The sequence below is a fragment of the Sphingomonas sp. P3_C6 genome, assembly GCF_056402595.1.
In genome coordinates, this window is sequence record NZ_JBFUHB010000007.1 from 1 (window position 1) to 55,828 (window position 55,828).

Here is a 55,828-nt window from a genome sequence, read left to right on the forward strand (position 1 = left end):
CTTGCGCGACGAATGTCTCAACGAGACGCTGTTCGAATGTCTCAACGAGACGCTGTTCCGGTCACTGGCGCATGCGCGCCGGGTACTGGCGGCCTGGCGTGACGACTACAACAACGTCAGGCCACACTCGAAACTGGGCGGAAAAACACCCGCCGAGATCGCCGGCAAACGGGCATGGGGGCATGCCCCCATGCCCGTTGCCATATCAGCAACCAGCCAGCAAAATGGGCATGGACTCTATGTCTGAGTGGTAACACTCGGGGGAGCACGTCAGCTGGCACCGCGACCGGCCGGTGTTCGAGCATGTCATCGGCATCTCGCTGGAGGCCGAGGCGACGCTGAGGCTGCGGCGGCGCAGGGAAAAAGGGTTCGACCGGGCGGCGTTGCCGCTTGCGCCGCGATCCATCTATCATCTGAGCGGGGAGGCGCGGCATGGCTGGGAACACAGCATCACCGCCATGCAGGTGCGCCGCTGGTCGGTGACGTTCAGGAGCCTGTCGGAAAAGGGCCGCGCGGTCGCAGGCTAGAGGCGGAACACCAGACCGGGGCACTCGCCTAAAGTCCCGGCCTGGTTCCGCCGCCGTACAGCTACTCGAATAGCGGCTGGGCCGGCCAATTAGCCGCGTAGAGCATGTGTGAACCATTCCGTACTTCCCCCGTAGGTAGTTTTCCGAAGGGGCGCGGCGCAAATCTCACAATGCGCAAACAATGCCGTTGCAAGCTGTGGGCAGGGTCGTCTTAAGGGCTCAAATCCTTGCCAATCCATCGCGGCCGGTCATCGGCGGTTCAACTGAAATAGGCGAGGAGAGGGTCGTGGCGTTTGCGTATGGGAGCATCCGAATGAAGTATCTTGCTGGTCTGACGGTGATCGCAATGCTGGCCGGTTCTACCGCGGCCTATGCCGCGCCGCCCGCCGATGCGGCCGCCGGGGCGGTGGTGTTCAAGAAGTGCGCCTCCTGTCACAGCGTCGATGCGTCGGGCAAGAACGGCCTCGGCCCCAATCTGCGCGGCGTGGTCAATCGCAAGGCTGGCGCGGTCGCCGGCTTCAACTATTCGCCGGCGATGAAGGCATCGGGCCAGGTGTGGAACGACAAGAACCTTGCACGCTTCCTCGCGGCCCCGCGCCAGGCGCTGCCCGGCACCAGGATGATCTTCATTGGCCTGCCCAATGCGCAGGACCAGGCGGATGTGATCGCCTTCCTCAAGCAGAACGGCGCGGTGAAGAAATAAGCCGCGCCCGGGCGTTCATTCGTCCGCCTGATCCTTAAGCGCCTGTTTGTGCTGCTGAAGCAGCTTCTCGGCCTTGGCCGAAAGCTGCTTCGTCTCCTCGATGCTTTCGCGGAGCGCTTCCTGGGTCGCTTCGATCCGGGCTATTTCGTCTTCGAGTTTCTTGTCCATGTTTCCCCACTTTAGGGATTAATGCAGATCAAGGTTCGATCGTTCCGCCGGGTCGTCGCATTTGGCGCACAATGCGATGAAATGAGCTGCATCAATGGGTCTACAGCCTTGATATGGCGTGATTTAAATCCCGTATCGGTGCTATCTCTGCCAGTTTGCCCTGGCCTCAATCATGGTCGTGTTACCCGCACGAGATGCGTATCGGCACCATCACCAACTGGGCTTACGGCGTCACGCTGCTGCTCACCGGTGTGTCCGGTGCCTTCATCGTCCCGGCGCTGCTCGAGGCGAAGACGCGCGGCCGGAACCTGGTGATCGCCGTGTCGAACGTGGAGCCGATGAAGAGCGTGGCGGCTTAAAGAGAGCGCGTAGGGACTAGCCGTTCACCAAAGTCGCGACGAACGCCCGCGCTCTTTCGCCTACTTCGCTCGCCGCCATGCCGGGCTTGTACAGCGCCGAGCCCAACCCGAAACCCTGCGCGCCCGCATCCCGCCAGGACGCCATACCCTCGGGCGTGATCCCGCCGACCGCGAGCACCGCCAGTTCAGGCGGAAGAACGGCACGGTGCGCGCGAAGCACGCCGGGTGTCGCCGCCTCGGCCGGGAACAGCTTCAGCCCGCTCGCACCCGCGGCGATGGCGGCAAAGGCTTCGCTCGGGGTGAAATAGCCGGGCAGGGAAACCAGCCCGTCGCGCGCGGTCGCTGCGATGACGTCGACATTCACATTGGGCGAGACGATCAGCCGCCCGCCGACGGCGCGGACTTTCTCGACCTGGGCGACGGTCAGCACGGTGCCCGCGCCCACCAGCGCATCGTCGCCATAGCGTTTGACCAGCAGGTCGATGCTCGTCAGCGGATGCGGCGAGTTCAGCGGCACCTCGATCATCGCGAATCCGGCATCGACCAGCGCATCGCCAATCGCTTCGATCTCGTCGGGCTTCACACCGCGCAGGATCGCGACCAGCGGGCAGCGGGCCATGGCGGCGGCGAAATCAGCGTGCATTGATCATACTCCACAAGGCGGTGACGCCGGCAAGGAAACCGGCCTGGCTGTCGATCGCGACCGGGCATCCGCCATAAGCCTCGATCGCTGCCGCATAGAGCGCGCCGAGCGCGGGATCGGCGAGGAGATGGACCGTCTGGCCCGCCGCCAGCGCCTGTTCGCGCACGTCGCTGCCGATCAGCAGGCCGCTTACATAGGAAGCCGCATCCTCCCGCGCCCGCAGATCGAGCAGCACACTGGCGCGCACGCCGAACAGCGCGGTGAGCAGGGTCGCATCGGCCGAGGCGGCGACCCCGGCGCTAAAGGCGGCGCCTTCGCTGACATCGCCCGTCAGGAAGTCGGCGAGCAGGCTGTGGCGGCGGAGCAGCGCGAAGACCTCGCCGGTCATCGCCGTACGGAAACCGACCACGCTGCCCGCGGCCATCGTCGCCCATTTGCAATGCGTGCCGGGCTGGCAGAGCAGGGCGTCGGGCGGGGCAAGGCCGGCTGCGACGCTGCCGAGCAACTGCACCTCTTCCCCGCGCATCACGTCGCCCCGCGCGCCGTCGACGACGGACAGGCCTGGCACGATCGCCGTGCGCGGTTCGACCCAATGCACTGCCCCGGCCAGCGTCGCCAGATCCGCCGGGCAACGGAGATAGGGCACTTCGACCCATCCGCGTACCGATCCCGCCATGCCGGCGATGAGAACCGGCAGGTCGCCGAACCGCGTGCGGATCTGCGCCACCTCGGCGGCGAAGTCGCCCCGCGCGATCGAGGTGACACCCCGGTCGTCTCGTTCATTCGCAACGACTTCGCCGCTCGCATCAATCGCATAGACGCGGCGATTGGTGGTGCCCCAGTCGATGGCCAGGAAGGCTGCCTTAGTCATGGGCGCTAACCGTTCCCCGGCCTTCGCCGGGGAGCAGAAACGATGAATAGGGGAGGATGCCAAGTCATCCTCCCCCTCAAGCGCATCGCGTCACCGCTGTCGAGAACCCCGTGAGCCGGGGCCCTCATTATCAGCCCAGCGGCGGCCCCGGCGGCTGCGGGAAGCGCGAGCGCGGTCCCTTGCCCCAGCTCGGCGTCGCGGTCTTCGGGGCGTTCTTCTTCGGGTCCTCCAGATAGTGCGCGATGTCGCGCGCCGTCTGGCGGTAGAAGGCGGTGGTCAGCGCGTCGGCGCCGGGCTTCGTCTTCAGCGCGGTCGCCAGGGTCGAGAGCTTGTCGAGCACATAGGCGCGCGCCTCGGGCGCGGCATCGTCATTGCCGCCCAGGATCATCATCGATTCGAGCGCCACCTGTTGCGTCACCCGGCGCAGCGCGCGATCCGAGGCGGTGCCGTCGGTCGGCGCGCTCCAGCTATGGGCAAGGACGGTGTCGACCATCTCGGGGAAGGTCAGCGTGTCGGGCTGCCGGGCGGCAAGCGCGATCATGCGGGTCGATTTGGCCGCGTCGAACAGCGGTTCGAGCACCATGCCCGACAGGATGCGCGCGGCGCGAAGCTGGTCGAACACATCGTCGGTCGACAGATCCTCCAGGTTGTTGCCCGGATCCGGGGTGAGCTGCACCAGCAGCGATTCGGGCAGAGCCAGGTTCTTCGGCTCGATCGCCTCCATCAGCAGGCCGAGCGTGTCGCGCTGCAGCTTGGCCGGGATGAACTCGGTCGGCGGCAGGGTCTCGCCCTTCACCACGATATTCTCGAACAGGCCGCCGACATATTTCAGGCCGGATTCGATCGCGTAGCGATGGTGGAGATAGGCCATCCACAGTCGCGTGTTGCGCAGAGAGCCGACCGGCTCGTCGGCCTTGAGCATGCCTTGCCCGTAATTGGCGATCATGATCGCACGGGCGGCCATGTCCTCGCGCAGATTCTCGGTCGGGGTGGCGCGGTCGTCATACCAGGTCCAGCGCGGATCGGTGTCGGGCACATAGAGGATGCCCTTGGCGCGCATGTCGGCGATGATGGCGTCCAGGCCGGCCTTTTCCGACGCGGCGGGGAGGGGGGTGTAAGCGTAACGCACCATGTACGTGTCGTACGCACCGATCGCCTTCTGGAAGGACTCGCTCAGGTCGAGCTTGCCGTTGACGACCTTCACCCGCGGCGTCGGATATTCCATCACCGAAGCGCGGTTGTTGAGACTCGACGCGAAATTATGGCCGAAGCCCTGGGCATGGCCAAGCTCGTGTGCGGTGAGCAGTGCCTGGCGCAGCAGCACCATGTCGCGCTGGCCCTTCGGCATCGCCGCCATCTTGTCGTCGCTCAGCAGGTTCGGATCGGCCACCGTGATGCCGCTGCCGTCGGCGGGCAGGCCGGCGCTGTACACGTCCCAGTAATTGCCGACGGTGCGGATGCGGTGCGTGTCCATGCGCACCTTCGATCCGATCACCTCGCCGGTGCGCGGGTCGCGATAGGTGCCTCCACTGGAGAAGCCGCGCTCGTCGCGGTTGATCCACAGGACATAGGCATAGCGGATGTCCATCGGGTCCATGTCGGCCGGCGCGTCCAGCGCGACGATCGCGTTGCTGAACCCAGCCGCCTCATAGGCCTTGTTCCACCACAGCAGGCCTTCCTTCATCGCGTGACGGATCGGGGCGGGGATGGCGGGATCGAAATAGATGGTGATCGGCTTGATCGGGTCGCTGATCGGGGCCGACGGGTCTTTCTTTTCCAGCCGCCAGCGCGTGATCCAGCTTTCCTCCGGGCTCTCGCTGAACGGCTTGGAATAATCCTGGAAGCGCACCGCGCTCACGCCGATCCGCGGGTCTGCCTCGCGCGGGGTGTAGCCGGTCGGCGCGCGCAGGAAGCTGTGGTGGATGCGCATCGTCATCATGCGCGGATCGGGCGTCACGCCGGTCACCAGCGCGCCGGGATTGTCGGCGACGAAGGTCGCGCTGGTCTCGATCTCGGTATTGTCGGGAAAGGCCTTCATGCGCTTCGGGTAGAAGCTGCTCTTGCCCGCATCGAACTTGAAACTACCCTGGTTCGCCCGGCGAAGCTGCGCTTCCACATTGGCGGCGTCGCGCATGAAGAAGGATGTGGCATCGACCACCACCTTGCCGCCGGCCTCGGATTCGATCGGCAGCGCGGCGAGGGTCGAGGTGGGGAAGCTGTCCGCCACGCCCTCGGCATGCGCCTTGTCGCCGGTGAGCGAGCGGAAGCGCATGTTCTGCTCGTTGACTAGCACCTTGCCGCCGACCCGGGTGAAGCGGATCACGGCGCTGTCCATCACGCCGCGATCGAACGGGAGTTCCACCGATCCGCCGCCGGTCGCCGCCGAGACGTAATAGAGCACGTCCTCGTCGAACACGGGCACTTCGAGCAGCACCCGGCCCTTCGTCGCGTCGAAGTAGAAGGGGATGAAGCCATCGACGCGCGCGGGCAGCGATGCGCTCTTCGCCGGCGGATCGGCCGGGCGCGCCATGGCGGGGGCGGAAAGCGCGACGAGACAGATCGCGCCGAGCGAGGAGGTGAGCAGCTTCGCCTTGTTCATGGACCTGTCCCGGAGATTGGTTGGTAGGCTGGAGGTTTCCCCTCACCGTCACCCCGGACTGGTTCCGGGGCCCATGGTTCCGCACACGCAACGGCTGCAGCGTCTGCGGGACGATGGATGCCGGAACGGGTCCGGCATGACGGGGAAGGGTGGGGGGTCTTACTTGGTCGCAGGCGGGGGCGGCGATGCGGGCGCCGGATAGGCCACGCCCATCTGCTCCAGATAGCTGCTGTACTTGGCCGGATCGTAGTAGAATTTCTCCATCTGCGGGCGCATCTGCGCCATCAGCTGGGTGTTGAGGTCGATCGCCGGCTTGTCGGCCGCGGTCAGCACCGGATCATATTTCTGGTCCTTCTTCTGGACGTTGTTGAAATAGTCCTTGGCGCTGGCGATCAGCTTGGGCGTGGTCATCAGGTCGAGCACGGTCATCGCCACCGCCTTGGCGCCTGCTACCGCGCCCTTGTGCGCGATCGGGGTCGCCATCGCGATCGCGGCCGTCACGTTGTGCCCGATCGTGCTGGGCACGTTGGAAGGGAAGCCGATGGTGATCGTCGGCACCGTCCACATGATGTCCCCGATATCGTCCGAACCGCCGCCATTGGAGGGGCCGCGCGATTCCGGCGTGGAGAGCGGTGCGATCGTGTCGAACAGCGGCTGGATCTTAAGGCCGTTGCTCTCCTGTACCGCCTTGGCGAACGCCTGGTCGTCGGGCGACCATTTCGGCATGCCGACCGCCTTGATATTGGCATAGGCGGCCTCGGCCATCGGCTTGTTGCCGAAATTGGGCGCTGCATAGCCCAGCACGCGCCGCGTCACCGTCGTGCCCGTCGCCATCGCCGCTGCTTCGGAGATGGTGTTGCCGGTTTCGTAGAGCTTGCGGATCGAATCGAAGGTCTGCTCGCGGAAATAATACCATACCGCTGCCTCGCCCGGCACGACGTTGGGCTGGCCGCCGCCATTGGTGATGACATAATGCGAGCGCTGGGTGAGCGGCAGGTGCTCGCGGCGCATGTTCCACGCCATGTCCATCACCTCGACGGCGTCGAGCGCGCTACGGCCAGCCCAGGGCGCGCCCGCGGCGTGCGAGGTCTTGCCGTGGAAGCTGTATTCCACCGAGACCATGCCGTTATTGCCCATCTCGCCATACCCGGTGCCGAAACGGTTGCCGACATGGGTGAAGATCGATGCGTCGACGTCCTTGAACAGGCCTTCGCGCACATAATAGGCCTTGGTCGCGAGCAGTTCCTCGGCGACGCCGGGCCAGATCATCAGCCGGCCCTTGATGTTGTTCTTGATCATCACGTCCTTGGCGGCGATCGCCGCCGCGACGATCAGCGGCATGCCGCTGTTATGGCCTTCGCCATGCCCCGGTGCGCCCGGCACCATCGGCGTGATCTTCGGCGTGCCCGGCATCTGCGACAGGCCGAGCAGCCCGTCGATGTCGCTGCCCAGCGCGATCATCGGTCCGCCCTCGCCCCAGGTCGCGGTGAAGGCGGTCGGGATGCCCGCCACGCCGCGCGTCACCTTGAAGCCCTCCTTCTCCAGGATGCCGGTGATGTATTCCGATGTCTTGAACTCCTGGAAACCCGGCTCGGCGAAGCTGTAGATCGAATCCACCATCTGCTGGACCAGCTTGGCATGGGCATCGACATTGGCGATCGCCTCGGCCTTCAGCGCCGGCTTGGCCTGGGCATTGGCGGCGGCGGGAACGTAAAGCGCGGTGGACAGCAAGGCGACCGTCAATCCAACCATCTTCTTCATGTGGAATTCTCCTGATCTTTTCTGGTCTCGGGGATTAGAAATCGAAGCGGATACCAACGCGGAACACACGACCGAGCACGTCGTAGAGATTGCGGTTCGTCTGCGGATAGGCCGGGGTATTGTTGCCGGTCGGGCCGTTGCCCACCAGCACCGGATCGGTATCGAGCAGGTTCTTGATCGACAGGAAGGCGGTGGTCTTGGCGCCGGCGACCTCGAAGCTGTGATTCACCTGCAGGTCGAGATAGATCGCGCCGGCAATGTCGTTGCGATTCACCGTGCGGTTGGCGACGGTCGAGACCGGGCAATCGGTGCTGCAGACGATATAGCTGTTGTCGTACACGCCGCCGCTCACGCCGCGGCCGACGAGCTGGAAGCCCCAGGGCCCGACATCATATCCGGCCGTCAGGCGATAGTTCCAATCGGGCAGGCTGCCCGAATTCTGGCCCGCCGCCTCGGTCGGCACGTCGATGCCGTTGTCGGTATAGAGGCTGATATTCTTGGTCGCCAGCGCGCGCAGCGTCAGCGTGCCCGGGCCGACCGGCTTGCGATAGCTTGCCTCGAAATCGATGCCCTTGGCCTTGATTCCGACGAAGTTGGTCGGCTTCAGCTCGATGCTCGTGATCGCCAGGCCAGGGGTGACGACGCCGCGTCCGCCGGTGGTCGAGATGGCCGAGCAGGCGGCGCTGTTGCTCTGCTCATAGCATTGCGTGACCAGCGTCTGGGCGGTGAGGTTGTTGATGGCACCACTCAGGTTGATCTGGAAATAATCGACCGAGAAGGCGAGGCCGGGAACGAAGCTCGGTGTGAAGACCGCGCCGGCGCCATAGGTCCTTGCGACTTCCGGCTTCAGGCCGGGATTGCCCACGGTGGATTCGTTGAACTGGTCGACGCGCTGGCCCGCGCCGACGGGAACGTTGACGGTATTGGTGCGGCCGGTGCCCGGCGCGAACAACTCGCCCAGGTTCGGGGCGCGGATGTCGCGGGAGATGGTGCCGCGGAATTTGACGTCCCGGATCGGCTGCCAGGTCAGGCCGGCCTTCCAGGTCGTGACGGTGCCTGAGGTGGAATAGTCGGTGACGCGGAACGCGCCGTTGAAATCGGCGCCCTTGAACAGCGGCACGATGGTCTCGAGATAGGCCTCCTTCACATTATATTTGCCGAAGGTGGGCAGGTAGTTGCCATAGATCCAGGTACCGCTGGTCACGCCATTGGCGACGCGCGGCTGGAACAGCGGGTCGACCGAACCGCTCACCGATTCCTGGCGCCATTCGCCGCCGAACGCGAGCGAGATCGGCCCGGCCCAGATGTCGAACAGATTGTTGGTGAACAGGTTGAAGGCGGCGACATCCTGCTTCAGCGTCTGCTTCCTGAGCGGCTGAAGCCCGTCATACAGGACATAGGCAAGCGCCTCGGGCGTGACGCCGCCGATGCCGATGCGGTTGATCGGCACGCAGCCATTGTTGACGTTGGCGGCGGTCAGGCGCGACCGGCAGACGATGGTGCCGGCGGCGATGCCCGATGCGTTGCCGGCCGGTGCCACGACAGCGTCGGTGGCCAGCGCCATGCGATCCAGGTTCCACGCATTGGTCAGCAGCTCGTTGGTCTTGGTGATGCCCTTCTGGTAATAGGCGTCCCATTTCCACTGGCGGTCGAACAGGCCGAAATCACCACCGGCGCCGACGACATAGCGGAACACCTCGCGGGTATTGTCGCTGCCCTGGGGCGGGATGCCGATATTGCTGCTGCCGATCGCGACCGTGCTCACCTTGGTCGTGTTGGCCGGGTTGGCGTTGTAAGCATTGACCTGGTTGACGAAGCTGGTCGGCAGGAAGGCGTTGATCAGCCCGCCATTGGCGGCGGTCGGCGCGACCTGGATGGTCGTGCCGGTGGTCGGGGTCTGCTGATAATAGCTCTGGCCCTGATAGCGGCTGTACGCGAACTGGCCGTAGACCTCGATCGCGGGCGAGAATTCGTAGCTGAGCCGGCCGAACGCGCTCTTGCGGTCTTCCGACGGCAACAGGGTGGCGCTGCTGACATGGCCCTCGCGGCCGATCCGATAGTCGCCGCCGACCATCCACTGGCCGTTGGACGGGCCGAACACGAAATTGTTGACGCTTGCCTTGCCGGTCGTGGGGTCTACCTGCCCGAAATAGACGCCCCTGAACGGGCCGGTGCTGATCAGGCCGCCCTCGGTGAACTGGCCGGTGCCGATGCCGCCCTGGATCAGGCGCGCCGGATAGCAGATCGTCGCGGAACTGGAGTCCCTGCAGGCGGCTTCGCTATAGGCCGGATTGTCGATCTGGAAGAAACCCGCGTCGTTCCAGTCGCGGTCGATCGTGTGGATGCCCTTCTGGGTGAAATATTCGCCGCTGACCAGGATATGGCCCTTGCCGCCGGCAAAGGGGGTGCCCGCCGTCAGCGTGAACTTGTGGTTCGGGCCGTCGCTATAGGTGGTGACGCCATATTCGTAGCTGCCCTTGATCCCCGTATATTTCTTGTCGAGGATGAAGTTGATGACGCCGGAGACCGCGTCCGATCCATAGGCCGAGGAAGCGCCGCCGGTCACCACTTCGACGCGCTCGATCAGCGCCTGGGGGAACGTGTTGACGTCCACCACGCCGCTGGTCGCCGCCGCGACCGAGCGCTGGCCGTCGAACAGCACCAGGGTGCGCTGCGACCCGAGGTTGCGCAGATTGACCGAGGCGACGCCGGCCAGGCCGTTGCTGAGCGAGCCGTTCGAGTTGGCCGCGGTCGAGCTGCCCTTCACCGAAGGCAGGGTGTTGACGAAATCGGCGACATTGGCGGGCGCTTCGGCCTGCAATTCCTTGCTGCTGATCACACTGACCGGCGTCGGGGCGTCGTAACCGTCACGCACGATGCGCGATCCGGTGACGGTGATCTCCTCCTGCGGTGCCGATCCTTCGGCCGATTGATCCTGGACGATGGCGTCGACGGTCTGCGTCTCGCCGGCGGCCGGGGCCTTCTCCTCGACGCTGGCCATCATCGCCGGCGCCGTCTGCGCGGCGGCGATGCCGGGCATCGCTGCGATGGCGAGCGCCAGGATCCCGGCGGAAGAAAGGCTGTGCCGCCTGAACAGATGGCGGTCGGAAGTCGTGTTCGCGCTGAATAGAAATGCCATGGTCGCCCCCGATTATTGTTACTCCCTGGGCAACCTCTCCCTTCGTCCTGTTCATTGAGAACATTGTTTATTGTTGGTCGGTGTTGAGTGCGCAGTGTTCCTGCGACGCCGACAAATTGTCGGCGCCGGGATTATTGCTCGCGTGATATATTCTCCCTGGCGGGCCACTCTCTGCGGAATTGCCCTGACGCAAGATTAGCAGAGTTTAGTTGGGGGATGTCGCTATTTTCACGCGCAGATTCACCTCGTTTGCGTGGATTCGTTCAAGGATTGCGGGTTGGGCGCAGATTATGGGCGCCGTCTAAGGCCAGCTAGCCCGATTTCTGCATCAATGCGGATTCGATCCGAATCGGTGATAGCTGGGGTGCCTATGGATCGTGGCGTTTCGGCTTTGAGTGAGGCTCACTGGGTTCACGAGACGGCGCAAAGATGGTCGCGTCGAGAGGAGGCGAGACGATCAGCAGCTCGTTCTCCGCGCCTTTCAGCCTTCGTGGAAACGAATGGGTAGCCGGCGGACCGCCGGCTATCGCCCTGCAGTCTGGATGATCCGAATTGGATATTCACCCGCACTTGTTCGGGGGAGCGTGCCGCACGCCAACAGATTTGTGCTCCTCCGCCCGGCGGATGCCGACATGCCCGGCATGACGGACCTGTGGGCTTGCGTGCGGGCGGGAGTGAACTTCAGGCCGGCCCGCTTAGCAGCACTGGCGGAACCGAGCGCTGCGCGACTTCGCGCATCACGAAGCTGCTGCGGATCTTGGCGACATGCGGCAGCATGGACAGTTCGCTGCGATAGACCCGGTCATAATCCTCGAACGACTTCACATGGATGATCATCAGGAAGTCGACATTGCCCGACACGAAGCTGCAATAGGACATGGACGGGCATTTCACGACCGCCGTCTCGAACTCCATCAACACATTCTCCGCCTGCGACCTGAGCTCGATCATCACGATCACGACGATGCCGAAGCCGAGCCGCGCCATGTCGAGGTCGGCCGAATAGCCGCGCACCGCGCCGCGTTCCTCCAGGATCTTGCGGCGGCGGGCAACGGCGGTGCTCGACAGGTGCACCCGTTCGCTCAGCGCCACGTCGGAAGCGCGGCCGTCGCTCGCGAGCTCGCGCAGGATGCGATAGTCGATCGCATCGATGTCGGTGATACCCGAATCGTTCACGCACTGTCCCCTTTGCGCATCAATTGATCGATGGTGCGTTGCAACATGAATAGAAGCAACGCCGATGGCAATGCGCTTGGGGGATTCCTGCTAGAGAAAATGATCGCCCGGTCAGGGCGTGGGGGCAGCCCAGGCGATCGCGGATGCTGCGGCGCGGCGCGCCACGTCGAGCGGTACCATGCCGAACGGCATGCCCTGGGGCGGCCCGACCGACGGGGCGTCGTCGAGCGGCACGGCGTAGAGCGGGTCGGTGGGATCGTCGGTCACCACCACCTGCGCGCCGAGTCCGACGATGCCATAGAGTTTCCTGGCAAAGGCCATCGGCACCCGCACGCAGCCATGGGAAGCGGGATAGCCGGGGTTCATGCCGGCATGGATCGCGATGCCGCCCCAGGTCAGCCGCAGCATGAACGGCATGGGCGCGTTGGAATAGATGTTGGAACGGTGGTCCGCATCCTTCTCCAGCACGGTGAACGCGCCGACCGGCGTGTCATAGCCGGACGCGCCGGTCGAGATGGGGGAAAGCGCGATCAGCGTCTCGCCGCGATAGACATAGGCGCGTTGCAGCGGGATGTTGACGAGGATGCGGATATTGCCCGTGCCGCCGGTGTCACGCCAGAGATACTGGCCGGGCTCGAGCGTCGCGGCGGTGTCGGGCGTGAAGGCGGCGCCTTCACCCGCAAGCGCCGGCGTCGCGGTCCCGGCGAAGAGGAGAGCGGCGGCAAGGGACCAGATCGGGTTCCGGGACAGGACCATGCGCACCCTCGTTTCGTCCATCGCCAGCGTCCGGGCGTGGTAACTTCTTGGTTAATAGTGCCGCAACTTTCTTCCGGAATCGAGTACCCAAAATTTGCCGCGATGGGACAGCCCACTCCCGGCGGATTTTTGCTCCAGTGCCGCGACGGCACCGGTGCCGATACCGCCGCACCCTGCGCGGCGGTATCGGCCCCCACGCCGACCGGGATCAGCAGATCGTCGGGAAGCTTGCCGGCTTCGACGCGCTCAGGGTCGCGCAGACGCGGTTGTCGTTGAAGTGGAAGGCGGCGCCCCAATTGTCGTTGTTGAAAAGGGCACGCAGGGCCGCATTGTTGATCGCGCCGTCGCCGTACATCATTTCCCACTGGACCAGCGTCGGGCTCCACCAGACGCCCTTGTGGTTCTCGATCGCATCGTCGCCGCTGTTCGCGAAGCGGAGGACGTGCGTGCTGCCACCGTCCTTGTGATAGACGATCTTCACGTTGCGCCGCGTGGAATCCATATAGCGGACGGCGGTGTTGTTGCCGGCGAGCAGCTGATAGCCATGATGCTGGCTCACCGCGACGTCGGTGATCACCTTGTTGTCGATGTCCCAGTTGTTGTCGTTCTGGCTGATCGTCCAGACGACGACATTCTCGACGTCATGGCGATGCCCGGCGGCGTCGCACCCGTCACAGGCGCTCAGCGGCAGGACCTGATCCTTCTGGAAATAGAGCGAATAGACGGTGCCGCAATAAACGCGGTTGCCCCAGGATCCGCCGCCGAGCTTGCACACGGTCCGGGCATAGGTGTTGGAATTGTCCAGATCCGATTCATCGCGGCAGCGGCCCTGCGGCGTTCCGTTGCGATCTTCCCCCGGGTTCAGGGCGCCGTTGCGGCCGATTGCAACGGAAGGATAGCATCCGTCTGTGTCGAAATCGAAATAGGGAACGAAGCGCGACGACATCGCGTCCGCAGCCCCGGCGAGCTTGGGCGGGGGATCGCCGGCCCAGGCCGGGCCCGACGCCATGAGCATGATGCCAATCGCAAGTGTCATGAATGAACGCAGAAATTGTATCATGGTGATAGCTCCCGTGGTTGCGGAAGGCGTTGTCCGTGCGATCCGGATGTTCCATCCGGACTGACGGATGCCTCCGGAATGAAAGACGGAAGAAGGATCGCCTTTCGGACAAAAGAATTTTGTTGCAATACAGGGTCATAGGCGTGGCGATTATGTTTCGCTGGCGGCACGGCCGGATCGTTGCCGGGGTGAACGCCATGTGCCTCGACGCAGATTCCTATAGACTTCCGGCTGCGCGCCGGGCGATCTAGTCACGATGAACACGGACATAGCGTCCAAAGGACCTGGTTTTCCGGTGAAGGCAGCGAACCAGTCTCGGATCCCGGCTCAATGGGGTGAAGAAGCGCCGTCGCGGCGCACGATGCTGGGAATGGGCGCAGCTGCCGCCGGCGCCCTGGCCGCGTCGCTCTTCTTGCCCGACCTGTTTGGTAGCCAGGCCGTGGCGGCCGACGAATTTCCCCCGATCGCCGCGCCGCGCCGTGTGCCGCCGGCGCTATATGGCCAGGCGCTGGTCGCGCTCGACCGGCATCGCGACCGGATCGAGTTCGCCGACCGCATCGCCATCGCCGATTTCGGCGCGCCATCGTCGCAACCGCGCTTCTATCTGGTGGACACGCGCAACGGCGCCACGACGAGTTTCCTGGTGGCACATGGCAAAGGCTCCGACCCGGACCATAGCGGTTGGGTGCAGCGCTTCTCGAATGAGGAAGGATCGCTTTGCTCGTCGGAGGGGGCGTTCCTCACCTCCGACTATTATGTCGGCGATCACGGCGCGTCGCAGCGGCTGATCGGGCTCGATCCGACCAACAGCAATGCGGAAGGGCGCGCGATCGTCATCCACAGCGCCTGGTATGCCAGCCCCGAAATGCTCCTGGCCCAGCCGGTGCTCGGCCGGAGCGACGGGTGTTTCGTGTTTGGCGCGGAGCAGATCGATTATGTGTTCGACCGGCTCGGCCCGGGCCGAATGCTCTTTGCGGCCAGGATCTGAGGCACAAGACCAGCGCTGCAAACGCAGCTGCGGCAAAACCGGGAATGTACCTCTCCCCGTTCGGACTGACCTCAATCGTCATCCCCGCGCAGGCGGGGATCCATAGCCCATTGCGTTTCAGTGCGATACCAGAGCGCCAAGCTTATGGATTCCCGCCTGCGCGGGAATGACGAAGGTTTTCTCAACAGCCTGATAAAGCTTCGACGGCTGCGTCAGGCGGCGGCGCCGTGCCGCCGGGGGCGGACGACGCGGAAGCTGTCGCCGATGCCGCGCTGTTCGGCGCGCAGGCGCATCTTCTCTGCCAGGACTCTGCCGACCAGCTCGTGATCGGCTCTGAAATAGATCGTGCCGTTCATTGTCAGTCTCCGTTATCCAACCAGTCGGACATCGTAGAGATGTGCATTTCGTCGTGATTTCTGCACATCTCGACTGACAACGTCGTCGATTCGCGATTGTTCCGCGATTCGTCGCAAACCCATCGCACTGCCTTATCGGCCCGCGCTGGCCGCACGATCCATCTCACTTCGCCTCGGCGACCGTCTGGCCGCTGGCCGTTGCCTCGGGCAGGACCTCGGCTTTCCAGGCAGCCTCGGGCCGCAGATATTTCCGTGCCAGCGCCTGAATGTCGGCGGGTGTGAGCGCCTCGATCTGCGGGATGAACGTGAGCGTCTGCGGGATGTAATAGGGCCGGTCGACGATATAGGTGAGCTGGTTCAGCCACCAGCCGTTCGTGTTCGGGCCGCGCCTGGCGGATTCGACCAGCGGCTCGCGGGCGCGCTTAAGCTCGTCCTCGCTGATCTGCGTGTCGCGCAGGCTTCTGATGATGGCATCCATCGCGGTGAAGAAGGCGGGCAGCTTTTCCGGCGCGGTCTGGGCCTGGACCGAGATGGCGCCATAATCCTTGTAGGTGTCCGAATAATTGGATGAGGTGACGGGCGAATAGGCCAGCGCCTGCTTCTCGCGGATCTCGTCGAGCACGCGCAGCCTGAGCACCGCGGTGAGCATCGCCACCCGGCGCGCCTCGCCCCGGTCGCTCACCGCGTCCGGCCCCGGCCAGACGATGACGCCGAGCCCCTGTTCCGCCAGGCCCTTGTGCATGAAGCGCAGCGGCGCCGGCGTCGGCGCCGGGAAACGCCTTTGGTCGGCGCCGGGCACGGGCGCCGGAGCGGCAGGGCGTGGCGGCATCGCGCCGAAGGTGCTGGCGGTGACGGTGATCGCCTCGTCCACCGTCGTGTCGCCGACCATGGTGATGTGGATCGGACCGACCGACAGCAGCGCCCTGAGGCCCGGCCGCGTCGCGTCCATCGACCAGGACGCCATCGTCTCGGGCGGCACCATCGCGGTGCGCTTGTCGCCGCCGGCGAGCAGGTCCCTGGCCTGCACGGCGAAGGCGCCGCCCGGCATCGCGAGCATCGCCTTGTAGGCGGCCGGATAGTTCGCCTTGGCCTGCTCGAACGGCTGGCTGCGATAGGCCGGGTCGGTCAGGAAAGCGGCCATCAGCTGCATCTGCAATTGCAGGTCCTCGCGCCGGGTGCCGCCGCTGAGCAGGAACCGGTCGCCGAGCGTGTCGAGCGAGGTCCCGACCATATGGCCGTTGAGCGACCGGCTTATCTGGTCAAGCGTCATCTTGCCCAGGCCGCCCGATTGCAGGTCGCCGATCATGCTGGCGCGGGGATCGAGTGTGTCGGGCGAGAAATTCTGCTCGCCGGTGCCGGTCAGCAGGTTGATCGACACCGCATTCTTGCTGAAGCTGGTCGGCTTCACCGTCAGCACCACGCCGTTGTCGAAGGTGACGACCGTGGCGCCCAGTTCGGCGATTTCATGGCGTTCCCTGACCGTGCCGGGCTTGCCGAAGTCGGTATAGGGCCAGGGCATCCTGGCCGATGCCGCGGGCGGGGCGACGGCCACGGCGCGCGAAAGGTGCATGGCGGTGGCGACCGCCTTTTCTCCACCCTCTATCTCGACTGGCGAAACGACCTCGGTCAGCGGGCCGCCGCCGGCAAAGAGCGGCTTGATCGCCGCATTGACCTGCGCTGCGGTCAGCCTTTTGACGACCGCCTCGAAACCGGCGAGGTCGGTCCGGGGCGTGGTGAACACCTGACGCTCGTTGACCGCGCTCACCAGGCTGGCCGCCAGGCCGCGGGTCTGGCGCGTCGCGGCGCCCTTGACCGCATTCTCCAGGGCGGTGCGGAAACCGTTCACTTCGCGCTGAAGCTCGGCGTCGGATATGCCATATTGGACGATGCGGCGCTGCTCCTGGTCGATCGCCTCGAGCGCCGGCTTCCACTTGCCCTGGACGAAGCGCGCCGAGACGGAGGTGACGTTGACGCTGCGCAGCATGGTCGTGTCGGAGGCGTTGCCGGACAGAAGCGGCGCGTTCTCCGTGCGCGACAGCTCGGACAGGCGTCGATTGAGCACCGCCAGGCCGAGATAGTCGATCAGGTCCTGGCGGCGCTTCGCGACGGTGTCGGGCCGACGATCCGGCTTCCGGATCCAGGTCACCGAAACGGTCGAAGGCACGCCGGCCTCGACGATGATATGGGTTTCCTGCCCATGGGCGGCGACGGTGCCGAGATCGGGATCGGGGCCGTCGGCAGCCCTGGGCTGCCAGTCGGCGAAGGTCTTCCTGATCTTCGTTTCGATCAGATCGACATCGAAATCGCCGACCGCGATCATCGTCGCGCGGCTGGGGCGATAATAGCTGTCGTAGAAATCGACGAAGCGCTCGCGCGGGGCGGTATCGATGATCTTCAGGTCGCCGATCGGGAAGCGGGTGGCGAGCTTCTGTCCCTTGGCGAGGATGGCCATCTGCTTTTGCGCCACGCGCAGCCCCGGCGCGTTGCGCAGCCGCTCCTCGCCCGCGATCACGCCGCGCTCGTCGTCGATAGCCTTGGGGTCCATCGTCGCTTCGGACACCTGCTCGCGCATCACGTGCAGCGCGGTGTCGACCGTCTCGTCATTGGTGCGGGGCAACTCGAGCTGGTAGAAGGTCTGGTCGAAGCCGGTCGCCGCGTTGAGATCGGCGCCGAACGCCAGGCCGAGCCGCTCGAGGATGCTGATCAGGTCGTTCTTCGGGATGTTGGTGGTGCCGTTGAACGCCATATGCTCCGTGAAATGGGCGAGGCCGCGCTGGTCGTCCTTCTCCATCAGCGATCCGGCGTCGATGCGCAGGCGCAGCGACGCCTGGCCCGGCGGCGTGGCGTTCTTCATGATCGCGTAGCGCATGCCGTTGGGCAGGGTGCCGGTGCGGACATCGGGATCGGCCGGCAGGTCGCTGGCCGCCTGCGGCCAGGGCTGGGAAGGCTGGACGGTAGCCGCCGGACTGGTCCTGGCGGCGATCTGGCCCGGCACCGGCGCGGAAAGCAGTGCCGCGGAAGAGGCCGCTATCAGGAGAAACAGGCGGCGCGACCTCGACATCACATCAATCCTCACCAGGGCGCGATGCCCTGTTCACGCGGCACTCTGCGCAATGGAGCATAGTGACGATCGACGCTCCCCCAGGTGAGGGGCCGCTGATACCGGATTTCGCCATCCGCCCGGTGCAATTTTTTTGTAACGGAGTTAGGGGGGCATGCCGGCTCGCCGCCGCTGGCGGCACTTCGCGGATCCCTGCCTCGGTCCGTCGCCTGATTCCACCGTTTCACCGCTCGCGTTCGATCATGACAAAAATGTTATGATGTATCATTGCATTTCGGTTCTATCGGGCTCCCCGCCGGCCCAGGCTGGCCCCATGACGGTGGAAGGGATCACGATGAGACGTTCGGTATTACTCGCTGGCTGCAGCTTCGGACTCTTGATGGCGAGCCCGGCTCTGGCGACCGACGATGCTGGCCCCGTATCCGAGTCCACCCCCAAGGACATCGTCGTCACCGCGCAGAAACTCGACGCCGCGCGCGACGCCATCCTGCCCGCGCTCGGCGCGAGCGACTACAGCCTCGACCGCGAGCTGCTCCAGAAGCAGCCGGGCGGCGTCGACCGCAGTCTCGTCCAGGTCTTGGTCCATGCTCCGGGCGTCACCCTCGACAGTTACGGCGCGATCCATGTCCGCAATGAGCACGCCAATCTTCAATACAGGCTGAACGGCGTGATCGTGCCGGAAAGCATTTCGGGCTTCGGATCGACCTTCGACCCGCGCATCGCCGACTCGATCGACCTCATCACCGGCACCTTGCCCGCGCAATATGGCTATCGCACCTCGGGCGTGGTCAGCCTGAAGACTCAGTCGGGCGCGTTCGACAATGGCGGCGATGTCGGCTTCTACGGCGGCAGCCGTGGCACTTTGCTGCCCAGCGCCTCGCTCCATGGGGCGAGCGGCAATCTGAACTATTTCGTCTCGGGCAGCTATCAGGAGAACGACCTGGGCGTCGAGAACCCGATCAACACGCGCGACGCGATCCACGACCATACCCGCCAATATCGCCTCTTCGGCTATGTGTCCGACATCCTGTCCGACACGAGCCGCATCACCGCGTTCGGCGGCACCTCGATCGGTCATTTCCAGATCCCGAACAATCCGGGGCAGGGCGGGCAGGGCCCCGGCGGCCTGAATTGGAATCTCAACGGCAAGTCGGATTTCGATTCGGCGACGCTTGATCAGAACCAGCGCGAGATCACCCATTACGGCGTGCTGGCCTATCAATATGCCGGCGGCGCCTTCAATCTCCAGGTCGCGCCCTTCATCCGCTATTCGCAGACCCGCTTCACGCCCGATCCGCAGGGCGGCGATCTCATCCTGGCCGGTGCCGCCGACAATTCCCGGCTCTCCAGCCTGACCGCGGGCGTTCAGGCCGATGGCAGCTACAAGCTGTCCGACAGCCATATGCTGCGCTTCGGCCTGTTCTTCCAGAACGAGCGCACCCGTTCCTCGGTGATCTCGCGGGTATTCTCGGTCGATGACGACGGCAACCAGACCTCGCAGGCCCCGCTCACCATCGCCGATAGCGGCGGTCGCAACGGCCAGCTCTACGGCGTGTATCTGCAGGACGAATGGTCGCTGACCCCGACCCTGACCCTCAACTACGGCGCCCGCTTCGACGCGGTGCGCGCCTATACCAACGAGCAGCAGGTCAGCCCGCGGGTCAACATGGTGTGGAAGCCGGCCGAGGGCACGACCTTCCATATCGGCTATGCGCGCAACTTCACCCCGCCGCCGCAGGAGCTGATCGCATCGCCGACGCTTGCGCTGTTCGCGGGCACGACCAAGGCGACCGAGATCACCACCGCCGATCCGGTGCGGGCCGAGCGCGAGCATTATTTCGACGGCGGCGTACAGCAGGTGGTCCTGCCCGGGTTCAAGGTCGGGCTCGACGCCTATTACAAGATCAAGCGCAACCTGCTCGACGAGGGGCAGTTCGGTCCGTCGCTCGTGTTGTCGCCGTTCAACTATGCCAAGGGCTATGCCTGGGGCGTCGAGCTGAGCGCCAACTACACGCACCGCGCGGTCGATCTCTACGCCAATGTCGCGCGCGGCGAGGAGAAGGGCAGGGACATCGTCTCCAGCCAGTATTTCTTTGCGCCCGACGAACTCGCGTACATCGCAACCCACAGCATCTTCACCGACCATTCGCAGCGCTGGACCGCGTCGGGCGGCGGCAGCGTCACCATCCATGACGGGATAGGCACGCTCGTCCCCACGGTCGATTTCCTCTATGGCGACGGCCTGCGCGCCGACGATCCTGCGGGCATCGTGCCCAATGGCGGCAAGCTGCCTTCCTATGTCACCGCGAATTTCGGCATCGCGCAGAATCTGGACGGGCCGGGCGTGCTCAAGGGGCTCTCGGTCAGGCTGGATGTCACCAACATTTTCGACAAGAGCTATCTGATCCGCGACGGCTCCGGCGTCGGGGTCGGGGCGCCGCAATATGGCGCCCGGCGTGGTGTGTTCGCCGGGATACGGAAGAGCTTCTGATGCAGCATGATCGTCCCGTCGCGCCGTCCCGGCTCGATCAGGTCGGCATTGTCCTTTCCGGCATCTGCCTGGTCCATTGTATCGGCCTGCCGATCCTCATCCTGCTGCTGCCGGCGATCGCCTTCGCCTTGCCCCCCAACGGCATTGTTCATGCCGTGCTGATCGCCCTGGTGCTGCCGGTCAGCGGTTTTGCGCTGTGGCGCGGCATGGCGCAGAGCGGGAGTCGATGGGCTCTGTCATCGGGCGTGGCAGGGATGTCCTTCCTCGCCTTGGGACTGGTCTTTCTCGATTCAGAGACGGTCGCCACGATGCTGACCGTGACCGGCAGCCTGATGATCGGGCTTGCCCATATCCTTAACTGGCGCGGTCATCATGACGGCGCGGGCGATAGGGCCGGTTAGGGTCTGTATCCTCATCGGGCCGCAATTTGGCCATGGCGGAGGGTGATGGCGATGGTCATGATCGACGTTCGCGAGATTGACAGTCCCGAGGCGGCTGACACGACCATCGTCTATGCCGTGGGCGACATCCATGGCCGGCTCGACCTGCTGACGGATATGGAGCGGCTGATCGCGGCCGATATTGCCGACGTCCGGCCGGTGGGGCCGGCGATCTGCTATCTCGGCGACTATATCGATCGCGGCCCTTCCTCGGCGCAGGTCATTGATCATCTGGCCCGGCCGGGGATGGAGGGTGTCCACCGCATCTTCCTCAAGGGCAATCATGAGGATCGCATGATCGACTTCCTTGTCGATCCGGTCCGGCATGGGCCCGGCTGGGCAAAGTTCGGGGGCCGGGAAGCGCTGGAAAGCTATGGCATCGCAGTGCCGGCCGAGCCCGACGAGGCCGGCTGGTGGTCGCTCCGCGATGCGCTCGACCGGGCCTTGCCGGAACGTCACCGGACCTTCCTCGACCGGTTGCGCCTGGCGTTCGTGTGGCGCGACTATTTCTTCGTCCATGCCGGCCTCGACCCCAACATGCCGGTTCACAGCCAGTCGACGCACGATCTGATGTGGATCCGCGAGCCTTTCCTGAGCGCCGATACCGCCTGGCCGTTCCGGGTCGTCCATGGCCATGTTATCGTGGCCGAGCCCGAGTTCAGGCCCAATCGCATCGGTATCGATACGGGGGCCTATCAGTCGGGCCGGCTGACCTGCCTCGTTGCTGACGCCGCCGGAACCCGGCTGATCCACACCTGACCCCAATGCCCCTCCGTGGAGACATGGCCTTGACCGATTTCGCAGCGACCCGCGCCCTGTTCCACTTGCCCACGGGGGTGATCTATCTGGACGGCAATTCGCTTGGCCCCCTGCCGCGCGCGGTCGAGCCCCGGCTGTCCGCGGCGGTCAACGCCGAATGGGGCGACCAACTGATCCGCGCCTGGAACGAGTCGGGCTGGATGACCATGCCGCGCCGCGTGGGCGATCGGGTCGGTCGGCTGATCGGTGCCGAGCCGGGCAGCGTGGTCATGGGGGATACGCTGTCGCTGAAGGTCTATCAGGCGCTCGCCTCGGCGCTCGATCTCAACCCGGAACGGCAAATCGTCCTGTCGGACAGCGGCAACTTCCCCACCGATCTCTACATGGCGGAGGGGCTGCTCGCGTCGCTCGGGCGCGATCATATGCTCAAGGTCGTGGCGCCTGAGGAAGTCGAGGGAGCGATCGACGAGACCGTCGCCGTGTTGATGCTGACCGAAGTGGATTATCGCACCGGGCGCCGCCACGACATGCCAGCCCTGATCCGCAAGGCGCACGCAGCCGGCACGATCGTCATCTGGGACCTCGCGCATTCGGCAGGCGCGCTGCCGGTCGATCTGGCGGCGGCCGATGCCGACTTCGCCGTTGGGTGCACCTATAAATATCTGAACGGCGGGCCAGGGGCACCCGCCTTCATCTATGTCGCGCCGCGCCTGGCCGACCGCGTCCGGCCGGCGCTGTCGGGCTGGATGGGCCATGAGGCGCCGTTCGCGTTCGACCTGTCCTATCGCCCGGGCACCGGGATCGAACGGATGCGGGTCGGCACGCCGCCGATCCTCGCGCTCGCCGCGCTCGATGCCGCGCTGGATGTCTGGGACGGTGTCGACCTGGCCGATGTGCGCCGCGCCTCGCTCGCCCTGGCCGACCGGTTCATCGCCGAGGTCGAGCGCCGCTGCCCCGATCTGTCGCTTGCCTCGCCGCGCGACGGCGCGGTGCGCGGCAGCCAGGTGTCGTTCAGCCATCCCGAGGGGTATGCGATCATGCAGGCGCTGATCGCGCATGGCGTGATCGGCGATTTCCGCGCGCCCGACATCCTGCGCTTCGGCCTGACCCCGCTATATATCGGCGAAGACGACATCGTCGCTGCGGTCGACATCATGCAGGAGGTGATGGATGCCAGGCTGTGGGACACGCCCGCCTATCGTACCAGAGGACTCGTGACATGAGTGACTGCCCCTATGATCCGTCGGTCGAAGGCGCGCAGATGTCGTTCGACGGGCGGATGTCCTATGGCGACTATCTTCGGCTCGGCGATATTCTCAAGGCGCAATCGCCACTGTCCGATGCCCATGACGAGATGCTGTTCATCATCCAGCATCAGACGTCCGAATTGTGGCTGAAGCTTGCGATTCACGAACTGAGTTCTGCCATCGCCGCGATCCGTGGCGACCGGCTGCAGCCGGCGTTCAAGATGCTCGCCCGCGTGTCGCGCATCTTCGAGCAGCTCAACGGCGCCTGGGACGTACTGCGCACGATGACGCCGAGCGAATATACCAGCTTCCGCGATTCACTCGGCCAGTCCTCCGGTTTCCAGTCGCACCAGTATCGGGCGATCGAATTCCTGCTCGGCAACCGCAACCTGGCGATGCTCAAGCCGCATGCGCACCGGGAAGACACGACAGCCCTGCTCGAAACCATTCTTGCCGCGCCGGGCCTGTATGACGAGACGCTGCAGCTGCTCGCCCGGAACGGCTTCGACATCGGGGCCGATGCGGAGCGCGCCGACTGGCGCACCTCGCGGGCCGAGAATGACGAAGTGCTGGCGAGCTGGGCCGCCATCTACCGCGCGCCGGAGAAGCATTGGGCGCTGTACGAGCTGGCCGAGAAACTGGTCGATCTGGAAGATTATTTCCGCCGCTGGCGCTTCAACCACGTCACGACGGTGGAACGCATCATCGGCCTGAAGCCGGGCACCGGGGGTACCGGCGGGGTATCCTATCTCAGGCGTATGCTGGACACGGTGTTGTTCCCGGAATTGTGGAAGGTCAGGACGGTTCTCTGACGGCGTCGGTGTCCGGACCGGACGTCCGGCTCACGGCGGCCGTCTGAAGACTTCGACGTCAAAATAATGACCCACTTTTTGTCCGGCTGTCTCATCCGGCGGGTAACGTCATATTCCCGAGATTTACGGGACAACCCGAGCAGACCGTGAAAATCGGACGGCCAAATCATGCGCGTTCTCAGTATATGAGTATCACGTTGTTTTGGTGCGGTTGACCGGCTCCCCGCGCCCTTGCACCAACTGTCAGGACGCCCCGCCGATACGAGCGGGATCAGTTGGCGGAGAAGAATGTGGCACGCTCAGGGGGCATCGTCGCGCATGGGCGGACTTCTGCACGCGTCCTCGCCGCTCCTCCACCGTCTTTACCACTTCGATCATTCTCCGCGACACCGCCGGGCCTAGCAATCTGATGTGTTGCCGGGCCCCTGCGCGCGCGATCCGGCCGTAGCGGCAAGGCGCTCGCATGGATGATGTGACTCCCCCCCTGAAAATCGGCCGTACATCGTGTCGGCGGCCTCGCGTTTCGCGGGATGCAGAGAATTTCAACAATGCCATTGCGTCGATAAAGCTTCGATGATCCTCAGTACCTTGTGAAGGCTTGCAGTCGTTGAAGTAAGAAAAAGGGGCTCTGATGACCTGGTCGCAAAACTACGATCCTTTCGGTTCTCCAATGCTCTCGGCACTGGTATCGGCGCTGCCGGTACTGGTCTTGCTCAGCGGAATCGGCATCTTCAAGATGCGGGCGCATATCGCCGCGCTCGCGGGGCTGGGAACGGCGCTGGTGATCGCGATTTTCGGGTTCCACATGCCGGTGGACCTTGCCGGATGGGCGGCGTTGTACGGCGCGGCTTATGGGTTGTTGCCGATCGGCTGGATCATCCTGAACATCATCTTCCTGTACAAGCTCACCAATGAGCGCGGCCAGTTCGACATCTTGCGCGATTCCATCGCGCGGGTGACCGACGACAGCCGCCTCCAGCTCTTGCTGATCGCCTTCTGCTTCGGCGCCTTTTTCGAAGGCGCGGCGGGCTTCGGGTCGCCGGTCGCGGTGACCGGAGCGATGCTGATCGGCCTCGGCTTTACGCGCCTTCAGGCATCCGGCCTCTCGCTGATCGCGAACACCGCGCCGGTGGCGTTCGGGGCGCTCGGCACGCCGATCGTCGTGCTCGGCGTATCGACCGGCCTGCCGCTCGACCAGCTGTCGGCGATGGTCGGCCGCCAGATGTTCCCCTTCGCCATCCTTGTCCCGTTCTGGTTGCTCTGGGCCTATTGCGGCTGGCGGCGCACGCTCGAAGTCGCGCCGGCCGTGCTGGTGGCGGGGCTGAGCTTCGCGATCACGCAGCTTCTGGTGTCGAACCTCCATGGTCCGTGGCTGACCGCCGTCGTGTCAGGCATCGTCTCGATCATCTCGCTGGTCACCTTCCTCCGTTTCTGGCGGCCCAAGCGCATCATGCACGTCAATGAGGCGCGTCTGACGCGCGGCGACGAACGCGCGCCGGAGGTCGTCCATACGGCGCCGGGCGGGAGTGCTATCGCGATGGAGGGCGTCAATCCCGGTACGGGCACCGCTGCGCCGGTGCATGCCACCGGCGCCCAGTTGCGCAAGGCGTGGACACCCTGGCTGATCCTCACCGTGCTCGTGTTCCTCTGGGGGCTTCCTGCGACCAAGGCCTTTCTCGACGGCATCTTCCGCCCGGCGATCGTGTTCGGCGGGCTGGACGGTGTCGTCCAGCGCGTCCCGCCGGTGGTGGCGAAGGCAGTGGTCGAGCCGGCGGTCTATAATCTCAATCTGCTCTCCGCCTCGGGCACGGCGATCCTGCTTGCCGGCCTGATCTCGGGGCTGGTGCTCGGGGCGAAGCCGCTGGAGATCGCTGCCACCTATGGGCGGGCCTTCCGGTCGGTCGTACCGTCGCTCCTGACGATCGCGGCGATGTTCGCGCTCGGCTACCTGACCCGTTTCTCCGGCGTGGATGCGACCATGGGCCTCGCCTTCGCCGCGACGGGCATGCTCTATCCCTTCTTCGGTTCGATGCTCGGCTGGCTCGGGGTGGCGGTGACCGGATCCGACACGGCGGCGAACGTCCTGTTCGGCGGCCTCCAGAAGATCACGGCCGAGCAGTTGGGCCTTTCGCCCGTGCTGATGGCGGCCGCCAACAGTACCGGCGGCGTGATGGGCAAGATGATCGATGCGCAGAGCATCGTCGTCGCCTCCACCGCAACCCAGTGGTTCGGACAGGAAGGCCGTATTCTGCGCTATGTGTTCCTGCACAGCATCGTGCTGGGCATGCTGGTGGGCGTTGTCGTGATGCTCATGGCCTATGTCTGGCCGTTCACCTTGCTGGTGCCATGAACGATCCGGCACCTGATCCGGCCCTGACCGCACGCGCTTCCCCGCCGGGTAGCGCTGCGACGGGCGAGTCCGACTGGCCGGCGCTCGACGCGGTGGAGCGCGCCGTCCTTGCGCGCATACTCTTGACCACGCGCCGGCCTTTTGTCCTTGGCCTGTGCGGCGCGCAGGGCAGCGGTAAAACGACTCTATCGGAGGCGCTCGAAACGCGTCTGAACACCGCCGGGGTGAAGACCGTCACGCTGTCGATCGACGACCTTTATCTGACAAAGGCCGAACGCGAGGCACTGGCGATAGAGGTCCACCCCCTGCTCCGCGTGCGCGGGGTACCAGGCACGCACGACCTGGGGCTCGGCTTTGCCGCCCTTGCCGCGTTGGAACTCGGCGGATCCGCAACGCTGCCCCGTTTCGACAAATCGCGTGACGACCGGGCGGAGCCGGCGCGCTGGGACATCGCCGATATCGGTACCCAGGTGCTGATCCTGGAAGGCTGGTGCGTCGGCGCGCTGCCGGAGGCGCCGGGGGCGCTCGAAAATCCGGTCAATGAACTCGAGCGGGACGAGGATTCGCAGGGGGTTTGGCGTCGCTATGTCAACGCCGCCCTGGCCGGCGACTATCAGCGGCTCTTTTCTCGCATCGATTTCCTCACCCTGCTGGCGGCCCCCGGCTTCGAGATCGTCCGGAACTGGCGCTTGCAGCAGGAGCACGCGCTGCGAGATCGTGTGGGCGCACGCGCACCGGGGGTGATGGACGACGCCCAGGTCGCGCGCTTCGTCCAGCATTATGAGCGGCTGACGCGCCATATCCTGAAGGAGATGCCTGGGCGGGCCGATCTGGTGATCGCCCTGAACGAGGACCGGTCGGCGCGGTCGATCAGCTTTCGCGAAACCGCGCGACCGGCGCACGACGCCGGGCCGGGGTATCACGATTAACGCAGGAAACAGGTCCGTTCATGATCAAGCTTGCCGCCAATCTTTCGATGATGTTCCCGGAGCTGCCTTTTCTCGAGCGGTTCGGCGCCGCCGCCGCGGCCGGCTTCAAGGGGGTCGAATATCTCTTCCCCTATGACGAGCCGGCAGCGCGTATCCGCGCCGAGCTCGATGAGCATGGCCTGGAACAGATCCTGTTCAATACGCCCGCCGGGGACTGGACCGCCGGAGATCGCGGCACGGGCGTCGATCCCGATCGGGTCGCCGAGTGCCGCGAAGGCATTGACCGGGCGATCGACTACGCCGTGGCGCTCGGTTGCCGGCAGATCCATCTGATGGCCGGGATCAAGCCGGCCGCACGCGATCTGGACGCGTGCGTCGAGACGTTCATCGGCAACCTGCAATATGCCGCCGATGCCGCTGCACCCCATGAGGTGACCATCCTGGTCGAGGCGATCAACAGCAGGGTCGACATGCCCGGTTATGTCGTCGACCGCAGTGCGAAGGCGCTGGACATCATCGGACGGGCAGGGCGCCCGAACATCCGCTTCCAGTACGACATCTACCACATGCAGATCATGGAGGGCGATCTCATCCGCAGCATCGAGCGGCTGCTAGGGCAGATCGCCCACATCCAGCTCGCCGACAATCCGGGCCGGCACGAACCCGGCACCGGCGAGATCAACTATGCCTGGCTCCTGCCGATGATCGATGCGCTTGGCTATTCGGGCTGGATCGGATGCGAATATCGCCCGGCCGGCGAGACCGTCGCGGGGCTTGGCTGGGCGAGCGCCTGGCTCGATGCGCCCAAACGTGTTTTCGTGGAGATTTGAAGAGATGCGGATCGGTTTTGTCGGGACTGGAATCGGACCAGCCCATGGTGAGCCATCTGCAGGCCACCGGGATCATTCCACCATGGTGACCGCGCTCGAGTGCCTCGCCGACCGCCAGGCCGCAATGGTGGAGAAGGCGTGATGGCGGACAAGCAGCCTGTGCTCATGCTCGTGCGCAACCCCGAGAAATGGGGACTCGAACAGCTTGGCGAGCATTTCGATCTGCGCACCGTCCCGGGCCCCGGTATCCGGGCGGCGGTGACCGGCAGTACCGAGGGGATGGACGCGGCGACGATGGACGCGTTGCCGGATCTGGAGATCGTCGCCGTCTGCGCGGTCGGATATGACCTGACCGATGTTGCGCATGCCCGCTCGCTTGGCGTCGCGGTGACCAACACGCCCGATGTGCTGACGGACGATGTGGCGGATTTGGCCATCGCGCTGATCTTCGCGACGTCGCGGCGCGTGGCGGCCCATGACCGCTATGTGCGGGACGGGAACTGGGTCAGCAGCGGAACCCCGCCGCTGACGCGCAAGGTCACGGGGCGGCGGATCGGCATTTTCGGGCTCGGCCGGATCGGCCTCGCGATCGCCCGGCGGACCGAGGCCTTTGCAGGCGAGATCGCTTATTTCAGCCGGAATCCGCGGTCCAACGTGCCCTATCGTTACGCACCGGACCTGCTCAGCCTCGCCGCATCGGTCGACATCCTGGTGGTGGCGACGTCGGGCGGCAAGGAAACCGCGAAGCTGGTCGACAAGGCGGTGATCGACGCGCTCGGGCCCGACGGCATGCTCGTCAATATCGCGCGCGGATCGGTCATCGACGAGGAGGCGCTGGCCGCGGCGCTGGTCGAGGGGCGGCTCGGCAGTGCCGGCCTCGATGTGTTCGTCGATGAGCCGAATGTGCCCGAGGCGCTGCTCGCTCTGGAGAATGTCGTGCTGCTGCCGCACCAGGGCAGCGCCACGGTCGAGACGCGCGCGGCGATGGGGCGACTGACGATCGACAATCTGGACGCCCATTTCGCCGGGCGCCCGCTGATCACGCCATTGTGGTGAGAGACCGCGAAGACCGGCCCCGCCACGCCCAGAAATCGGCAGGTGCGCGATGGTCCGCGCGCCCGCCGGGCTCCAATCATAACCAGGGGATGCTTGAATGAAACGATTGATCATGGTCGCGGCAATGTTCTTTGCGGCGTCGGCGGGCATGGCCCAGCAGGCCAGTCGTCCGGTGACGGCGGATCCCTATGCCAACAATGCCGATCCCGGGCAGTTGAAATTCCCGCTGGCCGCTGCGGCCGGGCAGGACAGCGGTGCCGCGAAAAAAGCGCCGCCGAACGCCGTGAACACCGGCCCGTTCGACGACAAGACGTGGAAATATGGTCCTAACTACAAGGCGCCGGCAGATGCCAAGTTATGGAATCCGGTGATGCAGAAGCTGGTGCAGGGGGGCAAGGTCGTCGGTGGCACCGTGTTCAGCGCGACCGATCCCGAAACCTACTGCGCTATGGCGAATGCGGGATACGACTTCATCTGGACGGAGATGCAGCACAATACGCGTGACTGGAACGAGGTCGCCCGGATGTGGGCCGCCTGCCCCCGCGCCAAGGCGGTGCCCGGCGTCCGTGTCTCGGGCACCGACGAACGCGAGATCCAGCATGCGCTCGATGCCGGCGCGCTGGTGCTGGTCGTGCCGACGATCGATAGCGTGGAAGAAGCCATCGCGGCGCGTGACTGGGCTTTCTGGCCACCGCTCGGCAAGCGCAGCGCCGGCGGCGGACAGGCGTTCGGGCCAGACATGTGGGGCAAAGTGCCCGGCGGCTACCGCGCGACCGCCAATGACAATATCGTCCTGATCCTGATGATCGAAACGCTGCAGGGCCTGAAGAACGCGGCGGCGATCGCGAAGGTGCCGGGCGTCACCGCGGTGTTCGCCGCCAGCGGTGATCTGGGCAACTTCACCGGCTATGCGCAGGGCTCGCCCGATTATGAGCGCGCGATCAATATCGTGCACGACGCGGCCCTCGCCGCGGGCAAGCGCCTGTGCGGCCCGTTGTCGTGGCGCGAGCGCCCCGACTTCACCTGCTTCCAGGGTGGCAGCGAGACGGCGGCGATCGCCCGGGGCGCCGCGGCCGAACTGGGCCCGCTCGCCAATACCCAGGCGAAAGTGGAGGTGGGGCCACTCGCCACCGGCAAGTAATCCGGCAAGTCGTGCCCTGTGGCAAGTTCGTTATCCCGATGGATAGCGAACTTGCCACTATCCTCTGCTCATGCAATCCTCCCGGCCGATCGGCGCAAAGGCCGACGACTGGAGGAGGATTGTCATGAAAAAGGCGATAGCGGTCGCGGCGGCCATCTGTGCCGCATGGTGGATTGCGCCGGCATCGGCTGGGCCGAATCTGCCGACCAAGCCGATCGAACAGAAATATTATGCCGATGGCGCCTGGACCGTCGCGCAGAGCTTCACGCCCGCAGGCTGCGATTCCAAGGGCAATGCCTGCGACATCTTCTACCCGGCCAATCTCGGCGCCAACGGGTTCCATCACCCGATCATCGTCTGGGCGAACGGATCGGGCACGACGCCGGTCCCGGCGACCACCTATGCCTATCTGCTGCGCCACCTGGCATCATGGGGCTTCGTCGTCATCGCGACGCGAGACGGGACTACCGGGACGGGCCAGACGATCATCGACAGCGCCAATTACATCAAGGCGCGCAACACTGACACCGGCAGCATCTTCTACGGCAAGCTCGACACGACGAAGATCGGTGCGATGGGGCATTCGCAGGGTGCGTCGGGCGCGATCAACGCGATGCTGAAATCGAGCGGGGCGATCCGCACCGCCGTGACCTTCCATCTGCCGCGCCAGTCCTGGTGCAACCCGGCATCCAATTGCCTGCTGACGAGCGATCTCGCCGCGGCGACGGGCGGATCGATCCTCTACGTCAGCGGATCGACCGACGTGCTGATCTCGCCCGACACGCAGATCGTTCCGCCCGGGCAGCTCAACTCGCTGACGGCCTATTACAACGCGACCCCGGCGCCGCTGCTCAAGGCGAAGGGGCTGATCAAGGGCACCGCGCACAATGACTCGCAGGGCAACCCGACCTGCGCCGGCGCTGCCTTTCCGTGCAGCAACGGCGTGCACGGCTATCTCGGCTATCCCACCGCCTGGATGATGTGGCAGCTGATGGGCGCTGTTGACGGTCGCCAGGCATTCCTTGCGTCGGGCGGCGAGATCTTCACCGAGACAACCAACTGGCAGGGCGTGGCGAGCAACATTCCCTGACCTGAGTATGACGATCGGGGTCGGGCATCGCCCGGCCCCGATCCGGCGCTTCCGCTTGGCCGGGCTTGCCGATACGGTGGCGGCGACCCGGAGGGAAAGGCGTGACGGCACCAGCATCGAGCCCAATATCGGACCCGGTTTCGGACGGGGCACCGGAATCACCTTCGATCCGCCAGCAGCGGCTGCAGAATACCGGCAAGGCGATCCTGGCGAGTGCGCTCGACCATTTTTCCCGCCGCGGCTTCGAAGGGGCGTCGCTGCGCGAGATCGCGGCCGACGCCGGTGTCCAGCACGGCATGATCCGCCATATCTACCAGACCAAGGAAGAGCTCTGGCGCCGGACGATCGCGTTCCTGTTCGATCGGATGGAGCGCGAGATGCCCGCCGGACTGACCGATGGCGAGCCGCGCGGCCTCGATGGCTTCAAGGCGTTCGTGCGCTGGTATGTCGGTTATTGCGCGCGGCATCCCGAACATGCGCGGCTGATGGTCCAGCAATCGATCCTCGAAGGACCTGGCCTCGCCTGGACCGCCGAACATTATATCGGCGCGGGCTATCGCTGGTACCGGCCGATCATCGAGCGGCTGCAGCGGCAGGGCAGCCTTCCCGACGTCGATCCGCTGACCTTCTCGCTGATGCTGACGGCCGCCTGCCAGATGCCCTATCTCCTCGCGCCCGAGATCAAGGCAGTCGCCAGGCGTGACGTTCACGCCGACGCCGAGATCGAGGCGCATGCTGAGGCCGTGATCCGGGTGTTCCTCCGGGCCGGATGAAGTCCTGAACCCGGGGAATGGCGGCTGGAGCACTGCGAAGTCGGCGCGCCCGCAAGCTGTCGGCGTCGATCGAACTATAACGGGACAGGCCGTTTATTACTGGGTCCGAAGGTAAGCCTTTGGTAATCTAAACCATCGACGGTCCGACGCCTGTTCTGGCGTTGGAGTGACGATGGCCCAGATTGCGCGCGTGTACCGTTCCGATCCGGACGAACGGCGCGGGGCGACCCGGCATACCGTGCTGGTCGATGCGACGTTGCGTGCGGCGCACGATGGCCAGCCGCTCGACGTGTTGATCTACGATCTGTCGATGACCGGCTTCAGGATGGAGACGTCCGAGGCGCTGGATCCGGAAGCGACAATCTGGATCGGCATCGCCGGCACGCGGGTCAACGCGGCGGTCGTGTCGCGGCGCGGACCCAATGGTTACGGCTGCGAATTCGTGACGCCGATCACCTTCTATCAGCTCACTGAAGCGCTGAACCCGGGGACGACCGTAGTGCCGCTCGACCAACCTGGCCGAGCCAGCCGGCTCGAAAAGGCGCCCGCGCGTATGCCTTGGAAGCGCGTGGCCCTGGTGGTGGTCGCCATCGGCGCTTTTGTCCTGGCCGTCATCTCGCTCTGGCGCGGCTGAGTGCGCTTACCGACCCGCTTCGAGCTGTTTCGTCAGCCACTCGTTGGTGACGCAGTCTACCACCAGATGGACCCGGTCGGTCGTGCCGCGATTGGCGACGCTGTGCGGATCTGACAGCCGCAGATACCAAGCGCTGCCCGCCTCCAGCGCGACGGGCACCCGGTTGACCATGAACTCGACCTGCGGGTTGGTCGTGATCGGGATATGAATCCGCGCCGTGCCCCATTCGGCGGCGAGGTCGTAATCGAAATGTTCCTTGATGATCGATCCGGGCGTCAGGCGCATCAGCCGCACCGTCTGGAGGTCGCACTGGAACCAGTCGATCGCCGCGCGGATCGTGGGCGCCATGTCGAGCAGCGGGCTACAGGCATATTCGGTGACAGAGGGGTCCGAATAAGCCTGCAGGATCGGATGGGTCGCGCCGGCGGCATAGCGAAGCGGCAGCACGCTCCAGTCGCCGTCGTAATTCTGCTTCACGAAATGATCGACCCAGGTGGCACCGCCGATCCGCGCCAAATCCTCGGCCAGCCGGTCGCCGTCGAAGGTGACGGGCAGGCGTACCCGGTCAGCGAAGATCAAGGGTGATTGGCTCTGCATTATTAGCATGATAGGCAAACCATTCAGTGCGGGCGCGATGCCCGTTTCCGGATCAGCCTATCGGCCGCGGGGGCGGTTGGAAAGAAGTCGTTCGCGGTCCTTCATGACAGACACCAGCGCTCTTGACGCGGCCGCACCGATCGACCGCTTTCGTGCCCTTTTGATGGCCGATCCCGCCTTGCAACAGCGGCTGAGCGGGATCGTGGAGCAGGAATCATTCATCGACGCGCTCATCGCCGCGGCGGCCGGGTTGGGTATCGTCGTCACGGTGGACGAAGCGCGTGCCAGCTTAAAGCCCGATCCTATCGGCGCCTGGCGTTTCAGCGGCGCACCGATCAACAGCCACATGACGCCGGAAGGCGACTGGCTGCCGGTCGCGATCGTGCCGAGCATGGGCACACTCGCGGTGGACTGGCTTCACTTCGCCGGTCACCCGCTGTCGGATTCCTTCTTCGAGGATTCGCTTCGCCGTGCGCGTAGCCTTCCGTTCAACCGGCTCGTCCGGCCCCGCACGCCGCTCCAGTCGCTCGCTGCGCCGGAGGGGGAAGCGTTACGCGTTCCAACGGGCTTCGTCTTTCACCAGTCGCGTTGCGGCTCGACTCTGGTGTCGCAGATGTTTGCGGCCGATGCGCGCAATGTCGTGGTGTCGGAAGCGCCGCCGATCGATTCGATCGTTCAGCTTGCGGCGGCGCGGACCGATGTGCCGATCGAGCAACGGGTTGACCTGCTGCGCCTGATCGTCGGCGCGCTCGGCCGCGACCGGTTGAACGGGGCGGGGCATTATGTCGTCAAGCTCGACAGCTGGCACACGCTGGCGCTGCCGCTGTTCCGGATGGCCTTCCCCGATACTCCCTGGATTTTCCTTTATCGCGATCCGGTCGAGATCCTCGTGTCCCACGCACGCATGGCCGGGGCGCAAACTGTCCCCGGCGCGCTGCCGTTCGAACCCTATGGCATCGAGAAAACGGCCGAGATGCATCCTGACGATTATGCCGCCCGCGCTCTTGGGCGTACCGCGGAGGCGGTGATCGAGAATTTCGGCTTGGGCGGCGGCATGTTGGTCAATTATGCCGAGCTGCCGGATGCGGTCGAGGCGCGCATCCTCCCGCATTTCGGCATCCTCCCCGACGAGCAGGCCAGGACAGCGCTGGCGGCCGCAGCCTGCCGCGACGCCAAGGCGCCGCTCGAACGGTTCGCCCCCGACAGCGACGCGAAACAGAAGGCCGCGAACGAAAAGCTCCGCGCCAATGCGGCACTCCATATGGACGGGCCCTATCGCCGGCTCGAAGAGCTTCGCTGCGCCGGCGAAAAATGAGCGCGATCTTCGGCATCGTCCGGTTCGACGGGCAGCCATTATCGTCCCGCGAACTCGATCGAATGGGCGCCATTCTGGCCCATCGTGGCCCCGACGGCCGGCGCACGACCATCGACGGCGCGGCAGGACTGGGGCACTGCCTGTTGCGCGTCAATCGCGAGGACTGGTCGGAGGCGCAACCCATTCAGGATGGGGAACTGACTCTCGTCGCCGACCTGCGCCTCGATAATCGAGAGGCGTTGGCGGAGCGCGTCGGCATAAAGGCGGATGCGCTCCGCGACATGTCCGACAGCGAGGTGTTGCTGGCCGCGTATCGCCACTGGGGCGAGGACTGCGTCGATCACCTGCTCGGCGATTTCGTCTTCGCCATATGGGACGCGCGATCGCGCGCGTTGCTGATGGCGCGCGACCCGATGGGTCAGCGCGGCGTCTATTTTCATCATGGCGATGGTTTCTTCGCCTTTGCCAGTGAGGTGAAGGCGCTCTGGGCGGTCGAGGGCGTACCCCGCCGCCTCTCCGACCTGGGCATTGCCCAACGGGTACTCGTGCCGCTCGATCCCAATCCGGGCGGCACGATCTATGAGGCGATCAGCACGCTCGGCGGGGGTATGGTGCTGGACCTGAACGCAAGTGGAGTGGTGTCGAAACGCACCTATTGGGAACCCCATGCCGCGCAGGAACATATCGGCCGCGACGAGCGCTATTATATCGAGGCCTATCGCGCCGTGGTGACTGAGGCGATTGCATGCCGGGTACGCCGATTGGCGGGGTCGCCCGCCCTGTGCTTCAGCGGCGGTGTCGATAGCGGTACGATCGCCGCGGTCGCCGGTCCCATCGTCGCCGCACACGGCCGTCGCATCGCCGCCATTGCCTCGGTCCTGGACGAAGGCGAGCGCCGGCTGGTTGGCAATGCTCGCGAGGCGGTGGAGGCTTTCCGTTCCTATCCGTTTCTCGATATCCATTATTATATCAGGGGCGAGGAGGGGATCTTCACCGATCTCGAGACAAGCTTCGCAATGACAGACGAGAATGCCGGAACGCCCTATGTTCGGCGCGGCATGCTCCGGATTGCGGCCTCGACCGGCGCCCGGCTCGTGCTGGACGGCCATGGTGGTGACTATACCGTCAACGTGAACGGCAAGGCGCTGCTCGGGCGGATCCTTCGCCGCGGCAGGCTTCGCGAGTTCGCCCGGGAGTTTCGCCTCCGTGTCCGGCGCACAGGCCGCACCTGGCAGCAGGTCTTGCGCCACGATGTCCTGCCAGCCCTGCTGCCCCTGCGAGCGACGTTGCTGGGGCATCTCCTGCGGCACCGGATGCCGGTATGGCGTAACCGCCCGGTCAATCCGGCATTCGCGGAGGCGATGTTCGCGGACGGCTCCATCGACCCCCGCCGGTTGCGCGATGGCCGCGTGATTCATTATCGGTGGGGTGCCTTCAGCTTGCATCATCTGCGCAAGGTGGCCGCGATGCAGCCGACCCACCCTACCCTGGCAGCAGCGCACGGCCTCGATTTCTCGCGACCCTTTCACGACAAGCGCGTGGTGGAACTTGGGCTGGCGATCCCCGAATCGCTCGAATTCCGGGACGGCTTGGAACGGCATCTGGCGCGCCATGTCTTTGCTGACATCCTGCCGGCCCGATTGTTGGCGCGTGGTCCCGGCAACGACGCCGAGGAGCCGGACATGTTCCGAATGGCAAAGGAGAGTGTCCCCGGCGCGCTCGCCGAGGCGCGGCGGCTGGATCATGACGGGCGGCTATCCCGCTATGTCGACCTGGACCGGATCGAGAAGATGGTGACAGAAGCAGATGGGACACGAAAGTCCGGACACGCGGCCATTTATACCGCAGCCCGGACGCTTGCGCTTGCGCGCTTCATCGCATGGTTCGACGCCAGCAATCGATGATCGGCAGAGGGGGCCGGGCCAGGCCCGGTTGTCAGCTAGAGGCTGTTTGGAAATTCGCGGCTGAACGATTTCAGCACCGTTAGCAACCCGCTCCCCTCCCGGCGACCCATAGGATAGCCTGGCTGGGTGGCCGGGGGCGGGCTGGTGCAGCGAAATGCGCCGTGGCGCATTTCGACAAAATCTCTATGGCCTGAAAATCAGGATCCGTATGGGCCAAAGAACGTCGTGCTGCCATCTGGCGGATTGTCGGCGACATGCGCCTCCGCGCTCTGCGCGACCGAAACGATGACGCGCGGAGTCGACCAGGGTTTGCGCGGCTCCGAAGCCGTGGCGGCGTCTGAAAGGTTGATGGCAGGCGTGATTGACGTCATGACGAACGATACCCCCATGGCGCTTTTGCACCGAAACATTTTCCTCCTGCCTTATGGCAGAACGCCAAATGCTGCGCAACAGCGTGGATCATATCCGGGTGGCGCATTTGTCCGATACGGTGCCATATAGACGCCCGCTATTTTCTCGATGAATAAATAGCACTTATTCTTCATAGAGTTGGTAACCGTGTCTCGCACTTAAGGAGACTGAGCCGACTTTGGCTGCTGTTTGCTATTGAGTCTTTGAAGCGCGCGGTTACAACCATCGCCGTCAACACTTGGGGGGCTTGGTGTTGCTGATGCTGCGCCTCCCGAACGAACGCGTGAGGGGCTGCCATGACGCAACCATATATCGGCGAAATCAGGTTCTTTGGATTCGACTTCCCCCCGCGAGGCTGGGCGACCTGTAGCGGCCAGATTCTGTCTATCGCGCAGAACCAGGCGCTTTTCTCGCTCCTCGGCACCACTTATGGCGGGAACGGCGTGCAGACCTTCTCGCTGCCCAATCTGCGATCAAGGACGCCGCTCGGTGTCGGCAGCAATGGCGGGGTCGGAACCTATGTGCTGGGCGAGATAAGCGGTCAGGAGAACGTCACGCTTCTTTCTACCCAGATTCCGCTACACAACCATAATCTGGTCGGCACGACGATGACGGCGACGCATCGCCCCCCGATCGGGCGTACTTTCGGCGCAGACACTTCCGATACTAAAGATTTCTATGCGCCGGATGGGACGCCAGTGATTCTCGATCCCGCATCGGTTCAGCCCGCCGGAAATACTCAGGCGCATCCGAATTTACAGCCATATCTGGCGCTGAATGCCTCCATCGCGCTTCAGGGACGCTTCCCGTCGCGAAATTGAGGTTTTGAGAAGCGCCGAACGGCACGGAGGATAGAATGAGCAATCCCTTTCTTGGCGAAATCAGAATGTTTGCGGGTAATTTCAACCCGCGGGGCTGGGCTTTCTGCAAAGGCCAGTTGCTGCCCATTTCGCAGAATGATGCCCTATATGCCTTGATCGGCACCACCTATGGCGGCGACGGCCAGGAAACTTTTGGCCTTCCGGACCTCCAGGGTCGGTTGCCGATCAACCAGGGCCAGGGACCGGGCCTGTCCAACTATATCATCGGTCAGAAGGGCGGGACGGAGTCGGTGACGCTGACGATCCAGCAGATGCCGGCGCATAGCCATACGCTTTCCGCGACCACGACGGTCGGAAACCAGCCGGCGCCTACCAACACGTCCTTTCCGGCGACGCTGCTCGGCACGGCCGAACTCTATGCCGTCCCTGGCGCAAACCCGCTCAAGCAGGGCGCCATGAACAACAATAGCATCAGCGCGGTGGGTGGCAATCAGCCGCACGAAAACCGGATGCCGGCACTGGTGATCAACTTCATCATCGCGCTGGAAGGCGTCTTCCCCAGCCGTAACTAATTCGGAGAGCGACCGTGACAGCACCATTCATTGGCGAGATCAGGATCTTTGGGTTCAGCTTTGCACCGCGCAACTATGCCGTGGCGCAGGGTCAGCTCCTGCCGATCTCTCAGAACACCGCGTTGTTCTCAATCCTGGGCACGACCTACGGCGGCAACGGTACGAGCAATTTTGGGCTGCCGAATTTCAGCGGCTACGCACCGATGGGTGCGGGCGACGGGGCGGGTCTTTCACCCTATGTCCTCGGCGAGATCAGTGGCACGACGACCGTCACGATAACCAGCGACGAAATGCCGACGCATAATCACACCCTTAATGCCGCCGCGCCGAATCCGTCGAATCAGGCGCAGATCGTGGGTACGCCGGCGAACAATGCCTTCCTGTCGGCTTCCGGCCCTGCGTTTGCCTATACGGCTCCACCGATAACGCCCGGAACACTCGTCAACATGGCGCCGACCGCGATCGGCCTCACCGGTGGCGGCCAGGCGCATAACAACCAGCAGCCCTATCTCGCGATGACTTTCTGCATCGCGCTGCAGGGTGTTTTCCCGCCGCGCAACTGATCAGGACTCTTCTTGGTGACATCTGACAAAGCGCCGCCGGTCTTTACGTTGCCGGCGGCGTTGCTTTCGCAGGGGTACAGCCTGCGTCCGGAGGCGGAGGACGATACCGTCTTCCTGATACAGCTCTTCGCCACGACCCGCGTAGAGGAGTTGGCGCGCATCCCTTGGAGCGACGACCAGAAATGGACGTTCATCACGCAGCAATTCGAGCTGCAGCGCCTCCACTACCGAACCTATTATGCCGATACGTCCTTCGACGTGATCGAGCATAATGGCCTGCCTGCGGGGCGCTTCTACCTCCAGGAAGTCGGCCAGTTCCGCATCATCGATATCGTGCTGATGCCTGAATGGCGCGGCAAGGGTGTCGGGACGGCGATTGTCGAGGCACTGATCGAAACCGCCCGCGCACGCGGCAAGGACATCGACATCTTTGTCGAGAAGTTCAATCCGGCGCTCGACTGGTATCGCCGCCTGGGGTTCAGGGAGTTCGACGATACGGACGTCTATCTCGAAATGCGGTGGGTCGTGGACGAAGCTGCCGCGCAAACCCCGCCCGGCACTGCCGACAGCTGAGAAAATCCCTCTTCCTGCCCATTTGCGATGGGGAGGAAGAGGAAGACTATATCATCGCAGCCATTGGCGGCGTGTGGCGTCGATCAGCTGAAGGTAGCGCAATATTGCACACCGTCGGCATCCCTGGCGGTGGGCACGATGAAGATGGCCATATCGCCCGTCACCTCATGGCGGAACTGATACATGCCCTGCGGCAGGACTTCTCCACTGCCACGAAAGATCAGGTCGAATGGAGCACGCAAATCCTGCGCGTGGCGTTTCAGCGCCTTCGCTTCCTCAAGCAGCATCGGCAGTGGCGGCAGATCCTCGGCGACGATAGCGAACATGGTTCCGACCAGCGGTTCGAAGTCGCTCAATTCCTTCTTGTCGGTGGTAACAATCGTCATTGCCTGCTCCGCTCGATCCGGCGTCCCCCGCCGCGTGACGTTGATTGAGTGCCCCAAGCGCCCGGCACAATCAAGCACGGTAGCGCTCGTAACCATGGCGTAAAACAACCGTTCCGGTGGGGCAGGGCAACCTTAGACGAAGCAGCCCAATTCGGCCATATGCGGGGCGACCGGATAGCCGGTGACCTTCACGCCCGCCGCGTCGAGCCAGGCATGCGCGTCGATCGGCTTCGCGTCGCTTTTGCCGGCGCCGAAATGCATGACGCTGGCAATGCCACGCCGCCGCAGCATGGCGTGCGCGGCCATCGCCTGTTGCAGGCAGACCGATCTGAACGGCATCCACGGCGCACTGGTCCGCACTGCCCAGCCAACCTCCTTCGCCATCTGGGCCTGTTCCGCACTGCTGCCTATAGCCTGTGCTGCGACACGCGGATCGCTTGGTGGCACAAAGGCGCCGAAGCCCCTGGCCACGCGACGGAACGGGAAGATCGCCAGCGACAGGCGCGCTGCAAGCATGCTCGCCGACGCCTCGGCGACGAGCAACTGGCGCCGCGGCCCGAGCGTAAGCGCGGTGCGGAGCTTATGCGCTACCGAGCGAGACTGCGCCATGCTTCTCCATTTCCGCCAGGAAGCTGCCGACTTCCGCTTCACAATCCTCGGATGATACCTCGAACTCGCGCACCAGCGCAGCACAAAGGGTTGCGATGTCGGCCGGTGTCTCGATCAGTTCCCAGATACGCGCGCCGACTTCGTTCATGCCGATATATTTGCCGTGCTCGGGGCTCATCATCATGATCTCGTCGCCCACTCGGGCGCTGAGCCAGTCTCCCTTCCGCTCGATCAACTTGCGATCCTTTCTTCACCGGCGTTGGACAGCTCATAGCCCAACCGTATCATCATTGCCGCATGATCCGCCTCGATCCGGGCGACCTGTTCGGGGCTGAGTTCGTCGTGCCATGCTCCCGATACGCCGCGCCGAAAAAAACCGCCACCCGGCCGTACACGCGGCGCCTCGCGGAACCCATGTTCGGTTTCCTGCTTTTTGAGCTCTCCGAAATCGGCAAAGCATGCGGCTTTTGCGGCCTCTTCCACCGTGACGTCGACGTGCGCAAAGGCTAGCGCGCGGCGGAAGACGCCGCCTGCATCGTCCTGCAGATCCTCGTACCGGACCAGATGAACCGGCAGATCGGTCTGGTCGAGCCAGCTTCGATTATAGCCGCTCCAGCCTGGCAGTTGCTGGCGGAGCTGGTTGGGCTGCCGGTCGCGTTCGCCGCAAAAGGCCGCATCCGCACTGGCCATGAACGCGATCGATTCGTCGATCGGCCTCGTGCCGTGATTGGCCAGGCTGGGAGCGACATCGCGCGGGTCTCGGACGATCAGGATTGCRCCGTCAGCCCCTTTGGGTCCGCCTAGCAGGGGCGCGCCCTCGCTGGTGTAGGTCCAGGCATCGTGAGTCTTCACGAAACGGACGTCGCCGATCTTGGTCTCGCGTTCCCCGATTTCCTGCTCCTCGCCCTGCGCAATGGCCGCGTAGACGCGCGGGCGTAGCCGGTCGCATTCCTCATGAGTGAGCAGGCCGGAGGGGAACAGCATCGCGTTGTCGAACCAGGCCCTCGCGCTGGCGATACCGCCCTGACGTGGCAGGTCGTTGATGTCGACCGGCGCGTCCTCCCGCAGGTTCGCGACCAGCAACCGAAACCAGGTGTTGCCTGATTTTGGATAGGAAGAGAGCCAGAAGGTCCTCAAGCGGCCCGCTCCAACAGGCCCAACTTGCGCCAGTGCGCCTCGAGCCAGCCCATCACCACAGGCATCTCGGTGAAGGTCATTTCGCGCGTCAGGGTGAAGACGCCGGCGCGCTGAGAGATGGTCGCCGCCGCCTGGAAATAGAGATCCGCCTGTGCCATGCGCCGCACCATTGCCGGGCGATAGGCGTTGTTGCGCACCATCAGCCCGCCATCGACGATATTGGGCCGCTGGATTCCAGCAATATGCGGCGGTCGCGCCTCGCGCAGCACATAGATGGCGGACAGCGGCAGCGCGGCGGCGGTCGCGGCGCGCGGTTCCACATAATATTTCTGGATCGCCGGCCGCACCGGCGCCGCGCGGCGTTCGGTCAGCGCGAGCTTGTCGATCGAATTCTGCCACAGCTTCAACTGCCGCCCGTCGGGCTCGACCCATGGCGTACCGTCGGCATGAGTCGAGATGCCGCAGAAATCGTCGGTGACCAGGTCATGACCAGCATCCACCAGCGCTGCCGCCAGGGTCGATTTGCCCGCGCCGGAAGGGCCACAGAACAGCACCGCGCTGTCGTGCACGCGTACTGCGCTCGCATGCAACACGATGCGGCCGCGCTGGTGCAGCAGGATGCCGAAACCGGTGCTGCTGATGAAGATCGCCGCTTCCTCGATCGAGCTGCCGTCGGCGAGAGAAAACAGGATTTCGCGTCCGCCGGTCAGCAGGATGCTTACCACGCCGGGGACTTCGAACAGGAACCGATCCGGTGCGATCTGCCAGTTCACGCCGCTCATTACGGCGTCGTGCAGCTCAGTCGGTACGTCGCCGGCGCGGATCGTGACATCGGCGTTGTGGGGGGCACCTCCCTCCAGCGCGATGAGGCCCGGCAGGGCAAGCTCGCTGGCGACGCTAAGTCCCGAAACCAGATAGGAAAACAAATGTGCACCCCCGACATGTCGGGCGGCCGGACGACGGCCGCGGCGACGCTGCACGCGTTCTGATCGATACGAGGTCGCGTCGCAACCATTCGACCGTGATTTCGCCGCGCGATCAAGTTTCTTGCGTCCGGAATGCTTTTCCTGCGCGGGGCAAATACTGGCGCGGCGGCGCGCCCTGCGGCATGGAGGCGCCATGAACCCGATCTATGCCTCGCTCGGCACCACCATCTTCGAAGCCATGTCGGCCCGTGCGCGTGAGACTGGCGCCATCAACCTGGGCCAGGGTTTCCCCGACGGTCGTGGGCCAGAGGATGTTCTTGTGGAGGCGGCGCGCGCCTTGCTCGAGGACTCGAACCAGTATCCGCCGATGCCCGGCACCGCTGCGCTGCGCCAGGCAGTCGCGGATCATTATGCCGTGCACCAGGGGCTCGATCTTGCGCCACAGGAGGTCATCGTCACCTCGGGCGCGACCGAGGCGCTGGCGGCGGCGATCTTCGCGCTGGTCGCGCCGGGCGACGAGGTGGTGATGTTCCAGCCACTCTATGACGCCTATCTTCCGCTGGTCGAGCGCGCCGGGGGCGTGGCGAAGCTGGTCCGGCTGGAGCCGCCCGAATGGCGCATCACCGCTGAAGCGCTGGCGGCGGTGGCAGGGCCGCGGACAAAGCTGCTGATCCTCAACAATCCCCTCAACCCCACGGGAACGATGATATCGGAGGGCGAGCTGTCGCTGCTTGCCGATTTCTGCGTCAGCCATGATGCGATCGCGATCTGCGACGAGGTGTGGGAGCATGTCGTGTTCGACGGCGCCGTTCACCGCCCGCTGATCGCCATGCCCGGCATGCGCGAGCGCACGGTCAAGATCGGATCGGCCGGCAAGATCTTCTCGCTGACCGGCTGGAAGGTCGGCTGGATGTGCGCCGCCCCGCCGATCGCGCAGGTGCTGGCCAAGGCGCACCAGTTCCTGACCTTCACCACCCCGCCCAACCTCCAGGCGGGCGCTGCCCTCGGGCTGGGCAAGAATCCGGCTTATTTCGCGGAGATGCGCGCAGGCTATCAGCGATCGCGCGACCGGCTGGCTTCCGGTCTGGAGAAACTGGGCTATGTCGTGCTGCCCAGTGCCGCGACCTATTTCCTCGCGATCGACCTGCCGCGGTCGGGCGTGAACATGGATGACGTCCAGTTCTGCAACTGGCTGATCGAGGAGGCAGGCGTTGTGTCGGTGCCCTTCTCGGCCTTCTACGCGAAGGATGCGGTGACCAGCGTGGTGCGGTTGTGCTTCGCCAAGCAGGACTCGACCCTGGATGCTGCACTGGAGCGAATGATCAGGCGCCCCTGACGGGTTTGCGTGGAGGGACTTTTGTCATGCCCCTAGGCCATTTTGGGCCGTGACGTGTTCATATAAATTCGATATTATTGTTTAACATCAGTATTTTACATCGGCATGCAAAACGGCGATTCTGTTGGAGCGTGTGACATTAATCGTCGACCCGATCCAACAACCCGCGCTCCGTAAGGTAGCCGCTGACCAGCCGCGCCGGGGTCACATCGAACGCCGGATTGGCAGCACCCGACGCCGTCACGCGAATGCTCCCGCCTTCGCCGCTGACGTGAGTGACTTCATCCGCACTCCGCTCCTCGATCGGAATGTCGGCGCCGGTCGCCGTTGTGGCGTCGAACGTCGTGTAGGGCAGCGCGACATAGAAGGGCACGTCATTGTCCTTCGCGGCCAGCGCCTTCAGATACGTCCCGATCTTGTTGCAGACATCGCCATTGGCGGTGACCCGGTCGGTGCCGACGATCACCGCGTCGACCTGGCCCCGCATCATCAGATGCCCGCCGGCATTGTCGGCGATCACGGTGTGCGGCACGCCGTGCCCGGCAAGTTCGAACGCCGTGAGCAGCGCGCCCTGGTTGCGCGGCCGGGTCTCGTCGACCCAGACATGCACCGGGATGCCGGCGTCATACGCGAGGTAGATCGGTGCGGTCGCGGTGCCGTAATCGACCGTCGCCAGCCAGCCGGCGTTGCAATGAGTCAGGATATTGAGCGGCCGGTCCGGATTCTTCGCGTGCAGTGTGCGGAACAATTCCAGCCCATGTTCGCCGATCGCGCGGTTGAGTTCGACATCCTCGTCGCAGATCGCATCGGCGCGCGCGAAGGCGGCGGCGGCGCGCTCGGCTGGGGGCAGGGGGCGCACCGCCTCCATTACCTTGTCGAGCGCCCATCGCAGATTGACCGCTGTCGGCCGCGCGGCGAGCAGGGTCGCATAGGCGGCATCGAGCGCCTCGTCCGATCCATCCTCGGCCAGCGCCATCGCCAGGCCATAGGCGGCGGTCGCGCCGATCAGCGGCGCGCCACGCGTCCACATCTCGCGGATCGCGCGCTCCGCCTCGGCGGCGCTGCGCAGCTCGACCCACACGATTTTCCACGGCAGTTCGCGCTGGTCCATGATGCAGGCGCCGCGCCCGTCGGCGGTGCGTCTGATCGATCGCTGATGCGATCCTTCGAGCTTCATGCCGCGATATCCCCGAACGATGCGATGTCACCCGCGCCACCGGCGCGGTCGATCAGCAATGCCAGCATGCCGGCCGCGCGCGCGGCAGCGATTTCCTGCGGCGTATCCGACAGGAACAATATGTCGGCCGGATCGAGCCCGATGGCCCCGGCGATCGCCGTATAGGATGCTGCCTCACGCTTCGGCCCGGTGACCGTATCGAAATAGCCCGAGAAGAGCGGCCCCAGGTCGCCCGCATCGCTGTGGCCAAACAGCAGCTTCTGCGCGGCGATCGATCCCGAGGAAAAGACGTAGAGCGCGATTCCCGCCTCATGCCAGCGCCGTAGCGCCAGCGCCGCGTCGTCATAGATATGCCCGGTGAACGCGCCCTCGCGATACCCGTCCTCCCAGATCATCCCTTGCAGCGTCTTGAGCGGGGTCGCCTTGCGATCCTCGTCGATCCAGCGGGTCAGGGTCGCGACCGGATCGCCCGGTTCGGTAGCCGCCACCTCGGCCAGGATCGGCCCGGTCGCTTCCGGATGCGCCGCGACGAACGCCGGCAAGCGCTCCCGCGCATAAGGGAACAGCGTCTCCGCCACAAAGGCGATGCTCGAGGTCGTGCCCTCGATATCGGTTAGGATCGCGCCGGGCATTCAGGCGAGAGCTGGATCGTGGCGCGGGAAACGGTCGGCGATGCTGTCACCGGTGAAGCTGGCGACCCAGCCGTCCGGGTTCACGAACAGCCGTATCGCGGTAAAGCGGGGTGCCGGACCCATGTCGAACCAGTGTTTCATGCCGGCGGGCACGGAGATCAGGTCGCCCTTGGTGCAGAGCATGTTGAACACGCGCCCGCCCTCATGGAGCGTGAACAGCCCTTCGCCATCGACGAAGAACCGCACCTCGTCCTCGCCATGCGTATGTTCGGACAGGAATTTCCCGCGCAGCGTCGCGCGGTCGGGATGGTCGGGCGCTAGCGCGACGACATCGACCGACTGATATCCTGCCTCGGCCTTCAGCCTCTCGATCTCGGGCGCGTAGACGTCGAGGATCGCGGCGGCATCGGCAAGCGGCCGGGTCGGCCAGCGCTCGAACCGCACGCCGATCGTGGCAAGCTCGGCGGCGATCGCGTCGCCGTCACCAGTGTCGAGCAGCGGGGCCGCGCCATCCTGCTCGTCGAATATCTGCAAATGGCTCATGCTTTGCTCCCGTGCCGGAACTGCGCCTCGGCCAGTTCGGCGGCGATCATCCACTCGACCGCCTCGATCACCCGCTCCGCCTCGGCCATGTCGCGGCCCCAGCCGTACAGGCCGTGGCTGCGGATAAGATAAGCCGGTACCGCGTCCGGCGCCAGCAAGCGCGGCGCCATCGCGGTATCGATCACCGCCATGTCCTGGCTGTTGTCGACGATCGGCAGGCCGATGCTGGTCTCATGCGTGGCGATGCCGGGCAGCGCCTTCAGCATCTCATGCCCGGCGAGCGTATAGCCCAGGAGATCGGGGAACGCCCGGCTAAGCCCCACGGCTGCGGGGGAATGGCTGTGCAGCACCGCACCCGCATCGGGAAAATCGCGGTAGATGGCCAGATGCAGCGAGGTCTCGGCCGAGGGCTTCTTGCCGTCGAGCGACGCACCGGCCGCATCGACCCGCATCACATCGTCCTCGGTCAGGCGCCCCTTGTGCCGGCCCGATACGGTCACTGCGAACGTGCCGTCGTCGAGCCGCATCGAATAATTGCCGGCGGTGGCCGGTGCCCAGCCCTTGCCGTCGAGCCAGCGCCCGACAGCGACGATCGCGGCCCTCGCCTCGGCAAGCGTGGTGGCGGCCATGGACGCGCGTCCCTCAAGGAAAAGTGGAGCGGGTAGCGGGAATCGAACCCGCGTATTCAGCTTGGAAGGCTGCTGCACTACCATTGTGCTATACCCGCGCTGAGGGCGAATTACCGGCAAGGGGCGGCCGGCGCAAGTCGCGCTGTTCGCAGGCCCGGCGCTTTTGGGATCGGGCACGCACATCCGCGCTATCCTTCACGGCTTGCTTACCATTTCCGCGCTATTCCCGCGCGATGTTCCACGACACATCCCTGGCGAATGTCGCCAAGAGCGATCCGCGACCGAAATCCGCGGTCAGCGCCGGCGTCGGGCTGGCGGGTCTCGTCGGCCTGCTTGCCTGGGTCGGTATCGCGCGCTGGTACGGCATGGATGGGCCCTATGCGGCGCTGGTCAATGTCGTCGCCTGCGCGGTGCCGATGATCCTGTGGTCGGTGTTCGTCGACAAGGTCCACCGTAACCCGACCACCGGACTCGACTGGTCGAACGCCAAGCCGTGGCGCGAGACGATCGACATCAGCGTCACCAAGCTCGCCGGGCTGTGGCTCACCTGGGCCGGCATCGCGCTGATCTACGGCACCGGGCGCTTTTACTGGGAGGGCAATTTCTCTTTCGCCATGTGGTGCTTCGGGCTTGCCGCGCCGGTGCTGTTCGTCGTGTCGATCCCCTATATCATCATCCTGGATCGTTATGCGGTGGACCCGAAGGACGGCTGCTGGTCGCTCGGCGCCTGGCTGATGGGCCTGAAGGAGCCGGTCGATCAGGAAGCGATTTACAATCACCTGCGCAGCTGGGGCGTGAAGGCCTTTTTCACCGCCTTCATGGTCGCGATCGTCCCGCCGGGCTTCGGCGATTTCATCCGGGGCGACACCAGCCAGGTACTGCACGATCCGGTCGCGCTGGCGAACTGGCTGATAACCTTCATGTTCACGCTCGACGTCGCCTTCGCGACTGCCGGTTATATCGTGGCGCTCCGCCCGCTCGATTCGCATATCCGCACCGCCAACCCCTATGCCGCGGGCTGGATGGCGGCCTTGATCTGTTATCCGCCCTTCATCCTGATGAGCGATGGCGGGCCGCTCGATTATCATATCGGCACGGCTGAATGGACCTACTGGTTCCAGGGGCATCCGGTCGTGCTCGCGCTGGTCGGCGCGGTGCTGGTCGCGCTCACCGCCATCTATGCCTGGGCGACGATCGCGTTCGGTTTCCGTTTCTCGAACCTGACGAACCGCGGCATCCTGACGCACGGGCCCTATGCCTTTTCGCGTCACCCGGCCTATCTGTCGAAGAACCTGTTCTGGTGGGTCTCGACCATTCCCTTCCTGACCACCGGCAGCGTGGTCGATGCTTGCCGCGCGGTGCTCCTGATGTGTGCGGTCAGCGGGGTCTATTATTGGCGGGCAAAGACCGAGGAACGGCATCTCTGCCTCGATCCGGCCTATCGCGACTATTCGACCTGGATGGAGCGCAACGGCATGGTGCCGCGGTTCATCGGACGGATGCTGGGGAGGAAGGCCTCTTAATTCCCCTCCCGCTCGCGGGAGGGGCTAGGGGAGGGACTGTCCTCCTCCACGCGTTATAGTTTCCGGGGACAGGCCTTCCCCCGACCCAGTTTGGGGTGAATGACGCCCCGCGTCATTCAGGTCACGCCGGGGGCATGACCGACCCCAAACTCGCGAGCGGGAGGGGAGGTTCTAGAACCGCATCTCGTCATAGACCTTCGACACGTCACCGCCCCAGGCGCCGTGATATTTGTCGAGCAGCACCTGTGCCGGCACCTTGCCCGACCGGACGATCTCGCGCAGCGGATCGAGGAACCCGGTCTCGTTGCTGCCCGACGCATCGAAGCGCGCCCGTGCGGCGAGGCCGGCATTGGCGATGTCGAGCACTTCGCCGGCGATGTCGCGCAGCTTGCCGCCGCCCGGGATCGGGGCATCCAGCGCCAGCTTCGGCACCGCATCGCGCAGCGCCTGGCGCTCCTCGATCGTCCAGTGCTTGACCACGTCCCATGCCGCATCGAGCGCGGTGCCATCATAGAGCAGGCCGACCCAGAGAGCGGGCAGGGCGCAGATCCGCCCCCAGGGGCCGCCATCGGCGCCGCGCATTTCGAGAAAGGTCTTCAGTCGCACTTCCGGAAAGGCGGTCGAGAGATGATCGTTCCAGTCGTCGAGCGTCGGCAGCTCGCCCGGCAGCACCGACAATTCGCCCTTCAGGAAGTCGCGGAAGCTGAGGCCGGCCGCGTCGATATAGCGGCCGTCGCGATAGACGAAGTACATCGGCACATCGAGCGCATATTCGGTGTAGCGGTCGTAACCGAAGCCGTCCTCGAACACGAAGGGCAGCATGCCGGTGCGCGCCGGATCGGTGTCCGACCAGATATGGCTGCGGTAGGACAGCATGCCGTTGGGCCTGCCCTCGGTGAAGGGCGAGTTCGCGAAGAGCGCGGTCGCCAGCGGTTGAAGCGCGAGGCCGACACGGAACTTCTTCGCCATGTCGGCTTCGGTTTCATAGTCGAGATTGACCTGGATCGTGCAGGTCCGCAGCATCATGTCGAGGCCCATCGTGCCGACGCGCGGCATGTGGCGCAGCATGATGGCATAGCGGCCCTTGGGCATGATCGGCAGCTCGGCGCGGGTCTTGTCGGGCCACATGCCGAGGCCGAGAAAGCCGATGCCGAACTTGTCGCCGATCGCCTTGACCTGTTCCAGGTGGCGACCGGTTTCGGCACAGGTCTCGTGCAGATTGTCGAGCGGGGCGCCGGACAGCTCGAACTGGCCGGCCGGCTCGAGGCTGATATTGCCGTCCGGGCCGGCGAGCGCGATCACCTTGCCGCCCTCCTCGACCGGGCGCCAGCCGAACTCGGTCAGCCCGTCGAGCAGGTCGCGGATGCCGCCGACCTCGTCATAGCTCGGCGCATGATGGTCGGAGAGGGAATAGACGAACTTCTCGTGCTCGGTGCCGATCCGCCAGCGCTCGACCGGCTTCTCGCCCTTGGCGAAACTCTGGACGAGCTGGTCGCGGTGCTCGATGACCGCTGCGTTGCTCTTTGAAACGGTCTTCGTGCTCATGGCGCGCATGTAGCGAGCGGAAAGGGGTGACGCTAGAGGGACCAATCCCCGGCCGCTGCCATCCACAGGCTCACCGCCGCTGCCGCTGCGGTATCCGCGCGCAGGATCCGCGGCCCGAGCCCGATTCCCACCGCGTCCGGCAGGGCCCGGATCGCCTCGCGCTCTTCCGCATCGAAGCCGCCCTCGGGCCCGATCAGGATCGCCGCCGGCCCTTTGGCCGAACGCATCGCCTCCAGGGCTGGCAGGCCACCTGTCTCGTCGGCGAAGAACAGCGTCMGCCCCGCCGGCCAGTCGCGTAGCAGGGCCGGCAGTTTCACCGGCTCGACCAGTTCGGGCACCGCGGTCCGCCCGCATTGTTCCGCTGCCTCGATCATGTGCGCGCGCAGCCGGTCGAGATTGAGCCGGTCGACCACCGTCCGCCGGGTCAGCACCGGTAGCAGCCGCGCCGTGCCAAGCTCACAGGCCTTTTCCGCCATCCAGTCGATCCGCCCCTTTTTCAGCGGTGCGACGCACAGCCACAGGTCGGGCACCGCTTCGCGCTCGCGAAGATGCGCGGTCACGTCGAGCAGCAGGTCGCGCTTGCCGACCGTCGCGGCCATGCCAAGCCATTCGCCGCTCTCGCCATCGAACAGCTTCACCGGGTCGCCCGGCTTGGTCCGCATCACGGAGATCAGGTAATGCGCCTGCGCGCCCTCGACGCGAAGCTGTGCCCCTTCTCGAAGAGGCGTCTCGACGAAAAGCCGGGGGGTCGATTGCGGCGGCCAGGCGGGGGTAGCGGGCATGGGGCTTTCCTAGACCCGAAATGGGGCGGATCGCCACTTTCTTCTCCCCTCCCGCTTGCAGGATGGGACGGGAGGGACTGCCATCGTCGCGAAGCATCGCTTGCGGACAAGCCCTCCCCTAACCCCTCCCGCAAGCGGGAGGGGGATAAGAACAGCAAACCCGCTGACAGACATTGCCGCCGTCGCCGGTCAGGCTACAGACGACGCCATGACCACCGTGCCAGAGATCGTCCCCGACACCGAGCATCGCGGCCTTGTCGGACTGTTGCCCCGTTCGGCCCGGCCGTTTGCGCTGCTTGCCCGGTTCGATCGGCCGATCGGCTGGTGGCTGCTCTACTGGCCCTGCGCCTGGGGCGTCGCGCTGTCGGGCAATGCCGGGGGCGACTGGTGGCTGCTGCTCTGGCTGCTGGTCGGCGCGATCGCGATGCGCGGCGCCGGCTGCGTCTATAACGACATCACCGACCGCGAGCTGGATGCGAGCGTCGAGCGCACCCGCAACCGTCCGCTGCCAAGTGGCCGTGTCTCGGTGCGTGCCGCCTGGTTCTGGCTGCTCCTGCTGGTGGCGATCGGCTTTGCCGTGTGGTGGCACATCAACATCTACGCCAAGGGGCTGGCACTGCTCACCCTGCCGCTAGTCGCCATCTACCCCTTCATGAAGCGGATCACCTGGTGGCCGCAGCTCTGGCTCGGGCTCGTCTTCGGCTCGGGCGCGGTGATCGGGTTCGCCGCGGCCGAGCCGACCATGTTCGAGATGCGATGGTGGAATCTCGTCGCGGCGATGGTGCTGCTCTATGCCGGCGCCATCGCCTGGGTGGTCGGGTACGACACCATCTATGCGATCCAGGACAAGGAAGACGACGCGCTGGTCGGTATCCGTTCTTCCGCGCGCCGCATGGGCAGCCGGGTGCGGGAGGGAGTCGGGATCCTCTATGTGATCGCGCTCGGTTTCTGGGCCGCCGCTTTCTGGCAGGTCAGACCCGAACCGCTTGCGCTGCTCGCGCTGCTGCCGGTCGCGCTTCATTTCGTCTGGCAGGTTGCGCGGCTCGACCCGAACGATGGCGATGCTGCGCTGGCCCGCTTTCGTTCGAACCGCCTGGCCGGCTTTTTGATGTTTGCCGCATGTTTTGTCGTAGGCGTGTCCTCGGCGCTTTGAGTCTGTTTGAAAATTCGCGGAAGAGCGAATTTCCAGGCGGCACCGGCCCGCTCCCCCTCCCGGCCACCCAGCCAGGCTATCCTATGGGTGGCCGGGAGGGGGAGCGGGCCGGTGCTGCGAAATGCGCCACGGCGCATTTCCAAACAGCCTCTTTGACCTTCGTGCCTGTCCTCCCTAAGTCCGCTCGATGCTTACCGTAGATCAGGCGCGAGACCGCGCTCAGGACATAGTCGCCCGCGCCAAGGCAGCCGGGGCCGACGCGGCCGATGCCGTCTTCGCCGACGATACGTCGCTCGACGTGTCGATCCGCCTCGGCGCGCTCGAGGATGTCGGCCGTTCGGAAAATGCCGAACTCGGCCTGCGCGTGTTCGTCGGCCGCCGCTCGGCAAGTGTCTCCACCTCGGACCTGTCGTCCGCCGCGATCACCACGCTTGCCGAGCGCGCCGTCGCCATGGCGCGCGAGGCGCCCGAGGACGCCTGGGCCGGCCTCGCCCCGGAAGACCGCCTGCTCCAGGGCGCGATCCCGCAGCTCGATCTCGACGATGGCGGTATGGTCTCGCCCGAGGCGCTGAAGGACGCGGCGCTCGCCGCGGAGGATGCGGCGCGTGCGGTCGAGGGCGTTTCCAACAGCGAAGGCGGCGGGGCGAGCGCGTCGCGCTCGGTGTGGGCGCTCGCCACCAGCCATGGCTTTGCGGGCGCCTATGCCGCGACCGGCTATGGCCTGTCGGCCAGCGTGCTCGCCGGATCGGGCGGCGAGATGGTCCGCGACTATGCGCATCATTCGGCGCGTCATCGCAGCAGGCTCGAAGACGCCGTGTCGATCGGCACCCGCGCCGGCGAGCGCGCGGTCGCCCGGCTCAATCCGGGCCGCGTCGCCAGTGGGGCGATGCCGGTGGTGCTCGATCCGCGCGTCGGGTCGAGCATGCTCGGCCATCTCGTCGGCGCCATCTCCGGCCAGGCGATCTCGCGCAAGACCAGCTTCCTGCTCGATGCGCTCGGCACGAAGATCTTCGCCAGCGGCGTCACCATCTGCGACGATCCGCACCGGCCGCAGGGCCTGCGCTCGCGCCCGTTCGACGGCGAGGGGCTGCCCGTGTCGCCCGTCGAGTTGGTTTCGCACGGCATGCTCGAAACCTGGCTGCTCGACAGCGCTTCGGCCCGGCAGCTCGGGCTCGAGCCGACCGGCCATGCCACGCGCGGCGGCGGGGGCAGCCCGGGCGTTTCGACCAGCAACATGCACATGTGCGCCGGCGTCACCCCGCCCGAGACGCTGATCGCCGATATCAAGCGCGGCGTGTTCATCACCGAGCTGATCGGCATGGGCGTCAACGGCGTGACCGGCGATTACAGCCGCGGCGCGGCGGGGTTCCTGATCGAGGACGGCGTGCTCACCACGCCGGTCGCCGAATTCACCATCGCCGGCAATCTGAAGGACATGTTCCTCAACCTGACGCCCGCCAACGACCTCGAATTTCGCTATGGCACCAATGTGCCGACCCTCCGCATCGACGGCATGACGGTGGCGAGTGGCTGATCTCCCCGGCACCACCGCTGCGCTGCCCGACACCGCGATCCTGGCCGATGCCATCGCGGCGATCGCGGCCGAGGCGAGTGCGGTGGCGCTGGCCAAATGGCGCACCGATTTCCGCCAATGGGAAAAGAGCCCCGGCAATCCGGTGTGCGAGGTCGATCTCGAGGTCGACGAACTGCTCCACCGGCGGCTCGCCGCGCTCGTGCCCGATGCCGGCTGGCTGTCCGAGGAGACGGTCGACAATGAAGACCGCCTGTCCCACTCGCGGCTGTGGGTGGTCGATCCGATCGACGGCACGCGCGATTATGTGCGCGGGCGCGAAGGCTGGGCCGTCTCGATCGCGCTGGTCGAAAACGGCCAGCCGCTGATCGGCGTGCTCGACGCGCCGGCGCGGGGCGAAATCTGGCGTGCCGAGGCGGGCAGGGGTGCGACGCTCAACGGCGTGCCGATCCACACCGGCGACCGCAGCGTCTTCGCCGGTGCGCGCGTGCCGACCGACAGCCTGCCCCGGATCGACAGCGATCTGGTCGCGGTGGCCAAGCCCAATTCGATCGCGCTGCGCATCGCGATGGTCGCCGCCGGCCAGGCCGATCTCGTCGCGACGCTGCGCTGGGGCTATGAATGGGACATCGCCGCCGCCGTGCTGATCGCGGCGGAAGCCGGCGCGGCTGTCAGCGATGCGTTCGGCAAGCCGCTGTTCTTCAACACGCCTAGCGCCCAGGCATTCGGCGTGCTGGCGACCACGCCCGGTATCCATGCAGCCGCAGTCGACCGCCTCGCGGAACGCGCGAAGACACTCGCGGTGAAATAACCCGCTATCCGTGCTGATAGCCGAGCGCGTCGAAACTGCTTTTCAGCCAGTAGAAGGAGATCGCGCTGCCGATGGCGATCGCCGCGATCAGTACCCAGCCGACTGGCGTCAGCCTCTGCCGCTCGACGTCGCGATAGGGCCACCGCGCGCCGCACAGGATGAAATACAGGCCGCCGATGATCGCGACCGGCACCGCCACGAAGATCGAGATCTGGTAACTGACCACCGGCGCATGGGCCTGCGCTGCCCGGAGCGGCAGCCAGATGCCCAACCAGCCGAGCGCGATGCCGGCGGCGAGCATGACCACGCCGCCAAGACGATTGCGAAGATCCTCGCCCATTCTTCCTCCCGCTTCCGCCGTGGCGTCTATCCCAACGTCTTTACCAGCTCGACGATATCGAAATCATAGCCTTGCCAGCCGCGATTGGCACCAGCCCCGGCAGCCGCAGTCCGCTTCTTCTTCGCCTCGGCCAGCGATTTGGTATGGCCCCAGAACACCTCGGTTTTCCCGCCGCCGAGATGGGCGACGAGCCGCCAATAATGGGTGAACTCGGTCGTGGTCGGCCCGATCGTCTTGACGTATCCGTCGGGCAGGGTGGCGGTCAGCAGATATTTCTTCTTCGCCATGACGCGCCTTAGCCGGCCAGCAATTCGAACGCAGCGCGGGCCATGGTCTGTCCGTTGACGATCAACTCGATCTCATGCGTGCCCGGATGATGCCGGCGCGTGCTGAAATCCCTGATCGTCTGGCGGATGGAAAGCGAGACGGTCTCGCCTGCGGCCAGGTCGAAGGTGCGCAGCTTGAACACCTTGGCCGCGCTCTTTCCGCCGGCCCGCGCATAGTGAATGCGGTAATCGACCACCAGTCGCTGGGCATCGGTCGCCGTCGAAGCGACATCGGCGGCGATGGTGATTCCCTCCCCGAGTCGGACGGTCTGCGGCGCCACCGAAAAGTCCCGTACCTCAACCGCCGCGCCGTGCCCTACACCAATCAGCGCCAGCGCCCTCGGGTCGCCCTGCTTGATCAGCGTGCGCAATGCATGGCGGATGATCCACCCCGTCCGGCTGTCGTCCTGCGGCCATGTCGCGAGCCGCTCGACCAGCCAGTCGGGCCGGTCCTTGGCGATGTCGTTCAGATGATTGGCGACCGATTTGCGCACATAGGTACTCGGGTCGCTCTTCAGCGCCTCCAGGATCGGCGCCGCCAGTGTCGGATCGGCCTTCAGCGCCGGCACGCGCCCGGCCCAGGGCAGGCGGGGCCGGCTGCCCTCGCTGGCGAGCCGGCGGACATGCTCGTTCTCATGGCCGCTCCATGCGGTCATCACCGCAAGAGTCCGTGCGCTGTCCTGCGCGAGAAAGGGCCGGATCGCGAATTCCGCGGTGCCGTAGCGGGTCAGCTCGGCCAAAGCCGCCATCGACCGGTCGACATCGCCGAGCCCGTGCCGCGCGACGAATTCGGTGATCGCGACCGCCTGGAAACCATGGGTCAGCCCGGGCGCCATCGCGCCGACGATCCCGACCGCCTCGGCATAATCGTCGGGCAGGGCGATCTTCAGGGCATCGGCGATATGGCGCACCCGCTCCATGATCGACAGCGCCTCCAGCCCTTCCGATCCGGCGGCGAGAAAGGCGG

Annotated in this window: 55 protein-coding genes and 1 tRNA gene (1 of these 56 cut by a window edge); 29 read left to right on the forward strand and 27 right to left on the reverse strand. The window is 65.2% G+C overall.

Features of this window, described 5'->3' with window-relative positions; translation table 11 throughout:
- The 3 genes from AC1DT7_RS09650 to AC1DT7_RS09660 all read left to right on the forward strand — a co-directional run.
- Nucleotides 1–247 (forward strand): integrase core domain-containing protein (locus AC1DT7_RS09650; RefSeq protein WP_478035727.1); only part of this gene is annotated, 247 nt, incomplete at its 5' end.
- Nucleotides 248–293: 46 nt separating this feature from the next.
- Nucleotides 294–527 carry a hypothetical protein gene (locus AC1DT7_RS09655; protein ID WP_478035728.1) on the forward strand — a complete coding sequence of 78 codons (234 nt, stop codon included), beginning with the start codon at nt 294–296 and terminating at the stop codon, nt 525–527.
- Between the two features lie 313 nt (nt 528–840).
- Entirely contained in the window at nt 841–1,230 is a 390-nt protein-coding gene (locus AC1DT7_RS09660) for a c-type cytochrome (protein ID WP_478035729.1), read from the forward strand.
- Between the two features lie 15 nt (nt 1,231–1,245).
- Here AC1DT7_RS09660 and AC1DT7_RS09665 read toward each other — a convergent pair whose 3' ends face one another.
- Nucleotides 1,246–1,398 (reverse strand): hypothetical protein, encoded by a 153-nt coding sequence (locus AC1DT7_RS09665; RefSeq protein WP_478035730.1) that lies wholly within the window; start codon nt 1,396–1,398, stop codon nt 1,246–1,248.
- Nucleotides 1,399–1,592: 194 nt separating this feature from the next.
- On the opposite strand from AC1DT7_RS09665, the gene AC1DT7_RS09670 reads away from it, so the two are divergent.
- A complete protein-coding gene (locus tag AC1DT7_RS09670) occupies nt 1,593–1,757 on the forward strand; it encodes a hypothetical protein (RefSeq protein ID WP_478035731.1) in 165 nt (54 codons plus the stop codon).
- Nucleotides 1,758–1,773: 16 nt separating this feature from the next.
- Here AC1DT7_RS09670 and AC1DT7_RS09675 read toward each other — a convergent pair whose 3' ends face one another.
- From AC1DT7_RS09675 to AC1DT7_RS09710, 8 genes are all read right to left on the reverse strand, one after another.
- A complete protein-coding gene (locus AC1DT7_RS09675) occupies nt 1,774–2,400 on the reverse strand; it encodes a 2-dehydro-3-deoxy-6-phosphogalactonate aldolase (RefSeq protein ID WP_478035732.1) in 627 nt (208 codons plus the stop codon).
- Entirely contained in the window at nt 2,390–3,271 is an 882-nt protein-coding gene (locus AC1DT7_RS09680; protein ID WP_478035733.1) for a 2-dehydro-3-deoxygalactonokinase, read from the reverse strand. The genes AC1DT7_RS09675 and AC1DT7_RS09680 overlap by 11 nt, the downstream gene beginning before the upstream one ends.
- 130 nt (nt 3,272–3,401) lie before the next feature.
- On the reverse strand, nt 3,402–5,870 hold the full coding sequence (locus AC1DT7_RS09685) for a DUF5117 domain-containing protein (protein WP_478035734.1): 2,469 nt from the start codon (nt 5,868–5,870) through the stop codon (nt 3,402–3,404).
- Between the two features lie 159 nt (nt 5,871–6,029).
- Complete coding sequence (locus AC1DT7_RS09690; protein WP_478035735.1) at nt 6,030–7,631, reverse strand: amidohydrolase; 1,602 nt, start codon at nt 7,629–7,631, stop codon at nt 6,030–6,032.
- Between the two features lie 34 nt (nt 7,632–7,665).
- Nucleotides 7,666–10,770 (reverse strand): TonB-dependent receptor plug domain-containing protein, encoded by a 3,105-nt coding sequence (locus AC1DT7_RS09695; RefSeq protein WP_478035736.1) that lies wholly within the window; start codon nt 10,768–10,770, stop codon nt 7,666–7,668.
- Between the two features lie 681 nt (nt 10,771–11,451).
- Nucleotides 11,452–11,946, reverse strand: coding sequence for an Lrp/AsnC family transcriptional regulator (locus AC1DT7_RS09700; protein WP_478035737.1), 495 nt, complete (start codon nt 11,944–11,946; stop codon nt 11,452–11,454).
- Between the two features lie 111 nt (nt 11,947–12,057).
- Nucleotides 12,058–12,702 (reverse strand): L,D-transpeptidase family protein, encoded by a 645-nt coding sequence (locus tag AC1DT7_RS09705; RefSeq protein ID WP_478035738.1) that lies wholly within the window; start codon nt 12,700–12,702, stop codon nt 12,058–12,060.
- A 208-nt stretch (nt 12,703–12,910) separates the two neighbouring features.
- Nucleotides 12,911–13,738, reverse strand: coding sequence for an NPP1 family protein (locus AC1DT7_RS09710; RefSeq protein WP_478035739.1), 828 nt, complete (start codon nt 13,736–13,738; stop codon nt 12,911–12,913).
- 394 nt (nt 13,739–14,132) lie between these two features.
- Here AC1DT7_RS09710 and AC1DT7_RS09715 point away from each other — a divergent pair, with 394 nt between their 5' ends.
- Nucleotides 14,133–14,750: a murein L,D-transpeptidase catalytic domain family protein gene (locus AC1DT7_RS09715; protein WP_478035740.1), complete on the forward strand. Its 618-nt coding sequence runs from the start codon at nt 14,133–14,135 to the stop codon at nt 14,748–14,750.
- A gap of 212 nt (nt 14,751–14,962) precedes the next feature.
- Here the strand turns inward: AC1DT7_RS09715 and AC1DT7_RS09720 are convergent, their stop codons facing one another.
- Nucleotides 14,963–15,106 carry a hypothetical protein gene (locus AC1DT7_RS09720; protein WP_478035741.1) on the reverse strand — a complete coding sequence of 48 codons (144 nt, stop codon included), beginning with the start codon at nt 15,104–15,106 and terminating at the stop codon, nt 14,963–14,965.
- A gap of 163 nt (nt 15,107–15,269) precedes the next feature.
- Entirely contained in the window at nt 15,270–18,167 is a 2,898-nt protein-coding gene (locus AC1DT7_RS09725; RefSeq protein ID WP_478035742.1) for a M16 family metallopeptidase, read from the reverse strand.
- A gap of 379 nt (nt 18,168–18,546) precedes the next feature.
- Between AC1DT7_RS09725 and AC1DT7_RS09730 the strand changes: the two genes are divergently transcribed.
- The 13 genes from AC1DT7_RS09730 to AC1DT7_RS09790 all read left to right on the forward strand — a co-directional run bounded on the left by AC1DT7_RS09730 (nt 18,547) and on the right by AC1DT7_RS09790 (nt 32,719).
- The gene (locus AC1DT7_RS09730) at nt 18,547–20,658 is read left to right on the forward strand and encodes a TonB-dependent receptor (protein WP_478035743.1); all 2,112 of its coding nucleotides are present in this window, start codon (nt 18,547–18,549) and stop codon (nt 20,656–20,658) included.
- Nucleotides 20,658–21,059 (forward strand): MerC domain-containing protein, encoded by a 402-nt coding sequence (locus tag AC1DT7_RS09735; RefSeq protein ID WP_478035744.1) that lies wholly within the window; start codon nt 20,658–20,660, stop codon nt 21,057–21,059. Before AC1DT7_RS09730 ends, AC1DT7_RS09735 begins: the two co-directional genes overlap by 1 nt.
- Nucleotides 21,060–21,116: 57 nt before the next feature.
- Nucleotides 21,117–21,857, forward strand: coding sequence for a metallophosphoesterase (locus AC1DT7_RS09740; RefSeq protein WP_478035745.1), 741 nt, complete (start codon nt 21,117–21,119; stop codon nt 21,855–21,857).
- A 23-nt stretch (nt 21,858–21,880) separates the two neighbouring features.
- Nucleotides 21,881–23,080 carry a kynureninase gene (kynU, locus tag AC1DT7_RS09745; RefSeq protein ID WP_478035746.1) on the forward strand — a complete coding sequence of 400 codons (1,200 nt, stop codon included), beginning with the start codon at nt 21,881–21,883 and terminating at the stop codon, nt 23,078–23,080.
- Entirely contained in the window at nt 23,077–23,916 is an 840-nt protein-coding gene (kynA, locus tag AC1DT7_RS09750) for a tryptophan 2,3-dioxygenase (RefSeq protein ID WP_478035747.1), read from the forward strand. Before kynU ends, kynA begins: the two co-directional genes overlap by 4 nt.
- Nucleotides 23,917–24,547: 631 nt before the next feature.
- Nucleotides 24,548–26,266, forward strand: coding sequence for an L-lactate permease (locus AC1DT7_RS09755; RefSeq protein ID WP_478035748.1), 1,719 nt, complete (start codon nt 24,548–24,550; stop codon nt 26,264–26,266).
- Nucleotides 26,263–27,195: a kinase gene (locus AC1DT7_RS09760; protein WP_478035749.1), complete on the forward strand. Its 933-nt coding sequence runs from the start codon at nt 26,263–26,265 to the stop codon at nt 27,193–27,195. The genes AC1DT7_RS09755 and AC1DT7_RS09760 overlap by 4 nt, the downstream gene beginning before the upstream one ends.
- A 20-nt stretch (nt 27,196–27,215) precedes the next feature.
- Nucleotides 27,216–28,025: a 2-oxo-tetronate isomerase gene (gene otnI / locus AC1DT7_RS09765; RefSeq protein ID WP_478035750.1), complete on the forward strand. Its 810-nt coding sequence runs from the start codon at nt 27,216–27,218 to the stop codon at nt 28,023–28,025.
- A 141-nt stretch (nt 28,026–28,166) separates the two neighbouring features.
- Nucleotides 28,167–29,081, forward strand: coding sequence for a 2-hydroxyacid dehydrogenase (locus AC1DT7_RS09770; protein ID WP_478035751.1), 915 nt, complete (start codon nt 28,167–28,169; stop codon nt 29,079–29,081).
- 97 nt (nt 29,082–29,178) lie between these two features.
- Nucleotides 29,179–30,222, forward strand: coding sequence for an HpcH/HpaI aldolase family protein (locus AC1DT7_RS09775; RefSeq protein WP_478035752.1), 1,044 nt, complete (start codon nt 29,179–29,181; stop codon nt 30,220–30,222).
- A gap of 124 nt (nt 30,223–30,346) precedes the next feature.
- The gene (locus tag AC1DT7_RS09780) at nt 30,347–31,312 is read left to right on the forward strand and encodes a poly(ethylene terephthalate) hydrolase family protein (RefSeq protein WP_478035753.1); all 966 of its coding nucleotides are present in this window, start codon (nt 30,347–30,349) and stop codon (nt 31,310–31,312) included.
- A gap of 101 nt (nt 31,313–31,413) precedes the next feature.
- On the forward strand, nt 31,414–32,085 hold the full coding sequence (locus AC1DT7_RS09785; RefSeq protein WP_478035754.1) for a TetR/AcrR family transcriptional regulator: 672 nt from the start codon (nt 31,414–31,416) through the stop codon (nt 32,083–32,085).
- A gap of 172 nt (nt 32,086–32,257) precedes the next feature.
- Nucleotides 32,258–32,719: a PilZ domain-containing protein gene (locus AC1DT7_RS09790; RefSeq protein WP_478035755.1), complete on the forward strand. Its 462-nt coding sequence runs from the start codon at nt 32,258–32,260 to the stop codon at nt 32,717–32,719.
- A 6-nt stretch (nt 32,720–32,725) separates the two neighbouring features.
- Here AC1DT7_RS09790 and AC1DT7_RS09795 read toward each other — a convergent pair whose 3' ends face one another.
- Nucleotides 32,726–33,298 (reverse strand): aspartyl/asparaginyl beta-hydroxylase domain-containing protein, encoded by a 573-nt coding sequence (locus AC1DT7_RS09795; RefSeq protein WP_478035756.1) that lies wholly within the window; start codon nt 33,296–33,298, stop codon nt 32,726–32,728.
- A gap of 121 nt (nt 33,299–33,419) precedes the next feature.
- On the opposite strand from AC1DT7_RS09795, the gene AC1DT7_RS09800 reads away from it, so the two are divergent.
- The 6 genes from AC1DT7_RS09800 to AC1DT7_RS09825 all read left to right on the forward strand — a co-directional run bounded on the left by AC1DT7_RS09800 (nt 33,420) and on the right by AC1DT7_RS09825 (nt 39,475).
- On the forward strand, nt 33,420–34,631 hold the full coding sequence (locus tag AC1DT7_RS09800) for a hypothetical protein (RefSeq protein ID WP_478035757.1): 1,212 nt from the start codon (nt 33,420–33,422) through the stop codon (nt 34,629–34,631).
- Nucleotides 34,628–36,535, forward strand: a complete 1,908-nt coding sequence (locus AC1DT7_RS09805; protein WP_478035758.1) for an asparagine synthase-related protein — start codon at nt 34,628–34,630, stop codon at nt 36,533–36,535. The genes AC1DT7_RS09800 and AC1DT7_RS09805 overlap by 4 nt, the downstream gene beginning before the upstream one ends.
- Before the next feature lie 707 nt (nt 36,536–37,242).
- Nucleotides 37,243–37,767: a phage tail protein gene (locus AC1DT7_RS09810; RefSeq protein WP_478035759.1), complete on the forward strand. Its 525-nt coding sequence runs from the start codon at nt 37,243–37,245 to the stop codon at nt 37,765–37,767.
- 35 nt (nt 37,768–37,802) lie between these two features.
- Entirely contained in the window at nt 37,803–38,339 is a 537-nt protein-coding gene (locus AC1DT7_RS09815; RefSeq protein ID WP_478035760.1) for a phage tail protein, read from the forward strand.
- A 14-nt stretch (nt 38,340–38,353) separates the two neighbouring features.
- On the forward strand, nt 38,354–38,902 hold the full coding sequence (locus tag AC1DT7_RS09820; RefSeq protein ID WP_478035761.1) for a phage tail protein: 549 nt from the start codon (nt 38,354–38,356) through the stop codon (nt 38,900–38,902).
- Nucleotides 38,903–38,917: 15 nt separating this feature from the next.
- A complete protein-coding gene (locus AC1DT7_RS09825) occupies nt 38,918–39,475 on the forward strand; it encodes a GNAT family N-acetyltransferase (protein WP_478035762.1) in 558 nt (185 codons plus the stop codon).
- Nucleotides 39,476–39,558: 83 nt separating this feature from the next.
- Here AC1DT7_RS09825 and AC1DT7_RS09830 read toward each other — a convergent pair whose 3' ends face one another.
- From AC1DT7_RS09830 to AC1DT7_RS09850, 5 genes are all read right to left on the reverse strand, one after another.
- Nucleotides 39,559–39,861 (reverse strand): DUF6916 family protein, encoded by a 303-nt coding sequence (locus AC1DT7_RS09830; protein WP_478035763.1) that lies wholly within the window; start codon nt 39,859–39,861, stop codon nt 39,559–39,561.
- Nucleotides 39,862–39,993: 132 nt separating this feature from the next.
- On the reverse strand, nt 39,994–40,470 hold the full coding sequence (locus AC1DT7_RS09835; protein WP_478035764.1) for a lasso peptide biosynthesis B2 protein: 477 nt from the start codon (nt 40,468–40,470) through the stop codon (nt 39,994–39,996).
- Nucleotides 40,442–40,705, reverse strand: a complete 264-nt coding sequence (locus AC1DT7_RS09840) for a PqqD family protein (RefSeq protein WP_478035765.1) — start codon at nt 40,703–40,705, stop codon at nt 40,442–40,444. Before AC1DT7_RS09840 ends, AC1DT7_RS09835 begins: the two co-directional genes overlap by 29 nt.
- Nucleotides 40,702–41,607 carry a sulfotransferase domain-containing protein gene (locus AC1DT7_RS09845; protein WP_478035766.1) on the reverse strand — a complete coding sequence of 302 codons (906 nt, stop codon included), beginning with the start codon at nt 41,605–41,607 and terminating at the stop codon, nt 40,702–40,704. The genes AC1DT7_RS09840 and AC1DT7_RS09845 overlap by 4 nt, the downstream gene beginning before the upstream one ends.
- Complete coding sequence (locus tag AC1DT7_RS09850) at nt 41,604–42,533, reverse strand: HPr kinase/phosphorylase (RefSeq protein WP_478035767.1); 930 nt, start codon at nt 42,531–42,533, stop codon at nt 41,604–41,606. Before AC1DT7_RS09850 ends, AC1DT7_RS09845 begins: the two co-directional genes overlap by 4 nt.
- Before the next feature lie 193 nt (nt 42,534–42,726).
- Here AC1DT7_RS09850 and AC1DT7_RS09855 point away from each other — a divergent pair, with 193 nt between their 5' ends.
- Nucleotides 42,727–43,869, forward strand: coding sequence for an aminotransferase (locus AC1DT7_RS09855; RefSeq protein ID WP_478035768.1), 1,143 nt, complete (start codon nt 42,727–42,729; stop codon nt 43,867–43,869).
- A 139-nt stretch (nt 43,870–44,008) separates the two neighbouring features.
- Here the strand turns inward: AC1DT7_RS09855 and mtnA are convergent, their stop codons facing one another.
- From mtnA to AC1DT7_RS09880, 5 genes are all read right to left on the reverse strand, one after another.
- Nucleotides 44,009–45,046, reverse strand: a complete 1,038-nt coding sequence (mtnA, locus tag AC1DT7_RS09860; RefSeq protein ID WP_478035769.1) for an S-methyl-5-thioribose-1-phosphate isomerase — start codon at nt 45,044–45,046, stop codon at nt 44,009–44,011.
- Nucleotides 45,043–45,678 (reverse strand): acireductone synthase, encoded by a 636-nt coding sequence (gene mtnC, locus AC1DT7_RS09865; protein WP_478035770.1) that lies wholly within the window; start codon nt 45,676–45,678, stop codon nt 45,043–45,045. Before mtnC ends, mtnA begins: the two co-directional genes overlap by 4 nt.
- The gene (locus AC1DT7_RS09870) at nt 45,679–46,221 is read right to left on the reverse strand and encodes a 1,2-dihydroxy-3-keto-5-methylthiopentene dioxygenase (RefSeq protein ID WP_478035771.1); all 543 of its coding nucleotides are present in this window, start codon (nt 46,219–46,221) and stop codon (nt 45,679–45,681) included.
- Nucleotides 46,218–46,850: a methylthioribulose 1-phosphate dehydratase gene (locus AC1DT7_RS09875; protein WP_478035772.1), complete on the reverse strand. Its 633-nt coding sequence runs from the start codon at nt 46,848–46,850 to the stop codon at nt 46,218–46,220. Before AC1DT7_RS09875 ends, AC1DT7_RS09870 begins: the two co-directional genes overlap by 4 nt.
- A gap of 24 nt (nt 46,851–46,874) precedes the next feature.
- Nucleotides 46,875–46,948 (reverse strand) — tRNA-Gly (locus AC1DT7_RS09880).
- A gap of 135 nt (nt 46,949–47,083) precedes the next feature.
- On the opposite strand from AC1DT7_RS09880, the gene AC1DT7_RS09885 reads away from it, so the two are divergent.
- Nucleotides 47,084–48,373: a methyltransferase family protein gene (locus tag AC1DT7_RS09885; protein WP_478035773.1), complete on the forward strand. Its 1,290-nt coding sequence runs from the start codon at nt 47,084–47,086 to the stop codon at nt 48,371–48,373.
- Between the two features lie 171 nt (nt 48,374–48,544).
- Here the strand turns inward: AC1DT7_RS09885 and AC1DT7_RS09890 are convergent, their stop codons facing one another.
- On the reverse strand, nt 48,545–49,918 hold the full coding sequence (locus AC1DT7_RS09890) for a glutamate--cysteine ligase (protein ID WP_478035774.1): 1,374 nt from the start codon (nt 49,916–49,918) through the stop codon (nt 48,545–48,547).
- 32 nt (nt 49,919–49,950) lie between these two features.
- Nucleotides 49,951–50,700, reverse strand: coding sequence for a 16S rRNA (uracil(1498)-N(3))-methyltransferase (locus AC1DT7_RS09895; RefSeq protein WP_478035775.1), 750 nt, complete (start codon nt 50,698–50,700; stop codon nt 49,951–49,953).
- Nucleotides 50,701–50,908: 208 nt separating this feature from the next.
- Between AC1DT7_RS09895 and ubiA the strand changes: the two genes are divergently transcribed.
- From ubiA to AC1DT7_RS09910, 3 genes are all read left to right on the forward strand, one after another.
- Nucleotides 50,909–51,853, forward strand: a complete 945-nt coding sequence (gene ubiA, locus AC1DT7_RS09900; protein WP_478035776.1) for a 4-hydroxybenzoate octaprenyltransferase — start codon at nt 50,909–50,911, stop codon at nt 51,851–51,853.
- A gap of 187 nt (nt 51,854–52,040) precedes the next feature.
- Nucleotides 52,041–53,387, forward strand: a complete 1,347-nt coding sequence (locus AC1DT7_RS09905; RefSeq protein WP_478035777.1) for a TldD/PmbA family protein — start codon at nt 52,041–52,043, stop codon at nt 53,385–53,387.
- Nucleotides 53,380–54,195, forward strand: a complete 816-nt coding sequence (locus AC1DT7_RS09910; protein ID WP_478035778.1) for a 3'(2'),5'-bisphosphate nucleotidase CysQ — start codon at nt 53,380–53,382, stop codon at nt 54,193–54,195. Before AC1DT7_RS09905 ends, AC1DT7_RS09910 begins: the two co-directional genes overlap by 8 nt.
- Before the next feature lie 4 nt (nt 54,196–54,199).
- Here the strand turns inward: AC1DT7_RS09910 and AC1DT7_RS09915 are convergent, their stop codons facing one another.
- The 3 genes in view from AC1DT7_RS09915 to AC1DT7_RS09925 are tightly spaced (at most 26 nt apart) and all read right to left on the reverse strand, a layout consistent with a single transcriptional unit that may run on beyond the window.
- Nucleotides 54,200–54,535 carry a hypothetical protein gene (locus tag AC1DT7_RS09915; RefSeq protein WP_478035779.1) on the reverse strand — a complete coding sequence of 112 codons (336 nt, stop codon included), beginning with the start codon at nt 54,533–54,535 and terminating at the stop codon, nt 54,200–54,202.
- Nucleotides 54,536–54,561: 26 nt separating this feature from the next.
- Nucleotides 54,562–54,822 (reverse strand): hypothetical protein, encoded by a 261-nt coding sequence (locus AC1DT7_RS09920; protein WP_478035780.1) that lies wholly within the window; start codon nt 54,820–54,822, stop codon nt 54,562–54,564.
- A gap of 8 nt (nt 54,823–54,830) precedes the next feature.
- On the reverse strand, nt 54,831–55,828 hold the 3' portion of the coding sequence (locus AC1DT7_RS09925) for a DNA alkylation repair protein (protein WP_478035781.1). It continues 100 nt past the right edge of the window; only the last 998 of its 1,098 coding nucleotides appear in the window; its start codon lies beyond the right edge, outside the window; it ends in the stop codon at nt 54,831–54,833.

What these genes read in the sequence shown, in the direction of transcription:
- otnI (WP_478035750.1), top strand. Translation starts at nt 27,216, where the DNA reads ATGATCAAGCTTGCCGCCAATCTTTCGATGATGTTCCCGGAGCTGCCT.
- AC1DT7_RS09920 (WP_478035780.1), bottom strand. Translation starts at nt 54,822, where the DNA reads ATGGCGAAGAAGAAATATCTGCTGACCGCCACCCTGCCCGACGGATAC.
- AC1DT7_RS09730 (WP_478035743.1), top strand. Translation starts at nt 18,547, where the DNA reads ATGGCGAGCCCGGCTCTGGCGACCGACGATGCTGGCCCCGTATCCGAG.
- AC1DT7_RS09810 (WP_478035759.1), top strand. Translation starts at nt 37,243, where the DNA reads ATGACGCAACCATATATCGGCGAAATCAGGTTCTTTGGATTCGACTTC.
- AC1DT7_RS09755 (WP_478035748.1), top strand. Translation starts at nt 24,548, where the DNA reads ATGACCTGGTCGCAAAACTACGATCCTTTCGGTTCTCCAATGCTCTCG.
- AC1DT7_RS09665 (WP_478035730.1), bottom strand. Translation starts at nt 1,398, where the DNA reads ATGGACAAGAAACTCGAAGACGAAATAGCCCGGATCGAAGCGACCCAG.
- AC1DT7_RS09790 (WP_478035755.1), top strand. Translation starts at nt 32,258, where the DNA reads ATGGCCCAGATTGCGCGCGTGTACCGTTCCGATCCGGACGAACGGCGC.
- AC1DT7_RS09855 (WP_478035768.1), top strand. Translation starts at nt 42,727, where the DNA reads ATGAACCCGATCTATGCCTCGCTCGGCACCACCATCTTCGAAGCCATG.
- AC1DT7_RS09690 (WP_478035735.1), bottom strand. Translation starts at nt 7,631, where the DNA reads ATGAAGAAGATGGTTGGATTGACGGTCGCCTTGCTGTCCACCGCGCTT.
- AC1DT7_RS09885 (WP_478035773.1), top strand. Translation starts at nt 47,084, where the DNA reads ATGTTCCACGACACATCCCTGGCGAATGTCGCCAAGAGCGATCCGCGA.
- AC1DT7_RS09670 (WP_478035731.1), top strand. Translation starts at nt 1,593, where the DNA reads ATGCGTATCGGCACCATCACCAACTGGGCTTACGGCGTCACGCTGCTG.
- mtnA (WP_478035769.1), bottom strand. Translation starts at nt 45,046, where the DNA reads ATGAAGCTCGAAGGATCGCATCAGCGATCGATCAGACGCACCGCCGAC.
- AC1DT7_RS09770 (WP_478035751.1), top strand. Translation starts at nt 28,167, where the DNA reads ATGGCGGACAAGCAGCCTGTGCTCATGCTCGTGCGCAACCCCGAGAAA.
- AC1DT7_RS09805 (WP_478035758.1), top strand. Translation starts at nt 34,628, where the DNA reads ATGAGCGCGATCTTCGGCATCGTCCGGTTCGACGGGCAGCCATTATCG.
- AC1DT7_RS09720 (WP_478035741.1), bottom strand. Translation starts at nt 15,106, where the DNA reads ATGAACGGCACGATCTATTTCAGAGCCGATCACGAGCTGGTCGGCAGA.
- AC1DT7_RS09710 (WP_478035739.1), bottom strand. Translation starts at nt 13,738, where the DNA reads ATGACACTTGCGATTGGCATCATGCTCATGGCGTCGGGCCCGGCCTGG.
- AC1DT7_RS09830 (WP_478035763.1), bottom strand. Translation starts at nt 39,861, where the DNA reads ATGACGATTGTTACCACCGACAAGAAGGAATTGAGCGACTTCGAACCG.
- AC1DT7_RS09760 (WP_478035749.1), top strand. Translation starts at nt 26,263, where the DNA reads ATGAACGATCCGGCACCTGATCCGGCCCTGACCGCACGCGCTTCCCCG.
- AC1DT7_RS09725 (WP_478035742.1), bottom strand. Translation starts at nt 18,167, where the DNA reads ATGTCGAGGTCGCGCCGCCTGTTTCTCCTGATAGCGGCCTCTTCCGCG.
- AC1DT7_RS09660 (WP_478035729.1), top strand. Translation starts at nt 841, where the DNA reads ATGAAGTATCTTGCTGGTCTGACGGTGATCGCAATGCTGGCCGGTTCT.
- AC1DT7_RS09680 (WP_478035733.1), bottom strand. Translation starts at nt 3,271, where the DNA reads ATGACTAAGGCAGCCTTCCTGGCCATCGACTGGGGCACCACCAATCGC.
- AC1DT7_RS09905 (WP_478035777.1), top strand. Translation starts at nt 52,041, where the DNA reads ATGCTTACCGTAGATCAGGCGCGAGACCGCGCTCAGGACATAGTCGCC.
- AC1DT7_RS09740 (WP_478035745.1), top strand. Translation starts at nt 21,117, where the DNA reads ATGATCGACGTTCGCGAGATTGACAGTCCCGAGGCGGCTGACACGACC.
- AC1DT7_RS09835 (WP_478035764.1), bottom strand. Translation starts at nt 40,470, where the DNA reads ATGGCGCAGTCTCGCTCGGTAGCGCATAAGCTCCGCACCGCGCTTACG.
- mtnC (WP_478035770.1), bottom strand. Translation starts at nt 45,678, where the DNA reads ATGCCCGGCGCGATCCTAACCGATATCGAGGGCACGACCTCGAGCATC.
- AC1DT7_RS09870 (WP_478035771.1), bottom strand. Translation starts at nt 46,221, where the DNA reads ATGAGCCATTTGCAGATATTCGACGAGCAGGATGGCGCGGCCCCGCTG.
- kynA (WP_478035747.1), top strand. Translation starts at nt 23,077, where the DNA reads ATGAGTGACTGCCCCTATGATCCGTCGGTCGAAGGCGCGCAGATGTCG.
- ubiA (WP_478035776.1), top strand. Translation starts at nt 50,909, where the DNA reads ATGACCACCGTGCCAGAGATCGTCCCCGACACCGAGCATCGCGGCCTT.
- AC1DT7_RS09815 (WP_478035760.1), top strand. Translation starts at nt 37,803, where the DNA reads ATGAGCAATCCCTTTCTTGGCGAAATCAGAATGTTTGCGGGTAATTTC.
- AC1DT7_RS09715 (WP_478035740.1), top strand. Translation starts at nt 14,133, where the DNA reads ATGGGCGCAGCTGCCGCCGGCGCCCTGGCCGCGTCGCTCTTCTTGCCC.
- AC1DT7_RS09735 (WP_478035744.1), top strand. Translation starts at nt 20,658, where the DNA reads ATGCAGCATGATCGTCCCGTCGCGCCGTCCCGGCTCGATCAGGTCGGC.
- AC1DT7_RS09705 (WP_478035738.1), bottom strand. Translation starts at nt 12,702, where the DNA reads ATGGTCCTGTCCCGGAACCCGATCTGGTCCCTTGCCGCCGCTCTCCTC.
- AC1DT7_RS09915 (WP_478035779.1), bottom strand. Translation starts at nt 54,535, where the DNA reads ATGGGCGAGGATCTTCGCAATCGTCTTGGCGGCGTGGTCATGCTCGCC.
- AC1DT7_RS09890 (WP_478035774.1), bottom strand. Translation starts at nt 49,918, where the DNA reads ATGAGCACGAAGACCGTTTCAAAGAGCAACGCAGCGGTCATCGAGCAC.
- AC1DT7_RS09675 (WP_478035732.1), bottom strand. Translation starts at nt 2,400, where the DNA reads ATGCACGCTGATTTCGCCGCCGCCATGGCCCGCTGCCCGCTGGTCGCG.
- AC1DT7_RS09875 (WP_478035772.1), bottom strand. Translation starts at nt 46,850, where the DNA reads ATGGCCGCCACCACGCTTGCCGAGGCGAGGGCCGCGATCGTCGCTGTC.
- AC1DT7_RS09800 (WP_478035757.1), top strand. Translation starts at nt 33,420, where the DNA reads ATGACAGACACCAGCGCTCTTGACGCGGCCGCACCGATCGACCGCTTT.
- AC1DT7_RS09780 (WP_478035753.1), top strand. Translation starts at nt 30,347, where the DNA reads ATGAAAAAGGCGATAGCGGTCGCGGCGGCCATCTGTGCCGCATGGTGG.
- AC1DT7_RS09775 (WP_478035752.1), top strand. Translation starts at nt 29,179, where the DNA reads ATGAAACGATTGATCATGGTCGCGGCAATGTTCTTTGCGGCGTCGGCG.
- AC1DT7_RS09695 (WP_478035736.1), bottom strand. Translation starts at nt 10,770, where the DNA reads ATGGCATTTCTATTCAGCGCGAACACGACTTCCGACCGCCATCTGTTC.
- kynU (WP_478035746.1), top strand. Translation starts at nt 21,881, where the DNA reads ATGGCCTTGACCGATTTCGCAGCGACCCGCGCCCTGTTCCACTTGCCC.
- AC1DT7_RS09685 (WP_478035734.1), bottom strand. Translation starts at nt 5,870, where the DNA reads ATGAACAAGGCGAAGCTGCTCACCTCCTCGCTCGGCGCGATCTGTCTC.